The organism is Kosakonia sp. R1.Fl (assembly GCF_023516815.1).
Lineage (GTDB): Bacteria > Pseudomonadota > Gammaproteobacteria > Enterobacterales > Enterobacteriaceae > Kosakonia.
This window is the reverse complement of the sequence record NZ_JAMGSQ010000001.1, coordinates 4,359,095-4,416,038: the sequence shown is the minus strand read 5'-3', so window position 1 is coordinate 4,416,038 and position 56,944 is coordinate 4,359,095. Positions and strand designations below refer to the sequence as shown.

The window sequence follows — 56,944 nt, the reverse complement described above, 5'->3', positions numbered from 1 at the left end:
CGAATGATGAAAATGCGTTGGGTAGGTGCTGCTGTTCTGTTGTCACTTTATACGTCATCAGGCTGGGCCTTTTCTATTGATGATGTCGCAAAACAGGCACAATCACTGGCCGGTAAAGGCTACGAAGCACCCAAGACCAATTTGCCCTCTGTGTTCCGTGAGATGAAATACGCGGACTATCAGCAGATCCAGTTTAACCATGACAAAGCCTACTGGAACGCGATCAACACCCCATTTAAGCTTGAGTTTTATCACCAGGGTATGTACTTCGACACGCCAGTGACCATCAACGAAGTGACTACCACTGCCGTACGTAAAATCAAATACAGCCCGGATTACTTCAATTTCGGCAACGTCCAGCACGATAAAGACACGGTCAAAGACCTCGGTTTCGCCGGTTTCAAAGTTCTGTACCCCATCAATAATAAAGATAAAAACGATGAAATCGTCAGCATGCTGGGCGCAAGCTACTTCCGTGTGATTGGTGCGGGGCAGGTGTATGGCCTTTCCGCTCGCGGTCTCGCCATTGACACCGCACTGCCATCTGGCGAAGAGTTCCCACGTTTTCGTGAGTTCTGGATTGAGCGTCCAAAACCAACTGACAAACGCCTGACCATTTACGCGCTGCTGGATTCACCGCGTGCAACAGGCGCATACCGTTTTGTGATTATTCCAGGCCGCGACACCGTGGTGGATGTGCAGTCCAAAGTTTACCTGCGCGATAAAGTGGGCAAACTCGGTGTTGCGCCGCTGACCAGTATGTTCCTGTTTGGGCCGACGCAACCCTCTCCTGCGACCAACTATCGCCCGGAATTGCATGATTCTAACGGGTTATCGATGCTGGCAGGCAACGGCGAGTGGATTTGGCGTCCGCTGAATAACCCGAAACATCTTGCTGTAAGCAGCTATGCGATGGAAAACCCGCAGGGCTTTGGTCTGCTGCAGCGTGGTCGTCAGTTCTCCCGTTTTGAAGATATCGATGACCGCTACGATCTGCGCCCGAGCGCGTGGGTAACGCCGAAAGGTGAGTGGGGCAAAGGTAAAGTCGAACTGGTTGAAATCCCGACCAATGACGAAACTAACGATAACATCGTCGCTTACTGGACGCCGGATCAACTGCCGGATCCGGGTAAAGAGATGAACTTCAAATACACCATCACCTTTAGCCGTGACGAAGACAAGCTGCATGCGCCAGACAATGCGTGGGTATTGCAGACGCGTCGCTCCACAGGGGATGTGAAACAGTCAAATCTTATCCGTCAACCTGACGGAACTATCGCGTTTGTGGTGGATTTCACCGGCCAGGATATGAAAAAGCTGCCGAAGGATACCCCAGTAACCGCGCAAGCCAGCATTGGCGATAACGGTGAGATTGTGGAAAACACCGTTCGCTATAATCCGGTTACGCAAGGTTGGCGTTTGATGTTGCGCGTGAAAGTCAAAGATCCGAAGAAAACCACGGATATGCGCGCGGCGCTGGTCAACGCCGACCAGAACCTGAGTGAAACCTGGAGCTATCAGCTACCTGCCAATGAATAAGACAACTGAGTATATCGACATGCTGCCGCTTTCCGCATCGGAAAAAGCGGCGCTGCCGACAGAGAGCATTCGCAGCGTGCATGAGGCGCTGGATAAAGAGCATACGAGCTGGACGCGTGAAGATGATACGCCGCTGGGTTCTGTGAAAGCACGTCTGGAACATAGCTGGCCGGATTCGCTCGCTGAAGGGCAATTGATCAAAGATGATGAAGGGCGTGCACAGCTTCAGGCGATGCCGAAAGCCAAACGCTCTTCGATGTTCCCCGATCCGTGGCGCACTAACCCGATTGGCCGTTTTTGGGATCGTCTGCGCGGGCGCGAAGTTGCGCCCCGTTACCTTGCGCGTTTGACCAAAGAGGAACAAGCACACGAGCAGAAATGGCGTACCGTCGGTTCTATCCGCCGCTACATCCTGCTGGTGCTGACGCTGGCGCAAACCGTCGTCGCCACCTGGTATATGAAAACCATTCTGCCTTATCAGGGCTGGGCGCTTATCAACCCAACGGATATGGCGGGCCAGGATCTGTGGGTTTCCTTTATGCAGCTCCTGCCGTATGTGCTGCAAACCGGTATCTTGATCCTGTTCGCGGTGTTGTTCTGCTGGGTTTCCGCCGGGTTCTGGACCGCGTTGATGGGCTTCCTGCAACTGTTGATTGGCCGCGATAAATACAGCATTTCGGCCTCGACGGTGGGCGATGAACCGCTAAACCCGGAACATCGCACGGCGCTGATTATGCCTATCTGTAACGAAGACGTGGATCGCGTGTTCGCGGGCTTGCGCGCAACCTGGGAATCTGTGAAAGCCACTGGCAACGCGGCGCACTTCGACGTCTATATTCTGAGCGACAGCTACAACCCGGACATCTGCGTAGCCGAGCAGAAAGCCTGGATGGAACTGATTGCAGAAGTGCAGGGTGAAGGGCAGATTTTCTATCGTCGCCGCCGTCGTCGCGTAAAACGCAAAAGCGGGAATATCGATGACTTCTGCCGTCGCTGGGGCAGCCAGTACAGCTACATGGTGGTGCTGGATGCAGACTCCGTGATGAGCGGCGAGTGTCTGACCGGGCTGGTACGCCTGATGGAAGCGAACCCGAATGCCGGGATCATCCAGTCGTCTCCGAAAGCGTCCGGGATGGATACGCTCTATGCGCGTTGTCAGCAGTTTGCGACCCGCGTTTACGGGCCGTTGTTCACTGCGGGCTTGCACTTCTGGCAGTTGGGTGAATCCCACTACTGGGGGCATAACGCGATTATCCGCGTGAAACCGTTTATTGAGCACTGCGCGCTGGCGCCGCTGCCGGGTGAAGGTTCGTTTGCCGGTTCGATTCTGTCCCACGACTTTGTCGAAGCCGCGCTGATGCGCCGTGCCGGTTGGGGGGTGTGGATTGCTTACGATCTGCCAGGCTCATATGAAGAGCTGCCGCCGAACCTGCTCGATGAGCTGAAGCGTGACCGCCGCTGGTGTCACGGCAACCTGATGAACTTCCGCCTGTTCCTGGTTAAAGGTATGCACCCGGTTCACCGCGCAGTGTTCCTCACTGGTGTGATGTCCTATCTCTCTGCACCGCTGTGGTTTATGTTCCTTGCGCTTTCCACGGCTTTGCAGGTGGTGCATGCGCTGACGGAACCGCAATACTTCCTGCAGCCGCGCCAGCTGTTCCCGGTGTGGCCGCAGTGGCGTCCGGAGCTGGCTATTGCGCTTTTCGCTTCGACCATGGTCCTGCTGTTCCTGCCGAAGCTGCTGAGTATCATCCTGGTGTGGTGCAAGGGGCCGAAAGAGTACGGTGGTTTCATTCGCGTAACGATTTCCCTGCTGCTGGAAGTGCTGTTCTCGGTGCTGCTTGCGCCGGTGCGTATGCTGTTCCACACCGTGTTTGTGGTCAGCGCGTTCCTTGGCTGGGAAGTGGTATGGAACTCGCCGCAGCGTGACGATGACTCCACGCCGTGGGGTGAAGCCTTTATGCGCCACGGTTCTCAGCTGCTGCTGGGGCTGGTATGGGCAGTAGGGATGGCATGGCTTGATCTCCGCTTCCTGTTCTGGCTGGCACCAATTGTCTTCTCGCTGATCCTGTCGCCGTTCGTGTCGGTTATCTCCAGCCGGTCTACCGTCGGACTGCGTACCAAACGCTGGAAACTGTTCCTCATCCCGGAAGAGTACTCTCCGCCGCAGGTACTGGTGAACACGGATAAATATCTGGAGCTGAACCGCTCGCGCAGCCTGGATGATGGCTTTATGCATGCGGTGTTTAACCCGTCATTCAACGCGCTGGCAACGGCGATGGCAACGGCTCGCCACCGCGCAAGTCACGTGCTGGAAATTGCCCGCGATCGCCATGTTGAGCAGGCGCTGAATGAAACACCAGAGAAGCTGAACCGCGACCGTCGCCTGGTATTGCTGAGCGACCCGGTCACACTAGCGCGTATGCACTATCGCTTGTGGGCGGCGCCGGAGAGATATCTGTCATGGGCGAGCTACTATGAAACGCTGAAGCTTAACCCGCTGGCGTTGAAGGCAAAGTAAGCCGACATTAAGGAAAATACCGGCCAGATGGCCGGTATTTTTTTATCTGTATCAAACAAGAAGAGGTTGCCTGTGAGAGTAATTTTAGTGGTATTCATGGCGTGTCTGCTAAGCGGTTGCGGCAGCATCGTCAGCCGGACAATCCCCGGTCAGGGACACGGTAATCAGTATTACCCTGGCGTCAAGTGGGATGTCCGCGACTCCGCGTGGCGCTACATTACCGTACTTGATTTACCTTTCTCACAGGTGTTTGACACACTTTTGTTACCGCTGGATGCTAATCACGGCCCTTACGAGTAATCAGCGCTCGTCCCACTCGTCAGCGGCTGTCTGTCCTTCTTCGGTGTCAAGAGGCGGTTCCAGCTGGAATTCACCTTCGTCCCATTCGTGCAGCGTATTCTCTTCCTGCCACTCCTGGCTTATCTCGATTTCATCGAAATCGCCGTCAAAGACACTTTGTGCGGCTTCACCGCTGAAAAGAGGCAAGCATTCGCCAGGCTCTTCTTCATCCGCAAAAAACTCAGCGCGCCACGCGATATCGCCATCCTGAAGAACATACTTTTGCACATTGAATTGCTGCACGCTGATTTCTTCTTCATCAAGATCCGGGTTATCGGCAATGAATAATTCCCGCGCGGCATCAATTGCTTCCGACAGTGTTGAGTAATACTCCAGTTCAGTTTCGGCCATATCATCGCTCCTGAGATAACAGTAAAAAAGGTATGCTCAAACCTATAGACGCTGGTTTTGCGAGCGTCAAATTTGTCATAAATAAATCAGCGATTTCATGGCATAACGAGAAAGGTGTCGCTCTGAATAACTGTACGCCTGCAGAATTCGTGACGAATGTTTGTGACTGCGTTTTATGTTTAACGTGTTGCAAGATAAAGATGGTCAGTCATGCCAGTTATTCCGCTTTTCGGCTTTGATTAATTCGGGAAATAAGCACGAAACAGCGTCGCTTTTTATGTGCGAGTCAGCATGGATGTGAGGTAAATATCTATTGTACCGGGGGCGCGATCACGCTTTACGCGACTCCTGGCGTTGAATGCTGCGGGTTGCCTCGGTTCTGGCCCGGCGGGCAGGGCGCTGCAAACTGAACCATGAATAAATGGCATTAAACAGAACAACGCCCGCCGTCACGCAAAATACCGCGCGAAAACCATAGCTGGCTGAGACCGCCGCACCCATCAGCGGGCCGGTAACATTACCAATATCGCGGAATGACTGGTTGTAACTGAATATCCGCCCGGCAATTTGATTAGTGGAGTTGTAGACCAGCAAGGTTTGTACCGCAGGAAGCAGCGCGCCGTCTGCAGCACCGAGCAGGAAGCGCAAAACGCCCAGTTGCCATGGATTTTGCACCAGGGACATTGGCAGCAGTAATAAGACGGAGATTATCAATGCCGCGACCAGAATTTTCTCCGGGCCGATTTTGTCTCCCAATTTGCCCAGACGGGGTGCGCTAAGCAGTGCCGCGACGCCAGGCACGGAGGCAATCATGCCGCTGATAAAAGCAATGTTGCTGACATTACCGGCAAGATCGCGCACATAGAGTGTCAGAATCGGTGCAATAGAGCCCGTCGCTACCTGGATAATCATGGTGGTGATGAACAGGCTCAACACCAGTTTGGGGCTTTTTAGCGAGGCGAAAACCTCTTTGAAGTGCAACATCTCGCGTTTTGCCACCGGGGTGAAATTTTCGCGGATGCAAAGTAGTGTGAGCAGAAAACAGATAAAAAGCACAGAAGCGGTAATAAAAAAGACCATCCGCAAACCCCAGCTATCGGCCAGCAAACCACCAGCCAGCGGGCCAAGCAGCGCGCCGCTGACCCCTCCCGTTGAGAGCGTCCCCAGCGCCCAGCCGCTTTTATTGCGCGGCATTTGCGTGGCGATCAGGGCATTGGCGTTGGGGATAAAACCACCCAGCAAACCGAGCAGTGCCCGCAGCACAAGGAGCTGCCAGACATTTTGTGCGATGCCCATTAACGCCATAACAATCGCCATGCCGAGCGCGGAACGCAGTAGCATGATTTTGCGTCCTTTACGGTCGGCAAGACCACCCCAGAAGGGAGAAGCGATGGCAGAGAACAGGAAGGTGATGCTAAAGACTAAACCGGACCACATATTGAGCGCGCCGGGATCGGTGATGCCAAGCTGCTCGACATAGAGGGGGATAAAGGGCATCACCAGGCTAAACGCCGCGCCAGTGAGAAAACAACCAAACCAGGCAACGGTGAGATTGCGCTTCCAGTTTATTGGGGCATCAGAGTGAGACATAACCGTCCATAACAGCACACATTAAGAATAGTCGATAGTAAGCATGCTAATTATGCGCCTGGGTTATGATTGCCGCAATGCGCTGACGCAGGTTTGTATGACAAAAAAAGAGCCTGCATTTGCAGGCTCTTTATCGATTCAGTAGCGAGAGGGGACGCCTTCCGGGCGCGTTTTGAAGCGGCGATGCAGCCACATATATTGCTCTGGCGCCATCATAATGCAGCGCTCAACCACTTTGTTCATCCATGCGGCGGTGGTTTCTGCGTCATCGAGCGGAGGGGAGCACTCCGGCTCAAGAATAATCAGTTCGTATCCTTTGCCACCCGGTTTACGGCGCGGAACAAAAGGCACAATACAGGCCTGGGACATGCGGGCCAGCATCCAGGTTCCGGACGTGGACGCCGCATCTTTAACGGCAAAGAAAGGGGCGAAAACGCTGGCGCGCGGGCCGTAGTCATGATCGGGCGCGTACCAAACGACATCACCCGCTTTCAGGGCGCGGATCATGCCTTTAAGATCTTTACGGTCGATCATGCTTTTATTAGAACGCATGCGGCCCCAGGTTTGCAGCAGGTCAATAACCGGGTTGTCATTCGGGCGATAGACACCGATACCTGGCTCGTTCAGACCAAACATGCGGGCACCGATCTCCAGCGTCAAAAAATGTACGCCGATCAGTAAGATTCCTCGCCCTTGCGCCTGCACGCTTCTGACATGTTCAAAATCGATAACGTCCATCCAGCGTGACATCCGGCGATCGGACCAGAACCAGGCCATGCCGGTTTCCATCAAACCCATGCCAACCGATTCAAAATTTTTCGCGACCATTTTCTGGCGCTCTGTTTCGCTCATGTGCGGAAAGCAGAGTTCGAGATTGCGCTGCGCAATACGTACACGACGTCTCATCAGGCGCTGCGCCAGGTGGCCAATGCCGCAGCCGAGGCGGTAAATCACGGGATAGGGGAGTTGAACAACTAACCACAGCATGCCGACCCCGAACCAGAGAGCCCAGTAGCGCGGGTGCAGCAGCGATGCCGTAAACTTGGGTAAATGCGTCATGACTGTCCTGTTTGAAGCAACAATTCCCTGTATTCTCGCATTTTTTCGGAATTAACCAAAACCATGGCGCACAGAATGCCTGTTTTGTCAGGAATTGTTGCGTCGTAATCATTAGAATGAGAGAAAATGTAGCGCAAAATGTGTGGATGTAAATTATCAGTATTTGCTTTATGATGCCGCCGTTTTTTCACCCCTAACTTTGCAGGACACGTACACCATGCCAGTGTTACATAACCGCATCTCCAATGATGAACTGAAGGCGCGGATGCTCGCGGAAACGGAACCGCGCGTTACCGTCTCGTTCTATAAGTATTTCTCGATTATTAATCCGCAAGCCACGCGCGACGCGCTCTACCAGGCTTTTAGCCAGTTGAACGTGTTTGGCCGTATTTACCTTGCCCATGAAGGCATCAATGCGCAAATCAGCGTGCCACAAAGTAAATTCGACGCCTTTCGCCAGACGCTTTATGCCTTCGATCCTGCGCTCGACGGCCTGCGTTTAAATATCGCGATTGATGATGACGGTAAATCCTTCTGGGTGCTGCGCATGAAAGTCCGCGACAGGATTGTTGCCGACGGTATCGACGATGAGAGTTTTGACGCCAGCGATGTGGGGGATTATCTGAAAGCGGCGGAAGTGAATGCCATGCTCGACGATCCTGATGCGGTGTTCATTGATATGCGCAATCACTACGAATACGAAGTCGGACATTTCGCTGGTGCGCTGGAGATCCCGGCGGATACGTTCCGCGAGCAGCTACCGAAAGCGGTCGAAATGATGCAGGAACATAAAGATAAGAAAATCGTTATGTACTGCACCGGCGGTATCCGCTGCGAGAAAGCGAGCGCCTGGATGAAGCATAACGGCTTCACTCAAGTGTGGCATATCGAAGGCGGCATTATCGAATATGCGCGCCGCGCGCGCGAACAGGGCTTGCCGGTGCGTTTTATCGGTAAAAACTTTGTGTTTGACGAGCGTATGGGCGAGCGCATTTCCGATGACGTTATTGCCCATTGCCACCAGTGCGGCACACCTTGTGATTCCCATACCAATTGTCGTAATGACGGCTGTCATTTGCTGTTCATTCAGTGTCCGGCATGTGCTGTGAAATTTAACGGTTGCTGCAGTGAGCTGTGTAAAGAAGAGAGCGAACTGCCGGAAGAAGAGCAGCGTAAACGTCGCGCCGGGCGGGAGAATGGCAACAAAATCTTTAACAAATCCCGTGGTCGTCTGAATACCAAACTGGGCATTCCGGATCCGGAATAAAATCTGAGGAGAGGGTTGCCCCTCTCCCGTAATCTTACTTCTGACGCACGCCTTCCACGGAAATAATCAGCTCAACGTCCTGAGACGCCGGACCCAGATCGGTGGTGATGTTAAAATCTTTCAGCTTAATTTTGCCGGAAGCTTCAAAGCCTGCGCGCACGCCGCCCCACGGATCATCGCCCTGACCCATCAGTTTCGCCGCCAGCACTACCGGTTTGGTGACGCCGTTCAGCGTCAGATTACCGGTAATATCCAGCCCGTCACCCGCTTTTTTCACCTCGGTTGAAGTAAAGGTTGCCTGCGGGAATTTGGCGACATTCAGGAACTCAGCGCTGCGCAAGTGTTTATCACGCTCGGCGTGGTTGGTATCGACACTGTTAGTGTTAATGGTGACGTTCACTTTGTCTGAGGCCGGGTTGGCTTCGTCGAAGCTAAACGTCCCGTCGAAATCTTTAAACGTGCCATAGAGCCAGCTATAGCCGAGGTGCTGGATACGAAAATTAACGAAGGCATGCTGACCCTCTTTATCAATTTTGTAATCCGCAGCGATAGCAGAACCCGTAGTGAACAGCAGCGAAGCGAGAGCGAGTCCCGGCAGGATTTTCTTCATATTATGCTCCAGAGTCAGGCGACGATTTTCCCAGCATGCGCTTGAGAGTGACGTCTTTATCGATGAAATGGTGTTTAACCGCGGCAAGGCCATGCAAAACGGACAGCACGACAACTGTCCATGCCAGCCAGAGGTGAATATTTCCGGCAAGGTCGGCTTGTGATCCGGCATCGGCAAGCGTTGCGGGGATCTCGAACAGCCCAAAAACGCTGATGGGTTTACCGTCTGCCGTGGAGATCAGATAGCCGCTGAAAAGAATGCCGAACAACAGCAAATAGAGCGCGATATGGACAAACACAGCGCTGATATGCGTCAGACGTGAATAGCTGGCGAGCGGCTTTGGCGGCGGGGAAAGAAAACGCCACACGACCCGGAACACGAGGCCGAGCATGAGCAAAATGCCGATGCTCTTATGGAGCTCAGGCGCTTTATGATACCAGCCGTCGTAATAGCTCAGCGTCACCATCCACAGACCCAACGCGAACATACCATAAACTACAATGGCCACCAGCCAGTGCAGCACAATGGAAATGGCGCCGTAGCGCTCAGGTGAATTGCGTAATGGCATAATTGTTAATCGCGGTTAATAACTGGTTAAATTAAAATGGCGGGAGAGAAACAATATTGCAACTCAAAATTACGCTATTGAATCGTTATTTTTTCTATATCATCGTTTTTGAATGACTTTGCTGAATAACATTCAGAACATTAGGTTGACTGTGGTGTAAGTCCCCAATTTATTAAGGTTTTGTTGCGGAGAGGATGTTTAAATATTCTGCCCTGAAAATATATTTTTATAAGTATATGTCAATTTTTGTCAGTGTTTATCAAGATGCCCATACGATATAGATAATATCGATCAGTGCGATAAGTAACCACAGCGCAATATAAAGCATCAAATGTTCACGCACGTTATTTATTAAGTAATGAAACAGACGGCGCATATTCTCTCCGTAAAAATGCGATAAGCGACCCCGAACGGGGCCGCTGAAAGGTTACCCGGTAAAACGGGACAGTGAGAAAGGTTGTAAATCAAAATGCGAGCTTTTGCCGTGGGCAAATTCACAGGCAATTTCGCCCAACACTGGCGCAAATTTGAAACCGTGCCCGCTAAGACCAGTGACAATCAGCGTGTCCGGGGATCCCGGCAGCGTATCAATAATAAAGTCTTCATCCGGAGAGTTATCGTAAGTGCAGGATGCACCGTACAAACACCCACCGATGCCGGGGAGGAACTGGCGCAGAAAAGCGAAACATTCAGAACCATCTCCCGGCTCTTCGCCAAACGTCTTACGCTGCTGCGCGTCGCTGATAAGCTGCCCGCCGTTGTGACGGCCAATTTTTAATTCATTGTCTTCCGCCGGGAAGCCGTAATACTGGTCGCCATTGGGCATTTCACCGGTAAACGCCGGGAATTTGTTTTTGGTGCTGTAACGGCCATCGGCCTGGAACCACGCAAAAACTTTGCGGACCGGTTGTATCGGCAACTCAGGCAGCAGTTTTTGCACCCACGTCCCCGCGCTGACAAGAACTTTTTTGCCGTGGAATGTCCCTTCCCGGGTATCGATGCTGATGCCGTCATCATGATGATGCAGCGCAGTGACCGGACAATTGAACAGCTGAGCGCAGCCCGCCTCTTTGGCAAGGCGGATCCAGGTCTTTATCGCCAGCTCGCTACGCAGTACACCGGAGTCGGCTTCAAACAGGCCGATGTAATCGTCGGGTACGCGGATTTCCGGCCAGCGTGCCATCAGTGACGGGGCATCGAGTTTTTCGACGGCCAGCTGCCACTGCGCAGCGCTTTGCGCGACGTTAGCCAAAAAAGCCGAATCAGCCGGGCCGATATTGATAACGCCTGTGCGTTCAAACACCGCTTCGCCGCTTTCCGCAGCCAGTTGCTCCCACAACTGCTGCGCGCGCAATACCAGCGGAACATATTTCTCGCCTTCGCCGTAAGCATGACGAATTAAACGCGTATCACCGTGGTGGCTGCCTTCCTGATGGGGAGGCAGGTGAGCGTCGGTCATCAGCACGTTCAGCCCGCTTAGCGTGGCGTAATAGCCTGCCGCAGCGCCGACAGAGCCGCTGCCAATAATAATGAGATCGTATTTCATGGTGATGTTCTCCAGGCAAATGCGTGTTCAGGAGGGTAATTAACCTGGGAACGTTATACAAGGACAGAAATAAGAAAGGCACCACAAGGGTGCCTGTTGAGTCTATATAGCGCATTATCACTAATGCCTGCGATACTCATCTTCCTGGTAGTCGCCCGATTCAATCTTGGCAATGCCCGCTTCGAGTATCGATATAAACTGGCGGGCAACATCGGTCGTTAACCACAACGTCTGGCCGACTTCGGTCTCTTCCTGAGCGGCTCTGTTTGGGGTCTGGTAGTGCAACCGGAGCATCAGTGCGTCGTAGCTGTCCACGGTGCTGATGTCCCATCCGACCAGTGGATGGGTCTGGATGACTTCATTATTCTTTACCATCATAACCCCCTTTATTGGCGTGTTTAATTCGACAACGACTCTTGAGGTTCAATGCGTGTTTTATTTGAAGCTTTTTCAGTATACCAACAAGTGGGGGAGTAGATCGAATAATTAAACACTCTGCAACATGTTTTTTCGGCCGTTAGATTTTTTTGAATAAGAAAACGGGCTCTTAACCATATATTTTTATTAAAAAAGATCTGCTACAGGATTGCGCTTAAAAAAACAACAAAAAAAGCCGGGGCGACCCGGCAATAAGCACAAACTTAAAGAGAAATTAGTCGGTGATAAACCAGTCGTCGGCGCTTTCCCAGGTTTCCTGCAAAATTTCAGTTATGCGATCTTTATCTTCTTTTGCACCGCCTAAAACCGAAAGATTATTTGCTGCGGCATAGCGAACCGTAATTTTGTTTTCGCGATCGGGGTAACAATTGTTCAGACGACGAGATAACTCGCCCGCCAGTGCATCAACAGCGCCAGGCGGTAAAGGTGTGGTTTTGGCGATAGTCACTTCAATGCGCATAATAGCCCCCCTGTGTAATTTACTGTATGTTTATACAGTTAAGCGAAAAATATTACAACAGGGAGCGATAATTTTTTTATTTAACGCGCCAGCGCACGGTTTCACCGGCGAGGAACGGCACCAGTGAATCTTCCGGCAGCGCAATCGTCTCTGGCACCTGGCTCTCTTCACGCACCAGCTCAACAAACGTTTCGTTCACCGGTAAGCCATAGAAACGTGGCCCGTTGACGGAACAGAACGCTTCAAAGTGCTGGAGGGCGTTCATCTCTTCGAACACGGTTGCATAACTGCCAAGCGCGGTGGGGGCGTTGAAACAACCGGCGCAGCCGCAGCTAGCCTCTTTACGATGACGCGCATGCGGCGCGGAGTCCGTGCCGAGAAACGCGCGCGTAAAGCCGCTGGCAACCAGTTCGCGCAGCGCCTGCTGGTGAATATTACGCTTCAGGATCGGCAGGCAATAAAGATGCGGGCGCACGCCACCGACCAGCATATGGTTACGGTTAAACATCAGGTGCTGAGGGGTAATGGTCGCGGCCAGCAGCTCATTGCCTTCACGCACATAGTCTGCGGCATCTTTGGTCGTAATATGCTCAAACACCACTTTCAGCCCCGGCAGGCGCTGGCGTAACGGTTCCATGACCGTTTCGATAAACCGCGCTTCGCGATCAAAAATATCAATATCCGCGTGCGTCACTTCACCATGCACCAGCAGCGGCATACCCAGTTTCTCCATCCGTTCCAGAACCGGCATAATCGCATCAATGCTGGTAACACCATGGCTGGAGTTGGTCGTGGCATTCGCCGGATAGAGTTTCGCTGCCGTAAATACCTGCTCGTTAAAGCCGCGTTCGACTTCATCGGCGCTCAGGCTGTCGGTCAGATAGCAGGTCATTAATGGCGTAAAATCATGCCCGGCGGGCACAGCGTCAAGAATACGCTGGCGGTATGCGATAGCCGCCTCCACAGTGGTGACAGGAGGAGCAAGGTTCGGCATGACAATGGCGCGGGCGTAAGTTTCGCTGGTCCACGGCACCACGGTTTTTAGCATTTCGCCATCACGTAAATGGACATGCCAGTCGTCAGGACGGCGGATTTTCAAAACCTGAGGTTGGGTCATTGGAGTGCTCCGGCTGGTGAGAAACAGGTGTTTTTGCCGGGCACTAAGAATAAGCGGAAACGTTTTCGTTTGCATCCTTTTCCTGAAAAAAAGGGCGCTCGCGGCGCCCTGTTATTTAGTCGGTGAGGGGGATAATAATTTCGCCCGGTTTCACCTCAATCCCTTTGGCATATTTTTTCGCCAGCGCCTCGCCTTTGCTGTTGTCTTCTTTCAGCACATAAGCCGGGCGTTGGTTAAAGTAATTGCGCAGCGACTGATTAAGATAAGGCATCAACGTTTGTAACACGGTCTGCATTTTTTCCGGTGTCACGGTGGCGTTAACCACTTCCATCTCTTGCAGGTAAATCGCGCCTTTTTCTTTATCAAATACCGGCAACGCTTTGAGTTTCAATTTGATGATGGCTTTCTGGTTGCCAAATAGCGAGGTCATATCCAGATTCGCATCGCCGGTCAGCGTGATTTTATTGGGTTCTTCGCGACCGATTTCACTGGCCAGGTTATTCAGCACAATATGAGCATCCGCAACGCCGGGCACGCCAATGTCTTTGGCGAAGTCGTTACGTTTTTGTAGCGCCTGGTTAATCTCCTGTTCGCTGATAGAATATTGGGTTAGTTGATTGCACCCCACCAGCACGCCGCTCAACAGTAATGCTGCGGCAAAAATAATTCTCTTCATGAATTCCTCAACGTGATCGCCATGCTACGACGCAGGGGCGTAGCATGCGACACACGCTAAATAAAGGCCAGCGGAAAAAGCTGAAAGGCATGACGGAAGCGGGCGCGCTTCCGTCATGGGCGGTTAAATAGCCATCGATGACAGCAAGTTAATTTGTGTCTGTTTCGCCATATTGTCACGGTACGCTGCAACCCGGCTGGGCCAGTTGATACCGCTTACCAGCGTCAGATTACGCAGCAGCGGGAAGAGATGAATATCATCATCGGAGAGTTCTCCGTTCACGGCGTTGGGCTGCACAATCAATTTGTCCAGCACACGTAAATCGTCGCTGATATTTTTCGCTAATCCCGCCGAATGGCTGAGATGTTCGGCGAAATCGCCAATGGCGGCCTCTTTTTTGGCCACAAATCCGGCGCGCGCCTGTGGCGTGGAAAATTCGTCAAACGCCGATTTCGCAAAGCGGGGGATCAATAGCTTATTAACGTAACCATTAACCTTGCGCAGCCACTCTTCGATTTTCGGGTTTTGCTTGCCGGTGAGCAGCGGTTTGCCATCAAGCTTATCGACATAGTGAACAATATCCATGCTTTCCGGCAGATAGCGGCTGTCATCCTTTTGCAGGATCGGCACCATTTTCTGGCCAATCATTTTCGTCGGTGTGGCTTCGTCATCATTGAGCAGGATTTTGAGTTCAACGGGGATGTTCTTGAGGCCGAAAATCATGCGGGCTTTAATGCAGAACGGGCAGTGATCGTAAATGTAGAGTTTCACGTTTCTCCTCCATACTGGCTTATCCATCAACTACCAGTATGGAAGAGGGAAAACCGGCGCGCAAATCAGGCGCCAGGCTCGAGCATGGTCGGGCGAATGCGTTTGTGACTGAATTGCCACAGTAGCGCCATAGAGGTGATCATCCCGATAACGCCCAGCATCATCCACGGCAACTCTGGCTGGTTAAATGCTTTCCCGGCGTCAAACAGCCAGCCGCCGCCGGCATAACCAAGCGCGCCACCGAAGGCGAGCCCAAGACGGCTGAAACCCATATAACTGCCGCGCGCACGGGCATCGGCCAGCTGTGCGCTTAACGTTTCCCGCGCGGGTTCGGCAATAATGGAGCCAATATAGAAGGTACAAATCAGCGTGAAGAGTTGCTGCAACGTGCCGACCATCCCCACCGGCAGCAGGCTGAAAGACATCACCAGCAGACCTGCCATCAGGCGATGCTCAAGGCGAAACCGTTTTTCACTCCAGCGCGCAATGGGGTAGAGCAGCGTCAGCGACAGACAGGCTTCAATGGCGTACATCCACTTCACTGCCGCCGGTGAACCGGCAATGTCGTTCACCATAATCGGCAGCATCAACATGACCTGCACCGCCAGCATGTAATAACCGGTAAGGGTTAGCACGTAAGTGACAAAGCGCTTGTCACGCAGTACGCGCGTCAGACCTTCGCGCACCGGCGCTTTCACCGTCGAGAGTTTCCATGCAGGCAGTAGCCAGGCGTTAAACGCGGCGCATAAGATAAACATCAACGCACCGGCTGCACACACCAGACGAAAGTCATATTGCAGTAGCCAGCTGCCGAGCAGCGCGCCAATAACCGCGCCCGCGCTGTCCTGCATCATTAACAGCGAGAAAAAACGGCTGCGCTGATTAGGACGCACCAGTTTCACCACCAGCGCGGAGCGCGGCGGATCAAACAGCGTGCCGCCCAGCCCGGAAAGAATACAGGAGAGCCACAGCAGCCAGGGTTCATGCGCCACCGCCATCGCGGCAAAACCGCCTGCGCGCATCAGCATGCCGGTGACAATCAGCGGCTTGGCACCGAAACGGTCGGCAATCGCACCGCCGAAAATCCCCAAACCCTGTTGAATAAACTGACGCAAACCGAGGGCAATGCCGACCATTAACGCCGCCCAGCCAAGCTGGTCAACAAAGCGGATAGAAATCAGTGGGAAGACAACGAAAAAGCCGAGAACAACCAGCATATTATCGACAAGCAGGAAATATTTACCCAGGCTCCTTGCCTGCGATATGCGCGCCATTTCCCCTCCGGGAAATAAGAAAGATAAGACCTTCTTATTCTGCGGTTTCGCCGGGCCTTTTCCCATCGTCGTGGTGACAATATTTTTTTATCAACGTCTGCCTTTGATTGAGACTTTTCATCGAAAATGGTGTTTGACGCAGAAAATGCCATGTTGCTGTTTTCCCACAGCCCCGGAGCAACTGTATAGTAAAGGGAAGGGGTTAAAAGAGTCGTAAAACGGAAGGAGTGGTAATGCATGTTTGGCTATCGCAGTAACGTGCCGAAAGTACGCTTAGTAACAGACCGTCTGGTGGTTCGCCTGGTGCATGAGCGCGACGCCTGGCGGCTGGCGGATTATTACGCCGAAAACCGCCAGTTTTTAAAACCCTGGGAACCCGTGCGCGATGAAAGCCATTGTTATCCTTCCGGTTGGCAGGCGCGTCTGAGCATGATCAATGAGTTTCATAAACAGGGTTCCGCGTTCTATTTTGCGTTGCTCGATCCGGAAGAGAAAGAGATAGTCGGCGTGGCGAATTTCTCAAACGTGGTGCGCGGCTCTTTTCATGCCTGTTATCTGGGGTATTCCGTTGGCCAGAAATGGCAGGGGCAGGGGCTGATGTTCGAAGCGCTCACCACCGCCATTCGCTATATGCAACGCACGCAACATATGCATCGCATTATGGCGAACTACATGCCGCACAATAAACGCAGCGGTGATTTACTGGCGAGGCTTGGCTTTGAAAAAGAGGGCTATGCCAAATCGTATCTGTTAATTGACGGGCAATGGCGCGATCACGTGCTTACCGCATTAACCACGCAGGAATGGACCCCCGGTCGCTAAGGAGTTTTGATGAAGTATCAATTAACCGCCGTAGAGGCGAGGGTGATTGGCTGTTTACTGGAAAAACAGGTGACGACGCCGGAGCAATACCCGCTCTCCATTAATGGTGTTGTCACTGCCTGTAATCAAAAAACCAACCGTGAACCGGTGATGAACCTTGCTGAACACGAGGTGCAAACGGTGCTGGATGAACTGGTCAAGCGCCATTATCTGCGCACGGTAAGCGGTTTTGGTAACCGGGTGACAAAATATGAGCAGCGTTTTTGTAATTCTGAATTTGGCGATCTCAAACTGAGTTCTGCCGAGGTGGCGCTCGTCACCACGTTATTACTGCGCGGGCCGCAAACGCCGGGCGAGTTGCGTACTCGCGGCGAACGCATGCATCAGTTCAGCGATATGGCTGAAGTGGAAAATGCGTTAGAACACCTGGCGACGCGCGAAGACGGGCCGTATGTGGCACGTCTGCCGAGAGAGCCAGGCAAACGCGAAAGCCGCTTTATGCATCTTTTCAGCGGCGATGTGCAGACGCTGGTGAATGTTGTTGAAGCCGTCAGTCCGCCGGACGCATCTCTGGCAGCGCGTGTTGATGCGCTGGAAGCAGAAGTGGCTGAACTGAAGCAGCGTCTCGATTCGCTGCTCGCACATCTGGGAGATTAACAGTGACAACGTTACGTATCGGTGTGGTAGGGCTTGGCAGCATAGCGCAAAAGGCCTGGTTGCCGGTGTTAGGCGCAGCAACAGACTGGACGCTGGCGGCGGCCTGGTCGCCAACGCGGGAAAAGGCACTGCGCGTGTGCGAAACCTGGCGCATTCCGTATGCCGACTCTCTGGCTTCCCTGGCGGCACAATGCGACGCGGTTTTTGTCCACACCTCAACGGCTTCCCACTATGCGGTCGTCAGTGAGTTGCTCAATCTCGGTGTCCACGTCTGCGTAGATAAGCCGCTGGCGGAAAACTTACCGGACGCGGAGCGGCTTATTGAGCTGGCCGCACGTAAAAAACTGACGCTGATGGTCGGGTTTAACCGCCGTTTCTCCCCGCTGTACCGCGAGCTAAAACAGCAGATGCCGCAGGCCGCTTCGTTGCGTATGGATAAACACCGTACCGACAGCGTCGGGCCGCATGATTTACGCTTCACCCTGCTGGATGACTACCTGCATGTTGTGGATACCGCGCTGTGGCTGGCGGGCGGTGGCGCGCAATTAAAAAGCGGTACGCTGCTGACCAATGACGACGGCGCTATGATTTATGCCGAGCACCATTTCAGTGTTGAACACCTGCAAATTACCACCAGCATGCATCGCCGGGCGGGCAGCCAGCGGGAATGGGTTCAGGCGGTGACTGACGGCGGCTTATTCGACATAACCGATATGCGCGAGTGGCGCGAAGAGCGCGGGCAGGGCGTTGTCGCCCGTCCGGTGGCGGGCTGGCAGAGTGTGCTGGAGCAGCGCGGTTTCGCCGGATGCGCCCGCCATTTCATTGAATGCGTGCAAAATCAGACCGTTCCGGAAACCGCAGGTGAGCAAGCGATCCTCGCCCAGCGCGTGGTAGACAAGCTCTGGCGCGAGGCGATGAGTGAATAATGCCCGGTAACATCTGGCGATAGTAATTCGCCTTTTTCCCTGTAGACTAAGCGCTTCGCTGTACATCAACGCCTGCATTGCAGGCGTTGTGTCTTATGGAAACCAGAATGAACCTATTAAAATCGCTGGCGGCTGTCAGCTCCATGACGATGTTTTCCCGCGTGCTGGGTTTTGCGCGTGACGCCATTGTGGCAAGGGTGTTTGGTGCGGGAATGGCGACCGACGCCTTTTTCGTGGCGTTCAAACTGCCGAATTTATTGCGCCGCATTTTTGCAGAAGGGGCGTTTTCTCAGGCCTTTGTGCCGATCCTCGCCGAGTACAAAAGCAAACAGGGTGAAGATGCGACGCGGGTGTTTGTCTCCTATGTCTGCGGGTTGCTGACGCTGGCGCTGGCCATCGTCACCGTGGCCGGGATGCTGGCGGCGCCGTGGGTGATCCTCGTCACCGCACCGGGTTTTGCCGATACGGCGGATAAATTCAACTTAACCTCGCAACTGCTGCGCATTACCTTCCCTTATATTTTGCTGATCTCGCTGGCGTCGCTGGCCGGGGCGATCCTCAATACCTGGAATCGCTTTTCGGTGCCGGCGTTTGCGCCGACATTCTTAAACATCAGCATGATTGGCTTTGCGCTATTTGCTGCTCCCTTTTTTCATCCGCCGGTACTGGCGCTGGCCTGGGCCGTTACAGTCGGCGGTGTGCTGCAACTGGTGTATCAGCTGCCGCACCTGAAGAAAATCGGCATGCTGGTGCTGCCGCGCATCAGCTTCCGCGATGCCGGGGCGATGCGGGTGATCAAACAGATGGGGCCGGCCATTCTTGGGGTTTCGGTCAGCCAGATCTCGCTTATCATCAACACCATTTTCGCCTCGTTTCTGGTTTCCGGTTCCGTGTCGTGGATGTATTACGCTGACCGCCTGATGGAGTTTCCCTCCGGCGTGCTTGGCGTGGCGCTTGGCACTATCCTGTTACCGTCGTTGTCGAAAAGTTTCGCCAGCGGTAACCACGACGAATATTGCCGCCTGATGGATTGGGGGTTGCGGCTCTGCTTTCTGCTGGCGTTGCCCAGCGCCGTAGCGCTCGGCATCCTGGCGAAACCGTTGACCGTTTCGCTGTTCCAGTACGGTAAATTCACCGCGTTTGATGCATCAATGACCCAGCGCGCGCTCATCGCCTACTCGGTGGGGCTGATGGGGCTTATCGTAGTGAAAGTGCTGGCACCAGGCTTCTACTCGCGACAGAACATCAAAACGCCGGTGAAGATTGCCATTGTCACGCTGGTGATGACGCAATTGATGAACCTTGCGTTTATCGGGCCGCTGAAACACGCCGGGTTATCGCTGTCGATTGGTCTGGCGGCCTGTCTGAATGCCGGGCTGCTCTACTGGCAGCTGCGTAAGCAGCAGATCTTTACGCCGCAGCCGGACTGGGCAAGTTTCCTGCTGCGTCTGGTGGTTGCGGTGCTGGTGATGGCAGCGGCATTAGTGGGCATGCTGTATGTCATGCCGGAGTGGTCAACTGGCACTATGCCTTATCGCCTGCTGCGGTTGATGGCTGTCGTGCTGGTCGGTGTGATGGCCTATTTCGCCACGCTTGCGCTGCTGGGCTTTAAAGTGAAAGAGTTTGCGCGTCGGACTACGGCGTAAGTTTGTTCAGCGAAGTAGAAGCGAGAAAAGAGAAAAGCAAATTGCCAGGGAATTATCCCTGGCAAATGAAGACGGGTCTTATTAAATCGAGATTTTCTTTCCGCCACGGCTGGCGGAAGCGGTATAACCATTCGCGCCGTACAGGCTCGGTTCCTGATGCGGTTTTAGCAGTTCCAGCGCTTGCTGGTTACGCGCAATTTGTCCTTCCAGCAGCCATCCGTTGTGCTGGTTAAGGTCGCGCAAATGCTGCGTTTTCTGCGTAATAGTTTGCCAGCGATCGGCGATATCGTCGTTCGCGCTATGTTGCGCCTTTTGTGTCGAACGACGCTGTTGCTCCAGGTAATCCAGTGTCGCGAGCAATGAGCTTTTTTCTTCCGTGATACGCTGCAGTGCGCTGCTTTGAATGTTACCTACGGAAAGCTGTTTTTGCTCAGCATCCATCACGTCTTTAAGAGCGCTCAGGATAACTGTCATTTGATCAAGAATGTCTGACAGTCGATTCATACTGTTATTTACTCTGCAAGTAACTCTTCGCTTCATCAATCAGGGCATCAGCGATTTTGCCGGTGTCCATCTTCAGTTCACCATTACGGATCGCGGTTTTCAGCTGTTCCACGCGTTCCATATTGATGTCATTCGCGCCAGCCTGCATCAGCTTGGTCTGCGCGCCGCTGAGGGTCACGCTGGTGCTGTTTGCCGTAGCCGCTTTTTCCAGACGCGTTTTCTGCGTTTGGGTCTCGTTAGTTTCGCGCTGTTGAACGGAACTAACCGGTTTTAAAGACGATGTGCGATCAATGCTCATAGTGTTGTCCTCATCGAGGTATCCCGGCGTTTCGGGCCTGATATCTTTAGTCGTTGCTTAATTATCGGCAGGCGACATGAATTCTTTAAAAAGATTATAGGTTAATCAGAATATTCCCATCAGCGTTCACTGTACCGCTGACAATCTGCCCTGAAGCCATGCGCACACGGGCGTTTTGCGCCACCGCCGCATTGTTCAGTGCCTGACCTTCGCCGTTCACACTAAAGCCATCGCCCGACGCCACGACCTGTACACGCTGACCCGCTTTAACCCGCCACGCCTGGCGCAACATTGACAGTTGAATCGCCTGGCCTGGAGTAAGATCGCGCAAACTGACCGCATCCTGCGCCTGGGTAATATCCAGCATCGTTCTCGGCGGCAACTGATCGAGGCGGCCGCGTTTTAGCGTCACGCTGCCGGGCTGCAACAGGCTGCCACGAGCAACGGACTGCGCTGCCACCACATAGTTACCGGTCGCCTGAACTTCCACCTGCAAATAGCGCTTAACACCTGCGCAATTCGCCAGCACGTTCAGGTTCCCCCACAGTTTAGCGTTCCCGAGCACGCTCAGCGCTGGCTGCTCGCAACTGGGCAACAGATTTTGCGGGGTGCGTATATTTACCACTACCTCGTCGCTAAAGCCAGCAAGACGTTGAGCAAAAAATGACGTCAGCTGTGATTGCAAGTCAGCGGCCTGAGCAAAGGCGCTTAATAACAGTAAGGTCGCGGCTAAACCGCCTTTCAACGTGTTCATCGCAGACTCCTGCCTGTTGAGTGGTTGAGGGGATTTTAACCGCATGGTCAACCTATCAACGCAATAAATAGCGACGCATTTTGCCCTTATTCCAGCGATAAGTTTGTCAGCGGAGATTTAAGCTGTTGGCTAAATAATTGTCATCAGTGGGGGAGCCATGCTCGATAAACTTGATGCCGCACTTCGTTTCCAGCAAGAAGCGCTGAACCTGAGCGCCCAGCGTCAGGAAATTCTGGCGGCAAACATCGCCAACGCCGATACCCCGGGGTTTCAGGCGCGCGATATTGATTTCGCCAGCGAATTGAAAAAAGTCATGGAGCGTGGGCGTGCTGAAGGCAGCGGCGTTGCGTTGACCATGACCTCTTCGCGCCATATCCCGGCACAGGCGATGAGCGGACCGTCTACCGATTTGCTGTACCGCATTCCGGATCAGCCCTCGCTGGATGGCAACACCGTGGATATGGATCGTGAACGTACGCAGTTTGCTGACAACAGCGTTAAATACCAGACCGGCCTGACCGTGCTGGGTGGGCAGATCAAAAGCATGATGAGTGTTCTGCAACAGGGGAACTAATTAAATGGCATTACTGAATATCTTTGATGTCGCAGGCTCCGCGCTGACCGCGCAGTCCAAACGTTTGAACGTGGCCGCCAGTAACATGGCGAACGCCGACAGCGTGACCGGACCTGATGGTCAGCCGTATCGCGCCAAGCAGGTTGTATTCCAGGTGGATGCTGCGCCCGGGCAAGCGACCGGCGGTGTAAAAGTTGCTGATGTGATTGAAAGCCAGGCGCCGGACAAACTGGTTTACGAACCAGGTAACCCGCTGGCTGATGCGAATGGCTACGTCAAAATGCCCAATGTTGATGTGGTCGGCGAAATGGTGAACACCATGTCTGCGTCCCGCAGCTACCAGGCGAACGTTGAAGTGCTTAATACCGTTAAGAGCATGATGCTCAAAACCCTCACGCTCGGACAGTAAAGGAGACGCGCATGTCTATCGCCGTAAGAGTGGATGACCCGACAAATAGCGGTGTCTCCTCGACCAGTAACAACACCAGCACAACCGGAACAAACAGTGCATCCGACCTGCAAGGCAGCTTTTTAACGCTGCTGGTCGCGCAACTGAAAAACCAGGACCCGACTAACCCGCTGCAGAACAACGAACTGACCACTCAGCTGGCGCAAATCAGCACCGTGAGCGGGATTGAAAAACTGAACACCACCCTCGGTTCGATTTCCGGACAGATCGACAACAGCCAGTCGCTGCAGGCGACAAACCTGATTGGCCACGGCGTGATGATCCCGGGACAGACCGTTCTGGTGGGCAAAGAAACCTCAACGCCGTTTGGCGTGGAACTGACGCAAGCCGCCGATAAAGTGACCGCTACCGTGACCAGCAAAGACGGTACCGTGGTGCGCACTATCGATATTGGCTCGCTGACTGCCGGTGTCCACACCTTCAGTTGGGACGGCAAGATGACGGATGGAACAGCGGCACCTGATGGCTCTTATAAAGTCTCTATCGCCGCCAGCTCTGGCGCAACACAGCTGGTTGCCCAGCCGCTGCAGTTTGCACTGGTGCAAGGTGTTACCCGCGGCAGCAACGGTAGCACACTGGATTTAGGTACTTACGGTACCACCACACTCGACGAAGTACGGCAGATTATCTAAGCCAAAACACTTATCAGGAGTAAGTCATGGCCTTTTCACAAGCGGTCAGCGGCCTAGATGCTGCGGCCACCAACCTCGATGTCATTGGTAACAACATTGCCAACTCCGCCACCTATGGCTTTAAATCCGGCTCTGCGTCCTTCGCCGATATGTTTGCCGGTTCTAAAGTGGGTCTGGGCGTAAAAGTTGCCGGTATCACTCAGGACTTTACCGACGGTACAACGACCAACACCGGTCGTGGTCTGGATGTTGCGATTAGCCAGAACGGTTTCTTCCGCATGGTAGATACCAACGGTTCTGTTTATTACAGCCGTAACGGCCAGTTCAAGCTGGACGAGAACCGCAACCTGGTCAACATGCAGGGTATGCAGCTGACCGGTTACCCGGTTGCGGGTACACCGCCGGTTGTGCAGACCGGTGCTAACCCGACGACGATTAACATCCCAACGACCGTGATGTCGGCGCGTGCCACCACCACGGCGACGATGCCGATGAACCTGAACTCGACGGCGACCATTCCGACGACGACACCGTTCGATCCGACGAACTCGGATACCTACAACAAAAAAACCACGGTAACGTCTTACGACAGCCTGGGTAACGAACATGCGGTTGACTGCTATTTCGTTAAAACTGCGGATAACACCTGGGATGTCTACACCAAAGACTCCAGCATTTCCGGCTCTTCTTACGAAAAAGCCGCGCAGATGTCGTTCAACTCGAACGGTACGCTCACTTCCGTGACTAACTACACCGAAGTGCTGCCGGCCACTACGCCGCGTACCTGGAACCTGAACGCCGCGCCGAACGCGCAGCCGCAGATCAACATCGCGCTGGCCAGCCTCAATGGTTCTGCTGCCAGCACTTATTCGCTGAGCTTCCTGAACTCCATGCAGCAGAACACCGGCAGCAGCGGCGCAGTCTCTGTTGATCAGGATGGTTACCCGCCAGGATCGCTGGTGAGCTACGCCATCAACGATGACGGCACCGTGGTGGGCAGCTACTCCAACGAGAAAACTCAGGTACTGGGTCAGATCGTGCTGGCGAACTTTGCTAACAATGAAGGCCTGAAATCCGAAGGGGATAACGTCTGGTCTGCGACCACCTCTTCCGGCGTTGCTATCGTGGGTACAGCGGGTTCCGGCAACTTCGGTAAGCTGACCAACGGCGCACTGGAAGCATCAAACGTGAATCTGAGTAAAGAACTGGTGAACATGATTGTCGCGCAGCGTAACTATCAGTCGAACGCGCAGACCATCAAAACCCAGGATCAGATCCTTAACACGCTGGTTAACCTGCGTTAATCGTCTGACGGGATGGCTTAATGGATCACGCAATATACACCGCGATGGGCGCAGCCAGCCAGACGCTGAATCAGCAGGCTGTCACCGCCAGCAACCTCGCGAATGCGTCCACGCCAGGCTTTCGTGCGCAGCTCAATGCGCTGCGCGCGGTACCGGTAGAAGGGCTTTCACTGCCTACCCGTACGCTGGTAGTGGCTTCTACGCCTGGCGCCGATATGACGCCAGGGCAACTTGACTACACCTCGCGTCCGCTGGACGTGGCGTTGCAGCAGGACGGTTGGCTGGCTGTTCAAACGGCGGATGGCTCAGAAGGATATACCCGTAACGGTAATATCCAGGTGAGTTCAACCGGCCAGTTGACCATTCAGGGGCATCCGGTGATTGGCGACGGCGGCCCGATTTCGGTACCGGAAGGTTCGCAAATTAGTATCGCGGCTGACGGTACGATTTCATCGCTGAACCCTGGCGATCCGGCGAATACTATCGCGCCGGTCGGCAAGCTGAAGCTGGTGAAAGCGAATGCGCAGGAAGTGGTGCGCGGTGATGACGGGCTGTTCCGTCTGAGCCAGACCGCACAAGCGACCCGTGGTACGACATTGCAGGACGACCCGTCTATTCGCGTGATGTCAGGTGTGCTGGAGGGCAGTAACGTCAAGCCGGTTGCCGCGATGACCGACATGATCGCCAGCGCCCGTCGTTTCGAGATGCAGATGAAAATTATCAGCAGCGTCGACGATAACGCCCAGCGCGCCAACCAATTGCTGTCAATGGGCTAATTAAACAGGACTACTTATGATCAGTTCATTATGGATCGCAAAAACCGGCCTCGACGCCCAACAAACCAATATGGATGTCATCGCCAACAACCTGGCGAACGTCAGTACCAATGGTTTTAAGCGCCAGCGCGCGGTATTTGAAGATCTGCTGTACCAGACGATTCGTCAGCCTGGCGCACAGTCTTCAGCACAAACAACGCTGCCTTCGGGTTTGCAGATCGGTACCGGTGTTCGTCCGGTAGCTACCGAGCGTCTGCACAGCCAGGGCAACCTGTCTCAGACCAACAACAGTAAAGATGTGGCGATCAAGGGGCAGGGCTTCTTTGAAGTGTTGCTGCCGGACGGTACCTCGGCGTATACCCGCGATGGTTCCTTCCAGGTCGACCAGAACGGTCAACTGGTAACGGCGGGTGGTTTCCAGGTGCAGCCTGCGATCACCATTCCGGCGAACACCCTGAGCATCACCATTGGCCGCGACGGCGTGGTCAGCGTGACGCAGCAGGGTAACGCCGCGCCGGTTCAGGTTGGCCAGTTAAACCTGACCACCTTTATGAACGACACCGGTCTGGAAAGTCTTGGTGAAAACCTGTACGCAGAAACGCAGTCGTCTGGCGCGCCGAACTCCACGACGCCGGGGCTGAACGGTGCGGGGATGCTGTATCAGGGGTATGTGGAAACCTCGAACGTAAACGTGGCGGAAGAGCTGGTGAATATGATCCAGGTTCAGCGCGCTTACGAAATAAACAGTAAGGCAGTATCGACCACCGATCAGATGCTGCAAAAACTGACGCAACTCTAAGGCGTTATCCGGTGCGGTAACTGCCGCACCGGAACCCTGATTTCGAAGATGAATGCAATGCAAAAATACGCCGTGCGCAGCTATCCGATTATGGCTTTAGTGGCATTAACCCTGACGGGATGTGCCTGGGTTCCATCAACGCCGTTGGTTCAGGGGGCGACCACCGCTCAACCAGTACCGGGACCGGTGCCGATGGTAAATGGATCGATTTATCAGACTGCGCAGCCGATAAACTACGGCTATCAGCCACTGTTTGAAGACCGCCGTCCGCGTAACGTGGGCGATACATTGACGATCGTACTGCAAGAGAACGTCAGTGCCAGTAAGAGCTCGTCGGCAAATGCCAGCCGTGATAGCAAGGCCAGTTTCGGCATGGACACCACGCCGCGCTACCTGGAAGGGCTGTTTGGTAATGCCCGTGCCGATCTCTCTGCTTCCGGTGGAAATACCTTTAACGGCAAAGGTGGCGCCAATGCCAGCAATACCTTTAGCGGCACGCTGACCGTGACGGTCGATCAGGTGCTGATCAATGGCAATTTACATGTGGTGGGTGAAAAACAGATAGCCATCAACCAGGGCACTGAATTCATCCGCTTCTCGGGTGTCGTGAACCCACGCACCATCAGCGGCAGCAACACGGTTCCTTCCACACAGGTGGCGGACGCGCGCATCGAGTATGTCGGCAACGGCTACATCAACGAAGCGCAGAACATGGGCTGGCTGCAACGTTTCTTCCTCAACTTATCGCCGATGTAACCGGGGTGAATTATGTTTAAGTATTTGACTGGTATCGTGTTAGCGCTGGTGGCGACCTTCGCCCAGGCTGACCGTATCCGGGATCTCACCAGTGTACAGGGCGTACGTGAAAACTCCTTAATTGGTTATGGCCTGGTCGTGGGGCTCGATGGTACAGGTGACCAGACGACCCAGACGCCATTTACCACCCAAACCTTAAACAACATGTTGTCGCAGATGGGGATCACGGTTCCTGCTGGCACCAACATGCAGCTGAAAAACGTGGCGGCGGTGATGGTCACCGCGCAGTTCCCGGCGTTTGCACGCCAGGGGCAGACCATCGATGTGGTGGTCTCCTCAATGGGTAACGCAAAAAGCCTGCGCGGCGGTACGCTGCTGATGACGCCGCTGAAGGGCGTTGACAGCCAGGTTTATGCGCTGGCACAGGGTAACATTCTGGTCGGCGGTGCAGGTGCTTCCGCAGGCGGCAGCAGTGTGCAGGTTAACCAGCTTAACGGTGGGCGTATCACTAACGGTGCGGTCATCGAGCGTGAATTGCCGACCCAGTTTGGCGCAGGCAACACCATTAACCTGCAACTGAACCAGGAAGATTTCAGCATGGCGCAGCAGATTGCCGACACCATCAACCGTAACCGTGGTTACGGCAGCGCCACCGCGCTGGATGCGCGTACCGTGCAGATCCGCGTTTCTAACGGCGGCAGCTCGCAAGTCCGTTTGCTGGCCGATATCCAGAATATGGAAGTCGGCGTTACGCAGCAGGATGCGAAAGTCATTATCAACTCGCGTACCGGCTCGGTGGTGATGAACCGCGAAGTGGCGCTGGATAACTGTGCTGTCGCACAGGGTAACCTTTCAGTGACGGTGAATCAGCAGGCCAACGTGAGCCAGCCGAATACGCCATTCGGCGGCGGTCAGACGGTGGTGACACCGCAAACACAAATTGATTTGCGCCAGAGCGGCGGTTCGCTGCAAAGCGTCCGTTCCAGCGCCAACCTGAACAGCGTGGTCCGTGCGCTTAACGCGCTCGGTGCTTCCCCGATGGAGCTGATGTCCATCCTTCAGGCGATGCAAAGCGCAGGCTGCCTGCGTGCGAAACTGGAGATCATCTAATGTTGACTGACAGCCGGTTGTTGACAAGCGCGGCATGGGACGCGCAATCACTGAATGAACTGAAGGCGCAAACACGGCAGGATCCTGGCGCGAACCTGCGCCCGGTGGCCCGCCAGATGGAAGGGATGTTCGTGCAGATGATGCTGAAAAGCATGCGCGAAGCATTACCGAAAGACGGTATTTTCAGCAGTGATTCAACGCGGCTGTACACCAGCATGTATGACCAGCAAATTGCACAACAGATGACCGCGGGCAAAGGCCTTGGTCTGGCCGATATGATGGTTAAGCAGATGGCGGGCGATCAGGCACCTGTTGAGCCTGCCGATCAGATGCAGCAGGTGCCGATGAAGTTCCCGCTGGAAACTGTGACGTCCTATCAAAACCAGGCGCTGACACAACTGGTGCGCAAAGCGATGCCAAAAGTGCCGGAAGATGGCGACGAGCCGTTAACCGGTGACAGCAAAGACTTCCTTGCCCAGCTTTCACTGCCGGCGCGTCTTGCCAGTGAGCAGAGCGGCGTTCCGCACCATCTGATCCTCGCGCAGGCCGCGCTGGAATCCGGCTGGGGCCAGCGCCAGATCACGCGTGAAAACGGTGAGCCGAGCTTTAACATTTTTGGTGTTAAAGCCACGCCTGGCTGGAAAGGGCCGACCACGGAAATCACGACGACCGAATATGAAAACGGCGAAGCGGTGAAGGTGAAAGCCAAATTCCGTGTTTACAGCTCGTACCTTGAAGCGCTCTCCGATTATGTGGGCATGCTGACGCGTAATAAACGTTACTCGGCGGTGACCACTGCTGCGACGGCAGAGCAGGGCGCGCAGGCGTTGCAGAACGCCGGTTATGCGACCGATCCTAACTACGCCCGTAAGCTGACCAGCATGATCCAACAGCTTAAATCGATGGGTGAAAAGGTCAGTAAAGCCTACAGCACGGATATCCAAAATCTGTTCTGAAATATCTCAAGTTTTGCCCTGGGTTGCCGATAATCGTCAACAGGACTCATGTCTGAAAGTGTATAAGGAACCTCCATGTCCAGTTTGATTAACAGCGCCATGAGTGGGCTCAACGCAGCCCAGGCCGCGCTTAATACCGCAAGTAATAACATTGCCAGTTATAACGTAGCGGGTTATACCCGTCAGACGACGGTGCTCACCTCGGGCAACAGTACCCTGACCGGTGGCGGCTGGGTGGGTAACGGTGTACTCGTTACCGGTGTTCAGCGTGAGTATGACGCCTTTATTACTAATCAGCTGCGTGCAGCGGAAAACCAGAACAGCGGTTTGACCACGCGTTACCAGCAGATGTCAAAAATTGACGATGTACTGTCGGATACTACTAACTCGCTGTCGACCAGCCTGCAGAGCTTCTTTTCCAGCCTGCAAACACTGGTAAGTAACGCTTCTGACCCGTCATCCCGTCAGGCAATGCTGGGTAAAGCGGACGGTCTGGTTAACCAGTTCAAAGTGGCCGACCAGTACCTGCGCGACCAGGATAAACAGGTAAACCTGTCTATCTCTTCAAGCGTTGATCAGATCAACAACTACTCCACGCAGATTGCCAAACTTAACGATCAAATTTCGCGTCTGACCGCGGTAGGTGGTGGGGCTTCCCCGAACGACCTGCTCGATCAGCGCGACCAGCTGGTTAGCGAACTGAACAAAATTGTCGGTGTTGAAGTCAGCGTCCAGGATGGCAACACCTACAACATCAGCATGGGTGATGGCTACTCTCTGGTGCAGGGCAGCGATGCGCGCCAGTTGGCGGCCGTCCAGTCCAGCGCCGATCCGGCACGTACGGCCGTGGCGTATGTTGACAAAACCGCAGGCAATATTGAGATCCCGGAAAAACTGATCACCACCGGTTCGCTGGGCGGTTTGCTGTCGTTCCGTTCGCAGGATCTTGACCAGGCGCGTAATACGCTTGGACAACTGGCGCTGTCGTTTGCTGATGCGTTCAACAAACAACATGAACAGGGTTTCGATGCGGATGGTACTCAGGGTGGCCAGTTCTTTACCATTGGCGCGCCATCAACCACCAGTAATTCCAAAAACACCGGTGATGCAGTACTGACCGCAGCGGTCAGCGACAGCTCGGCGGTGCAGGCGACGGATTATAAAGTGGCCTACGATGGGACAAACTGGAAAGTCACCCGACTGTCCAACAATACCACGACCACCGTGACGCCAGATCCCTCCGATGGCACGCTGAATTTCGACGGTCTGAAAGTTAGCATCAACGCCACCACTGGCCCGAAAGCCAACGACAGCTTTACCGTTCGTCCGGTGAGCAATGCGATTGTGAATATGAGCGTGGCGATTACCGATGAGTCGAAAATCGCCATGGCTTCCGTCGCCGGTTCAGGTGCGAGCGATAACCGCAACGGCCAGGCGATGCTGAATCTGCAAAGCGCGAAAGTCGTCGGCGGCAACAAAACGTTTAACGATGCGTATGCCACGCTGGTCAGCGATGTGGGTAACAAAACCTCGACGCTGAAAACCAGCTCCACCACGCAGACGAACGTGGTGACGCAGTTGACCAAGCAGCAGCAGTCGATCTCCGGGGTTAACCTTGATGAAGAGTACGGTAACCTGCAGCGTTATCAACAATATTACCTGGCGAACGCTCAGGTTTTACAAACTGCAAGCACGCTGTTTGATGCGCTGCTCGGCATTCGCTAAGTAAGGGGTGAAAAATGCGTATCAGTACTCAAATGATGTACGAACAAAGCATGCGCGGCGTGACCAACTCGCAGAGCGCGTGGTTGGGTTACGGCGAGCAAATGGCGACCGGGCAGAAAGTTAACCGCCCGTCGGACGATCCGATTGCCGCTTCGCAGGCCGTGGTGATTTCGCAGGCACAGGCGCAAAACACCCAGTACGAGACGGCGCGTACTTTTGCCAAGCAGAAAGTGTCGCTGGAAGAGAGCGTATTGCAGCAGGTGACGACCGCGATCACTGGCGCACAAGGCACCATTGTTAAAGCGGGCAACGGTTCGCTGAGTGATGATGACCGCGCTTCTCTGGCAACCGAGTTGCAGGGCTACCGCGATCAGCTGCTGAACCTGGCGAACAGTACCGATGGTAACGGTCGCTATATCTTTGGCGGCTATAAAACGGAAAGCGCGCCGTATGATGCCACGGGCACATATAGCGGTGGTAACCAGGCGATTTCCCAGCAGGTTGACGCCTCGCGTACCATGGTTATTGCACATACGGGCACTGAAGTTTTCAACCATATCAGCAGCAACGCTACGCCAGAACCGGTTGATCCGGCTACCGGCCTGCCGGGCACATCGGAAACCGATCTGTTCAAAATGCTCGATACGGCGATTACCGCACTGAAAACCCCGGTAGCAGGCGATGAAACCGCCAAGGCGGCGGCACAGGCGGTGGTGGATAAAACCAGCCGTGGTCTGGGGAACTCCCTGAACAACGTGTCGACTGTCCGTGCTGAACTGGGTACGCAGTTGAACGAACTGGACACTCTTGACGCGCTGGGCGATGACCGTACTGTCGCGCTGAAACAGCAGAAGAGTGATTTGATTGACGTGGACTGGAACTCGGTGATTTCGTCTTACACCATGCAACAAGCCGCGCTGCAAGCGTCCTACAAAGCGTTCACCGATATGCAGGGTCTGTCGCTGTTCCAGATGAATAAGTAATGTTTTCATTTTGAGCATGTCTTGAAACTGGGCATGTTCGGTATGCCCGCTCCATCACCCCGGAGCGGGCTTTTTTTTATCCTACGCTTTCTGCGCCGCTTGCTGGAGTTGACGGGCGTCGAACAGACGGATCAGCAGAGCAACCAGACCGGAAACCGTTGCCAGCACCACCACACCCTGCCAGGACGCGACGGAGTACAGTTTGCTGCCCAGCGCAGAGCCCAGCGCCATACCTATGAACACCCCGGTAAACAACAGCGCATTCAGACGACCACGCGCTTGCGGTTCAAGACCGTACACCAGGTTCTGGTGAGCAACCAGACTGGATTGCAGACCCAGGTCGAAGCCCACAGCAGAGAGCGCAATCAGTGCCAGTTGACCATGCGGCGGCAGTACCGGCAGCAGAAACATCAGGGCGAAGGAAATTGTCACCAGACCCGCGCCTAATTGTGTGACTTTTTCCGCGCCGACTTTATCCGCCAGACCACCCGCCAGCGGTGCCGCTAATGCACCCGCCGCACCGGCGATGCCGAACGTACCCGCTACTGCGCTGCCTAATTGATATTTTTCCAGCAGCATTAGCGCAAGGGTTGACCAGAAAGCGCTAAAAGCGATGGATAAAAAACCCTGGGCGAAAGCGGCGCGGCGCAGTGCCGGATAGCGTTGCCACAGGTGCGCCATTGATTTCATCAGCGCCGGGTAGCTCAGGGTGGAGTGGGTTGCGAAACGCGGCAGCACCGACCACATCAGCACGCCAATCAACGCAATGCTGACTGCGGCAAGCTGATACATGATACGCCAGCCGAATGCCGCGCCGACAAAGCCGCTGACGGTACGGGAAAGCAGGATCCCGAGCAGTAAACCGGTCATTACCGTGCCGACCATTTTCCCCTGTTTGCCTTCCGGCGCGAGAATTGCTGCCGCCGGGACAATATCCTGCGCCATTGTTGCGGCCATGCCCAGTAACAGGCTGACGACCAGTAATGAAGGCAGATGGCTGGTCAGGCTACAGGCCAGTAACAGCAGCGCCAGTGCAGCACTTTTAACCAGGATCAGACGGCGGCGGTCGTGGCGGTCGCCCAGCGGCAGCAGGAACAAAATACCCAGCGCATAACCGGCCTGTGTGAGTGTCGGCACCAGCCCCATACCGTTGACGGTTAAGTGCAGGTCGCTGCCCATTAATGGCAGCAGCGGTTGTGAATAATAGATAGCCGCGACGCTGAATCCGGCGCCGAGCGCGAGGGCAAAAATGACCCAGCCAACAACATCGGACGAAAGAGAATGACGGTTCATAGCAGGTTCCCCAGGAACGTTAGGTGTAAATAACGAAGTGAGGCCATTTTTACGCAGCAGCGCATGGCGCGGTAGCCAGCGGAGTGGTAAAACGGTTATACGTGAAACGTATAGGTAAAATAATAATGAAACGGCAAGAGCGTATAGATAGGGTGGATTTGATGCGGACGTATATCCGTATCGTGGAGGCCGGGTCGCTGTCGGCGGCGGCGCGCCAGCTGGAGACGACGCAGGCGACGGTCAGCCGCCGGTTGCAGTCGCTGGAGTCGCTGCTTGGCGTCAAGCTGCTCTTGCGCACCACTCATGCGATGAAGCTGACGGATGATGGTGAACGCTGCTATCAGCATGCAAAGCGCGTTGCGGATGCCTGGGTGGCGCTGGAAGATGAACTGAGCCAGTCTGACGACGAGCCGGTAGGTATTTTGCGCGTACGTGCCCCGCATGCCTTTGGTCAGGAGCAACTGCTCGGTCCGCTGACTCAGTTTCTTGAACGTCACCAGCAACTCTCTGTTGAATGGATGCTCAATGACAAGAATGTCGATTTTCTCAGTGCCAATATTGATTGCGCCATTCGCGTTGGCGCAGAAGTGGATCCGGCAACGGTATCGGTACTGCTGGCAGAAGTACCCCGATCTATCGTGGCGTCACCCGCGTTGCTGGCGCGTTTTCCCGCTGTCGACACACCGCAGCAGCTCTCCGCGCTGCCGTGGATTGCGCTCAGCACGTTCTACCAGCATGAAATTCATCTTAGTCATCTGCAAAGTGGCGATACGGAGCAGGTGGCGATTGCACCCCGGCTTTATACCGACAGCCTGTATGCGGCCCGCAATACCGCCATTGGCGGGCTTGGCGTGACGCTGATTTCCAGTTGGGCGGTGGAAGAGGAGTTGCGCAGTGGCAAGCTGGTAGAGCTGTTGCCGCAGTGGCAGGCCGCGCCGCTGCCGGTTCATCTGGTTTATCCGTGGGCGCGCTATTATCCCGCGCGGTTGCGGAAATTTTTACAACTGATGCGTGAAGTGATGCCGGGGCTTGGCGGTATGCGTCATCCGGTGCGACAGGCATAAAAAAAGCCGACCCGGGGGTCGGCTTTTCACTGCCAGGGAATTACTCAGCAGCTGGCGGTTTCGTCGCCGGAGCGGTCGCCGCGTGTGTGGCGCTGTGACCACCCGCAGAACCTTTACCTTCGAAGACGAAGTTCGGGCGTACCCAGTCACTGTGACGCGGCGCTTCCGGCACATAGGCAGGCGCTGGCGCTTTGGTCATTGGCGCGGTAGCCACTTTTTTAGCTGCGGGAGCAACCTGCGCTACCACCGGCGCTTTCACCGGCTCGGCAGCAACTGGCGCAGCCGCTTCTTCGGACGCGTCCTGTACAGCTTCAGGGGCTGGCGTTTCTGCTACCGGTGCGACTTCCTGCTGCGCGGGTTCGGCTTCTTCTGCCACTTCCTGCGCAACTGGACGATCTTCCTCAGCAATCAGCTGCGGTTGTTCATCCACCGGCGTGTCGATCACTTCCGGGTGGGTGGTTTCAACGGCAACCGTCTGCGGCTCTTCAACAGCGGCTTGCGGTTCAACGACTACCGGCTCGGCATTTTCAACCGTCGCCTGCGGCTCAACAACTTCCGCTTGCGGATGCGCAACCAGTTGCGCTTCAGCCATAGCCGGAGCGATATCCTGCTCTGGGGCGGCGTTGTTTTCAACGGCCAGTTCCTGAGTCTGCTGCTCTTCCTGCGCGCGCGGTACCGGATAACGGATCCACACTTTACCGGACGCCATTTCCGGTGAGGCACAGGCTACGGTCAACGGCATTGGAGATTGCAGCGGGTAACGTTCATCACGGTAGCGACGGCGACGCTGACCACTCACACGCAGGTGGCGCGGGGAACGGCGTGAACGGCGCGGCATCGCGTTTTCGCGTGCTTCAGCGTTTTCATCCTGTTCCTGTACCGGCGCGGTTTCAACCACCGCTGGCAGGTCGACTTTCGCCAGCTGCGTGTTTTGCGCTGCGGTGTCCTGGACAGTGGTTTCTTCAACGCGGTTTTCTACGTTGTTGTCACCGCCAATACGGACTTTCTGGCTGAGTTGACGCTGTTTACGACGCGGCATGACCTGTACGCGCTCTTCCTGTTCAGTTTCCTGAGCAGGTTGCTCATCGCGGTTCAGCTCTTTGACATCCTGCTGCGCCTGGCGTTTATCATCGTTACGGCGACGGTTGCGCTCACGGCGAGGTTGCTGCTGCTCGTCACGAGATTTTGCTTTTTCTGTTTCATCAACAGCGACTGGCTGGCGAGATTCACGGGCTTCGGCGTTTTGCTGTGATTTCTCACGGCGGTTACGGCGATTATCTTCGCGACCTTCGCGGTTATCACGGTTTTCGCGCGCTTCGTTGCCTTCGCTGCGATTGTCACGGCGATCATTACGATCGCGACGGTTGCCCTGGCGTGATTTACGGCGATCCTGCTGACGCTCTTGCTTCTCGTCTTTCTTCTCTTCTTTCACTTCAACCGGTGCTGGCGCGGCTTCGCCTGCGAACAAGCCTTTCAGTGCAGAGACGAAACGACCCAGCAAGCCTGGGGCAGCAACTGGTTTTGCGGCAGGTTGCGCCTGGCTTGCTGCTGCGGCTGGCGCTTGTGGTGCTGGCGGAACGTCCGGCATAACGAAGGTAGCCAACGCAGGCTGTTCAGGTAACTTACGTTCGGCGTGCTCTTCTTCAGACGGCAGGGCCATCTCTTCTTCATGCAGTTTCGGCAGCAGATAGCTCAGCGTTGGCGTCTCTTCGCCTTTACGCACACGCAGCACGGAGTAGTGCGGCGTTTCCATCTGGTCGTTTGGCACGATCACGCAGCGGACGCCGCCCTGGCGGGCTTCGATAGCGCTTACCGCGGCGCGCTTTTCGTTTAACAGGTATGACGCGACCGGAACCGGTACAATCGCATGCACTTCCTGGGTGTTTTCTTTCAGCGCTTCTTCTTCAATCAGACGGAGAATCGACAGCGACAGGGATTCGTTATCACGAATGGTGCCGGTGCCGCTACAACGCGGGCAGACATGATGGCTGGACTCGCCCAGCGACGGGCTCAGACGCTGGCGGGACATCTCCAGCAGACCGAAGCGGGAAATATGGCTAATCTGAATACGCGCACGATCCTGACGCACCGCTTCACGCAGACGGTTTTCCACCGCGCGCTGGTGGCGCACCGGCGTCATATCAATAAAGTCGATAACGATCAGGCCACCCAGGTCACGCAGACGCAACTGGCGAGCGATCTCATCTGCCGCTTCCAGGTTCGTGTTAAAGGCAGTCTCTTCAATATCGCCACCGCGCGTTGCGCGAGCGGAGTTGATATCGATGGCGGTCAGCGCTTCGGTGGAGTCAATAACGATAGAACCACCGGACGGCAGACGGACTTCACGCTGGAAAGCGGATTCAATCTGCGACTCAATCTGGTAATGGCTGAACAGCGGGATTTCCCCGGTGTACAGTTTAATTTTGCTGCTGAAATCCGGACGACCCAGCGCAGCGATATGCTGGCGAGCCAGCTCAAGCACTTTCGGGTTATCGATAAGAATTTCGCCGATATCCTGGCGCAGATAGTCACGGAAGGCGCGCACAATTACATTGCTTTCCTGATGGATCAGGAACGGAGCAGGGCGGCTTTCAGCGGCTTTCTGGATAGCTTCCCAGTGTTTCAGACGGAAGCTCAAATCCCACTGCAGCGCTTCGGCGGATTTGCCCACGCCTGCGGTGCGTACGATAAGACCCATACCATCCGGTAATTCCAGGCTGGAGAGTGCTTCTTTCAGCTCGGTGCGATCGTCGCCTTCAATACGGCGAGAAATGCCGCCCGCACGCGGGTTGTTTGGCATCAGCACCAGGTAGCTGCCCGCCAGGCTGATAAAAGTGGTGAGTGCTGCGCCTTTGTTGCCGCGCTCTTCTTTATCAATCTGAACGATAACTTCCTGGCCTTCACGCAGTACGTCTTTGATGTTCGGACGTCCATGAGCGTTGTAATTAGCTGGGAAGTATTCGCGGGCGATCTCTTTGAGGGGGAGGAAACCGTGACGCTCGGCACCGTAATCAACGAATGCGGCTTCAAGGCTGGGTTCAATGCGGGTGATTTTACCTTTGTAGATGTTCGCTTTTTTCTGCTCGTGTCCCGGGCTTTCGATATCCAGGTCGTACAGGCGTTGTCCATCAACAAGTGCGACACGCAACTCTTCTTGCTGAGTTGCGTTGATTAACATTCTTTTCATCGTAACTTACTCATTATTCTTACATTGACGACTAAGCTGCGGGCAAGATAACGCCTTTCCGGGGGAGAACCGATGGCCTCGAGACTATTTGCGTCGCCAACCTCACGGTTGTCGCTCGCTAAAGAGGCGCAGTGTGTCGGTTGCCTGTGTTTCCTGTGGAAAACACAGCGCAATTATCAGGGGAACAGCCTGGGAAAAACTCTCCAGAGAAGATTCCATCTACCGGTAAGGACTGCAACCCGCAGCCCGCTAACTGCCTGAAAGTTCAATACGTCTTACGCCATTGCTGCGTGTATGATCGGACAGGCAAAACTGGTCATTCCGCTCATTTACTTGTTTTAACAAGATTCAACACGGAAAACCGCAACATTATTCCTTGCGAACCCTGTTATAGCAAGCTGACTTTTACCATTTATCACCCGGTTACTCACAGTTTTTTCACCTTTGCCCGGAGATTGGTTTAATAACCGCCGAATCAACTGTGTAAAACAAAGTTACCGAGTCAATTGTAAATATAAGCATAGAAAAATGAGTGGCGCTATTCAGCGTGGCTATTTAGAATCGCCTCCCATGAAAACTGAGACACCATCCGTAAAATTTGTTGCTATTACCGCCGATGAAGCGGGGCAACGTATCGATAATTTTTTGCGTACCCAGCTCAAAGGGGTACCTAAAAGCATGATTTACCGCATCCTGCGAAAGGGCGAAGTGCGGGTGAATAAAAAACGCGTAAAACCGGAATATAAACTGGAAGCGGGGGATGAAATCCGCATTCCGCCGGTACGCGTGGCAGAAAAAGAAGAAGAGGCGGTTTCTCCGCATTTGCAAAAAGTTGCCCAGCTAAGCGACGTGATTCTCTATGAAGATGATCATATCCTGGTGCTGAATAAGCCGTCGGGCACGGCGGTTCATGGCGGTAGCGGGCTGAGCTTTGGCGTGATTGAAGGTTTGCGCGCATTGCGCCCGGAAGCCCGTTTCCTTGAGCTGGTTCACCGTTTAGATCGTGACACCTCCGGCGTTTTGCTGGTGGCAAAAAAACGTTCCGCGCTGCGTTCGCTGCATGAGCAGTTGCGCGGTAAAGATATGCAAAAGGATTATCTGGCGCTGGTTCGCGGCCAGTGGCAGTCACATGTCAAAGTGGTACAGGCACCCTTGCTAAAAAATATTCTGCAGAGCGGCGAGCGGATAGTGCGGGTGAACAGCGAAGGCAAACCTTCAGAAACGCGTTTTAAAGTTGAAGAGCGCTATGAATTCGCGACCCTGGTGCGTTGTAGCCCGGTGACCGGACGTACGCATCAGATTCGCGTACATACTCAGCATGCCGGCCACCCGATTGCTTTTGACGATCGCTATGGCGATCGCGAGTTTGATAAGCAACTGGCTCCAACCGGGCTGTCACGACTGTTCCTGCACGCTGCGGCACTCAAGTTCACGCATCCCCATACGGGCGAAACATTGCGTATAGAAGCGCCACTTGATGATGCACTCAAACATTGTCTGCAAGTGTTACGCAACGCTAAGTAATCTCTTCCCCCTCGCCTCTGCGAGGGGAAAAACGGGGTTGGCTTACGGCTTCAGCCATCTGTCGAGCCACGGAAACACTTCATTTTGCTGCTCCTGATAAAAGACGTGTCCCAGCTCAGGCCAGCTTTTCGTCACCAGTTTGTCGTCTGCCTGCTGCGAAGACCAAACCCGATGTACTTTGTCGAAAGCGTCTTTTACCGCCTCTGCCGGGAAGAGTTTGTCTTTGCCGCCGCTGAATATCAGCATCGGCTTCGGCGCGGCGATACTGGCGATATCCGGAATATCCATGCGGGCGGGCATCCCCGGATGCAACATATAGAACGCGGATTGACCGCGGAGCACGTTATTGCCGGGTTGCATCAAACCGTTATAGGTTCCAAACCACGAAATAACCGCTGTAGCCGCGACTTTTTCGCTCAACGCCGCCAGTTGCCAGGCGCGAAAACCCCCCATTGAGAACCCCAGCACGCCAATGCGTTTACTGTCCACTCCGGCGTGCGCGGCGATAAAATCGACCGTGCGCATATCTTCATAGGCTACTTCGCCTGCCAGCGAGCGTCCCAGATTGAAGTAGTTGCTGGCCAGTGCTTGTTGCTGCTCATAAACCATCGGACCACGATCGCCCCATCCGGGGCTGTCGATCGCGATAACCGCATAACCCCGGCTCGCCAGTTCATCGCCAATGAATTTTCCGCTGAAGAATTTGTCAGCCCACGCTTGCGCACTGGCGAGTTGTTCCGCGTTACCCCACGGGCGGATCAGCTTCTCTTTGCCGATATCAAATTTCGAACCATGATCGTGCAACAGAACGATAGCAGGATGCGGGCCGGGTGTTTTCGGCATCATTAACAGGGCGGAAATGCGGTTATCATCCGTAATGTTCAGCGATAATTTTTCAGCGGTGTAGTTACCGCGATCTTCTTTGGCTATCGAGTGAGGGGAAAAGGGTTTAGTGGCATCCGGGGTGAGCAGGGCACTGCGAAATAACTGGCGGCTATGCGATTGCCACTGGTGGAAATCTTTAAAATTGCCTGATAACCACGAATCGGGATAACGCATCTGCGCTTTCAGCGTTTGCCAGCTTGCCGGAAGATTGCCTTCAACGACGCCCTCTGTTTGCCACTTATCTTGCGCATACACATTGCCGGACGTCAGCAGTGCAAACATTAGTGGCAACGTACGTAAAATCTTCATCACCTCTCCTTGAATTAAAACGGCGTTTTAATATTGGTGATGAATGTAACGTCTGACTAAAAAAGAAACTGTGATCACGAAAGCATTAGCTTAACAACGGGTTACAATGTTCACGCCGCAGCATCTGGCACAGCGCGATCAGCGGCAGACCTACCAATGTATTTGGGTCGCGTCCTTCAAGACGTTCAAACAGCGCAATACCCAGCCCTTCGCTTTTGAAACTACCGGCACAGTTCAACGGGCGCTCTTTGCGGACATAGTCGTCAATTTCCTGTTCACTTAAGCGGCGAAAATGGACGTCGAAAGGCTCACATTCCGTTTGCAAATGACCGGTTGCGGAATTAAACAGCGCCAGGCCAGTATAAAACGTCACAATATTGCCGCTGGCTTTCATCAATTGCTGGCGGGCATTCTCTTCTGTGTGCGGTTTGCCGGTAATTTCACCGTCAAGCACGCACATCTGATCGGAACCAATAATCAAATGTTGAGGGTATTTTTGCGCCAGTGATTGCGCCTTTTCCTGCGCCAGTCTGAGCACTAAATGGCGAGGCGCTTCGCCTGCATGCGGTGTTTCGTCTGTCTGCGGCGCGGTGCATTCGAACGGTAAACCGAGTTTTTCGAGCAGGGCGCGGCGGTAGGGAGAAGTGGAAGCGAGAATAATTTGCGACATATTTTTTTCACCAAATATGGCTTAACAATGACAGGCATTTTAAACTGTAGGCCGCAATGTGTGCGAATTATTGGCAAAAGGCAACCGCAGGCTGCCTTTTTCTTTGACTCTATGACGTTACAAAGTTAATATGCGCGCCCTATGCAAAAGGTAAAATTACCCCTGACTCTTGATCCGGTTCGCACGGCTCAAAAACGCCTTGATTACGAGGGTATCTATACTCCCGACCAGGCGGAGCGCGTCGCTGAATCTGTAGTCAGCGTAGACAGTGATGTGGAATGCTCCATGTCGTTCGTTATCGACAACCAGCGCCTTGCCGTTTTAACCGGCGATGCAAAGGTAACGGTATCGCTCGAATGCCAGCGTTGCGGGAAACCGTTCACTCATCAGGTTTACACCACGTATTGTTTTAGTCCTGTGCGTTCAGACGAACAGGCTGAAGCACTGCCGGAAGCGTATGAGCCGATTGAGGTTAACGAATTCGGTGAAATCGATCTGCTGGCGCTGGTCGAGGATGAAATCATTCTCTCCCTGCCGGTAGTTCCGGTGCATGATTCTGAACACTGTGAAGTGTCCGAGGCGGACATGGTCTTTGGGGAACTGCCTGATGAAGCGCAGAAACCAAATCCATTTGCCGTATTAGCCAGCTTAAAGCGTAAGTAATTAAGGAGTAAGGTCCATGGCCGTACAACAGAATAAACCAACCCGTTCCAAACGTGGTATGCGTCGTTCCCATGACGCGCTGACCGCAGTCACCAGCCTGTCTGTAGACAAAACTTCTGGTGAAACCCACCTGCGTCACCACATTACCGCCGACGGTTTCTACCGCGGTCGCAAGGTTATCACTAAGTAATCACGCGCAAGCGTGATGAAGCTTAGTGAGGATTTCCCCGCGTAAGCGGGGATAGACCGAACCAGGCTGCGACGATACCTTGACACGTCTAACCCTGGCGTTAGATGTCATGGGGGGAGATTTTGGCCCATCCGTGACAGTGCCTGCAGCTTTGCAGGCACTGAACTCTAATTCTCAACTCAACCTTCTTTTAGTCGGCGATCCCGACGCTATCACGCCATTACTTGCCAAAGCTGATTTCGAGCAACGCTCGCGCTTGCTTATTGTTCCTGCCCAGTCAGTTATTGCCAGTGATGCGCGCGCAGCGCAGGCTATTCGTAGCAGCCGTGGTACTTCTATGCGCATGGCGCTGGAGTTGGTCAAAGAAGGTCGCTCCCAGGCCTGCGTGAGTGCGGGAAACACCGGTGCACTGATGGGCCTGGCGAAAATGCTGCTCAAACCGCTTGACGGAATTGAGCGTCCGGCGCTGGTGACCGTGTTGCCTCATCAACAGAAAGGCAAGACCGTTGTGCTGGATCTGGGCGCAAACGTCGATTGTGACAGCACGATGCTGGCGCAATTTGCCGTGATGGGCGCGGTGATGGCCGAAGAGATCCTCGGTATTGCCAACCCAAGAGTGGCGCTACTGAATATTGGTGAAGAAGAGACCAAAGGGCACGATAGCATTCGTGATGCTGCGGCATTATTACGCTCCATGTCCTCAATGAACTACATTGGTTATCTTGAAGCGAACGAATTATTGACCGGCAAAACGGATGTGCTGGTGTGTGACGGTTTTACCGGAAACGTCACATTAAAAACAATGGAAGGTGTTGTCAGAATGTTTCTTTCACTGCTGAAATCGCAAGGTGAAGGAAAAAAAAGGTCGTGGTGGCTGATTTTATTAAAGCGTTGGTTACAAAAAAGCCTGACAAGGCGATTCAGTCACCTCAACCCCGACCAGTATAATGGCGCCTGTCTGTTAGGATTGCGCGGCACTGTGATTAAGAGTCATGGTGCGGCGAATCAGCGCGCATTTTGCGTAGCAATTGAGCAGGCAGTGCAGGCGGTGCAGCGGCAGGTTCCACAACGGATCGCCGCTCGCCTGGAATCTGTGTATGCACACTCGTCTTCGTCTGCAACGGATGGCGAAAACCAGAGCGTGTGTATATTACCCAAGAGTGACTGAGCGTACATGTATACGAAGATTATTGGTACCGGCAGTTATCTGCCTGAGCAGGTTCGGACAAACGCCGATTTAGAAAAAATGGTGGAAACCTCTGACGAGTGGATTGTCAGCCGTACAGGGATCCGTGAGCGCCGCATCGCCGCCGCAAACGAAACGGTTTCGACCATGGGCTATGAAGCCGCTAAGCGTGCGCTTGAGATGGCGGGCATCGATAACGATCAGATTGGCTTGATCATTGTTGCTACCACTTCTGCAACGCATGCCTTCCCTAGCGCCGCTTGCCAAATCCAGAACATGCTGGAAATCAAAGGTTGCCCGGCGTTTGACGTTGCTGCTGCCTGTGCGGGCTTCACCTATGCGCTGAGCATCGCCGATCAGTATGTCAAATCTGGTGCGGTGAAACATGCGTTGGTCATTGGTTCTGATGCGCTCGCGCGGACATTAGATCCAGATGACCGCGGTACGATTATTCTGTTTGGTGATGGCGCAGGCGCTGTTGTGCTGGGCACTTCCGAAGAGCCAGGCATCATCTCCACACATATGCACGCAGACGGGAGCTACGGCGAGCTGCTGACGCTGCCTAATCTTGATCGTGTACACCCGGAAAACCCGACCTATCTGACGATGGCGGGTAACGAAGTATTCAAAGTTGCGGTGACAGAGCTGGCGCGTATTGTTGATGAAACATTATCAGCCAATAATCTTGAGCGCAGCGAGCTGGACTGGCTGGTGCCGCATCAGGCTAACTTGCGTATCATCAGCGCGACAGCGAAAAAGCTCGGCATGTCGATGGATAGCGTTGTTGTTACGCTGGATCGCCATGGCAACACTTCCGCAGCTTCCGTTCCCAGCGCGCTTGATGAAGCGGTACGCGACGGACGCATTAAGCCTGGGCAACTTGTCCTGCTGGAAGCGTTTGGTGGCGGGTTCACCTGGGGCTCGGCGCTGGTTCGTTTCTGAGTATAAGGATAAAAAAATGACGCAATTTGCTTTTGTGTTCCCGGGACAAGGCTCCCAAACCGTCGGTATGTTAGCTGATATGGCTGCGGCTTATCCGGTGATTGAAGAGACATTCGCAGAGGCATCAGCTGTTTTGGGTTATGATCTCTGGTCTCTGGTGCAACAAGGCCCGGCGGAAGAACTGAACAAAACCTGGCAGACACAACCGGCGCTACTGGCCGCTTCTGTCGCGCTTTGGCGCGTATGGCAGCAGCAGGGTGGTAAAACGCCTGCGCTGATGGCGGGGCATAGCCTGGGCGAATACTCCGCATTAGTGTGTGCGGGGGTTATCGCCTTTGCTGATGCGGTTCGTTTGGTTGAACTGCGTGGAAAATTCATGCAGGAAGCCGTGCCGGCGGGTACTGGCGCGATGTCTGCCATTATCGGCCTGGATGATGCTTCTATTGCCAAAGCATGTGAAGAATCTGCACAAGGGCAAGTTGTCTCTCCGGTGAACTATAATTCGCCAGGCCAGGTGGTTATTGCTGGTCATAAAGAAGCTGTTGAGCGCGCAGGTGCTGCTTGCAAAGCCGCAGGTGCCAAACGTGCACTGCCGCTGCCGGTGAGCGTACCGTCGCACTGCGCGCTGATGAAGCCTGCCGCAGAAAAACTGGCCGCTGAATTAAATAACATCACTTTTAACGCGCCGCAGATCCCGGTTGTAAATAACGTGGATGTGCAGTGCGAAACGACGCCAGAAGCGATTCGCGATGCGCTGGTGCGTCAGTTGTACAGCCCCGTGCAATGGACGAAGAGCGTTGAATTTATGGCGTCACAGGGCATTGAGCATCTGTATGAAGTTGGCCCGGGTAAAGTCCTCACCGGACTGGCTAAACGTATTGTTGACACCCTGACTGCATCTGCGCTCAACGAGCCGGTTGCCGTGTCAGAGGCACTTGCGCAATAAAAGAGGAAGACCATGAGTTTTGAAGGAAAAATCGCACTGGTAACCGGTGCAAGCCGCGGTATTGGTCGCGCTATTGCTGAAACCCTCGTTGCCCGTGGCGCGAAGGTAATCGGTACGGCGACCAGTGAGAGCGGCGCGCAGGCGATCAGCGACTATTTAGGTGCGAACGGCAAAGGTCTGCTGCTGAATGTGACCGATGCTGCATCCATCGAATCTGTTCTGGAAAACATTCGCGCAGAATTTGGCGAGGTTGATATTCTGGTAAATAATGCCGGGATCACCCGTGACAACCTGCTGATGCGCATGAAAGAGGATGAGTGGAACGATATTCTCGACACCAATCTTTCATCTGTTTTCCGTCTGTCAAAAGCGGTAATGCGCGCTATGATGAAAAAGCGTCATGGGCGTATTATCACTATCGGTTCTGTGGTTGGTACCATGGGAAATGCTGGTCAGGCCAACTACGCTGCGGCGAAAGCGGGTCTTATCGGTTTCAGTAAATCGCTGGCACGTGAAGTTGCGTCCCGCGGTATTACTGTAAACGTTGTTGCTCCGGGTTTTATTGAAACGGACATGACGCGTGCGCTGTCTGATGATCAGCGTGCGGGTATTCTGGCGCAGGTTCCTGCGGGTCGCCTTGGCGGCGCTCAGGAAATCGCCAGTGCGGTTGCATTTTTAGCCTCTGACGAGGCGGGTTACATCACTGGTGAAACCCTGCACGTCAATGGCGGAATGTATATGGTTTAACCACGATGAAAATTATTTGCGTTATTAGGGCGAAAGGCCTCAAAATAGCGTAAAATCGTGGTAAGAACTGCCGGGATTTAGTTGCAAATTTTTCAACATTTTATACACTACGAAAACCATCGCGAAAGCGAGTTTTGATAGGAAATTTAAGAGTATGAGCACTATCGAAGAACGCGTTAAGAAAATTATCGGCGAACAGCTGGGCGTTAAGCAGGAAGAAGTTACCAACAATGCTTCCTTCGTTGAAGACCTGGGCGCTGATTCTCTTGACACCGTTGAGCTGGTAATGGCTCTGGAAGAAGAGTTTGATACTGAGATTCCGGACGAAGAAGCTGAGAAGATCACCACCGTTCAGGCTGCCATTGATTACATCAACGGTCACCAGGCGTAAGTGAACATCTCCAGGCGGTCACTCGACCGCCTGAGTTTTATCTGTAGTTATCCCACGAATCTCTTTTTTTATCCCTCCCTGGAGGACAAACGTGTCTAAGCGTCGTGTAGTTGTGACCGGACTTGGCATGTTGTCTCCTGTCGGCAATACCGTAGAGTCTACCTGGAAAGCTCTCCTTGCCGGTCAGAGTGGCATCAGCCTGATCGACCATTTCGATACTAGCGCCTATGCAACCAAATTTGCTGGCTTAGTAAAGGATTTTAACTGTGAAGACATCATCTCGCGCAAAGAACAGCGCAAGATGGATGACTTCATTCAATATGGAATTGTGGCTGGCGTTCAGGCCATGCAGGATTCCGGCCTTGAAGTCACAGAAGAGAACGCATCCCGTATTGGCGCAGCGATTGGTTCTGGTATCGGCGGTCTCGGCCTGATCGAAGAAAACCATAGCTCCCTCGTCAAGGGTGGGCCGCGTAAAATCAGCCCGTTCTTTGTACCTTCAACGATTGTCAACATGGTGGCAGGTCATCTGACTATCATGTTCGGTCTGCAAGGCCCGAGTATTTCCATCGCGACAGCGTGTACCTCAGGTGTGCATAACATCGGTCATGCGGCACGTATCATTGCCTACGGCGATGCTGATGCCATGCTGGCAGGCGGTGCGGAAAAAGCGAGTACGCCGTTAGGCGTTGGTGGCTTTGGCGCAGCGCGCGCGCTGTCTACCCGCAACGATAACCCGCAGGCGGCAAGCCGTCCGTGGGACAAAGAACGTGACGGCTTTGTTCTCGGCGATGGCGCTGGCATCATCATGCTGGAAGAGTATGAGCATGCGAAAAAACGCGGCGCGAAAATTTATGCTGAAATCGTCGGCTTTGGTATGAGCAGCGATGCGTACCATATGACCTCTCCGCCGGAAAACGGTGCGGGTGCCGCGAAGGCGATGGTTAATGCACTGCGTGATGCCGGCATCACCCCGGGCCAGATTGGCTATGTTAATGCGCACGGTACGTCTACGCCAGCGGGTGACATGGCAGAGGCGCAGGCCGTGAAATCGGTATTTGGCGATGCGGCTCGCACAGTAATGGTTAGCTCGACCAAATCGATGACCGGCCATCTGTTGGGTGCGGCAGGCGCAGTAGAATCTATCTACTCGATCCTCGCCCTGCGCGATCAGGCTGTTCCGCCGACCATCAACCTGGATAACCCGGATGAAGGTTGCGATCTGGATTTTGTGCCACATGTTGCACGCCAGGTGAGCGGTATGGAGTACACCCTGTGTAACTCCTTCGGTTTCGGTGGCACCAACGGCTCATTGATCTTCAAGAAAGTTTGATCATTTAGCTGTGTAATGAAGGCCCGCTTGTCGGGCCTTTTCTATTCGGGTTTATCCCCTTGTCCTGCGCTTTTCATCCTGCCAAACTGTCCGGTCAGACGCATAAGGAGCCCTCTATGTCCTTGATTAATGGTAAAGAGCAGCAATGGCTTGCCGCGAATGATCGGGCGACGCAATTTGGCGATGGCTGTTTTACCACCGCGCGTGTCCTTGATGGGCAAATCCAGTTTCCCGACGCGCATCTCCAGCGCCTGCGTCTTGCCTGTAAACGGCTGCGGATCCCTTATCTCGACTGGGACATACTGGCGCAGGAAATGGCACACCTCGCGAAAGAGAAAGAAGAGGGGGTGGTGAAAGTTATTCTCAGCCGTGGCACTGGCGGACGAGGCTATAGCGCAGCGGGTTGTGATACGCCGACGCGGATAGTGTCGCTATCAGCAAGCCCTGCCCATTACTCTCGGTGGCGGCAGGAAGGGGTAACCCTGGCGTTGAGTGATATTCGCCTCGGGCGTAACCCGATGCTTGCCGGGATCAAACACCTTAACCGCCTGGAGCAGGTATTGATTCGCACCGGGCTTGAGCAGACCTCTGCTGATGAAGCGCTGGTACTGGATAGCGAAGGCTGGCTGGTTGAATGTTGTGCCGCCAATATCTTCTGGCGGCAGGGTTCGAAGGTCTTCACGCCGCGCGTTGATCAGGCCGGTGTTGATGGCATCATGCGTCAATATTGTTTGCGCCAGCTGAAAACTTCCGCTTTTGAGGTTGTCGAAGTCAATGCGCGGCATGATGTGCTGATGCTGGCCGACGAAGTCATTATTTGTAACGCGTTGATGCCAGTTGTCCCGGTTCGCCAGTGGGCGGAACAGCACTGGTCAGCGCGGGATTTGTACCACTTTTTAGCCCCCTTGTGTGAGCGCATAAATCCGTCATGAAGAAAATGTTACGCGTAGTTCTCCTCCTGTTGGCTTTGCTGGTTATCGCGGCGGGAGCCGGCGTCTGGAAGGTTCGCCAGTTAGCGGACAGCCAGATCCTGATTAAAGATGAAACCATTTTCACGCTGCCCGCCGGAACCGGCCGTGTGGCGTTGGGTGAATTGCTGTATCGCGAAAAGGTTATTAATCGCCCGCGTGTGTTTCAGTGGCTGCTGCGACTGGAACCGGATCTTTCCCATTTCAAAGCCGGCACCTACCGTTTTACACCGAAGATGACCGTGCGCGAGATGTTGCAGTTACTGGAGAGCGGTAAAGAAGCACAGTTTCCGCTGCGACTGGTCGAAGGCATGCGCCTGAGTGATTACCTCAAGCAACTGCGCGACGCACCGTATATTAAGCACACACTGAAAGATGATGATTACGCCACGGTGGCTGAGGCGCTGAAACTGGAACACCCGCAATGGGTTGAAGGCTGGTTTTGGCCCGATACCTGGATGTACACCGCTAATACGACCGACATTGCGTTGCTCAAGCGTGCGCATCAGAAAATGTCGCGTGCGGTGGAGCAAGCCTGGGAAGGGCGTATGGAGGGGCTACCGTATAAAGATCAGAACCAACTGGTAACCATGGCGTCGATTGTCGAAAAAGAGACGGCTGTTGCCAGCGAGCGCGATCAGGTGGCCTCCGTCTTTATTAACCGCCTGCGCATCGGGATGCGGCTGCAGACCGATCCGACGGTTATCTACGGGATGGGCGCGCGTTATAATGGTAAGCTGTCGCGCACCGATCTGGAAACGCCGACCGACTATAACACCTATGTAATTAGCGGTTTGCCGCCGGGCCCTATTGCTACACCCGGTGAGGCCTCGCTGAAAGCGGCGGCGCATCCGGCTAAGACGCCGTATCTCTATTTTGTCGCGGATGGTAAAGGCGGACATACATTTAATACCAATCTCGCCAGCCATAACCGGGCAGTGCAGGACTACCTGAAAGTACTTAAGGAAAAAAATGGGCAGTAAATACATCGTTATCGAAGGGCTTGAAGGCGCAGGGAAAACCACGGCGCGCGATGTCATCGTTGAGACGCTGAAAGAGCTTGGCGTCGGTGAAATGGTGTTTACGCGGGAACCGGGCGGTACGCTGCTGGCAGAAAAATTGCGTAGCCTGGTGCTGGATATTCGTTCCGTTGGTGATGAAGTCATTACCGATAAAGCCGAAGTTCTGATGTTTTACGCAGCCCGGGTTCAACTGGTCGAAACCGTCATTAAACCCGCACTGGCGCGTGGTTGCTGGGTGATCGGCGATCGCCATGACCTCTCAACGCAGGCGTACCAGGGCGGCGGACGAGGCATTGATCAGACCATGCTGGCCACGCTGCGCGATGTCGTACTGGGCGATTTTCGCCCGGACTTGACGCTCTATCTGGATGTTACGCCGGAAGTTGGCCTGAAACGTGCGCGTGCGCGTGGCGAGCTGGATCGTATTGAGCAAGAGTCGCTGGATTTCTTTAATCGTACCCGCGCGCGCTACCTTGAACTGGCTGCGCAAGATGAGCGTATTCGCACCGTTGATGCGACTCAACCGCTGGATAACGTGATTGCCGACATCCGCCAGACGGTAACAGCCTGGGTGCAGGAGCAGGGCGCATGAAATGGTATCCGTGGCTGCGTCCCGATTTTGAGCAACTGGTTGCCAGTTATCAGAGCGGTCGTGGGCACCACGCGTTGCTGATCCACGCCCTGCCGGGGATGGGCGAAGATGCGTTGATTTACGCCATCAGTCGTTTCCTGTTATGCCAGACACCTGTAGGCCATAAAAGCTGCGGCCACTGCCGCGGCTGTCAGCTTATGCAGGCTGGAACGCATCCTGATTACTATGCACTGGCACCGGAAAAAGGAAAATCCGCGCTGGGCATTGATGCGGTGCGTGAAGTGAGTGAAAAGCTTTACGAACATGCGCGGCTGGGCGGCGCGAAAGTGGTGTGGATCCAGGATGCCGCGTTATTGACCGACGCGGCCGCCAACGCGTTGCTGAAGACGCTGGAAGAGCCGCCCGCGCGCACCTGGTTCTTCCTCGGCTGTCGGGAGCCGGCAAGATTATTAGCGACTTTGCGCAGTCGCTGCCGCTTGCACCACCTTGCGCCTCCCGCAGAAAACTATGCCTGCAGCTGGCTTGCACGGGAAGTTACCGCCTCGCAAGAGACAATTCTGACCGCATTACGTTTGTGCGCCGGTTCGCCTGGTGCGGCAGAAGCGCTGCTTCAGGACGATGTTTGGGCGCAACGGCAGACGCTTTGCCAGGCGACAGAGGCAGCGCTGAATAATGGTGACTGGCTGGCGATGCTCCCAACGCTGAACCACGATAAAGTGGCTGAGCGTTTACAGTGGCTCTCTGCGTTGCTGCTTGATGCATTAAAAATGCAGCAAGGCGCGACGTTGCTTAGCAATGTCGATGCCTTAGCGCTGGTAGAGAAGCTGGCGCGCCAGGTGCAAGCGCCAACGCTGCACGCGCTACTGCATGCTATTTTTACCTGTCGTGAACAGTTGCTTAGTGTGGTTGGGGTTAACCGCGAGTTGCTGTTGACCGATCTATTGTTAACGCTGGAACGTTATCAGCAAACAGGTGTAACGCTTCCTGTCTCCCATCTGTAAGAGAAGATTATGTTTTTAGTTGATTCGCACTGCCACCTCGATGGCCTGGATTATCACTCTTTGCACAAAGACGTTGATGACGTACTGGCAAAAGCCGCCGCGCGCGATGTGAAGTTTTGTCTGGCGGTTGCCACCACGTTACCGGGCTACCGCGCAATGCGTGAGCTGGTGGGTGAGCGCCCGAATGTGGTCTTTTCCTGCGGTGTGCACCCGCTGAATCAGGACGAAGAGTACGATGTCGACACGCTGCGCCAACTGGCGGCGGAAGAGGGCGTCGTGGCGATGGGAGAAACCGGACTGGACTATTTTTATACGCCGGAAACGAAGCCGCGCCAGCAGGAATCCTTCCGTAACCATATCCGCATTGGCCGTGAACTGAACAAGCCGGTGATCGTCCATACGCGCGATGCGCGAGAAGATACGCTTGCGATTTTGCAGGAAGAGCGCGTGACGGATTGCGGTGGTGTGTTGCACTGCTTTACTGAAGATCGTGAAACGGCAGGTAAGCTGCTGGATATGGGCTTTTACATCTCGTTTTCGGGTATCGTCACCTTCCGCAACGCGGAGCAGTTGCGTGATGCGGCACGTTACATTCCACTCGATCGCTTACTGGTCGAAACCGATTCGCCTTATCTCGCCCCGGTGCCGCATCGCGGTAAAGAGAATCAGCCAGCGATGACGCGCGATGTGGCGGAATATATGGCGGTGCTGAAAGGCGTTTCTGTCGAAGAACTTGCTCAACAAACGACACAGAACTTTGCCCGTTTGTTCCATGTTGACCCATCCCGCCTGCAATCTGCCTGATCTGTCAGCTTATTTTAGTACTCGTAATTAATAAACGATCGGAGTAAAGTTCACCGCCATAAAAAAGGCGGTGGCGGTCGTTTTTCATACGGAAGCCGACACCTTTTGTAAATCAGTGTGAGTTTCGTAACTGGCGCTAGCTGAAACGTGATAGCCGTCAAACAAACTTTTACTGATTTATTTTACTCTGTGTAATAAATAAAGGGCGCTTAGATGCCCTTCCCACGGCGCGGTTCTCCCCCCTCGCCAATGCGTGAAAGCGTAGAAAAAAGCACTAATACTCAGGAGCACTCTCAATTATGTTTAAGAATGCATTTGCTAACCTGCAGAAGGTCGGTAAATCGCTGATGCTGCCAGTATCCGTACTGCCTATCGCAGGTATCCTGCTGGGCGTCGGTTCTGCAAACTTCAGCTGGCTGCCAGAAGTGGTTTCCCACGTTATGGCCGAAGCGGGCGGTTCCGTTTTTGCTAACATGCCGTTGATCTTCGCTATCGGTGTTGCGCTTGGCTTCACCAATAACGACGGCGTTTCGGCGCTGGCCTCCGTTGTTGCCTACGGCATCATGGTGAAAACCATGGCAGTGGTTGCGCCGCTGGTTCTGCATTTACCTGCTGAAGAAATTGCCGCAAAACACCTGGCTGATACCGGTGTGCTTGGCGGTATTATCTCCGGTGCGATTGCCGCGTATATGTTTAACCGCTTCTATCGCATCAAGCTGCCTGAGTATCTGGGCTTCTTCGCTGGTAAACGTTTCGTGCCGATCATCTCCGGTCTGGCAGCGATTTTCACCGGCGTGATCCTCTCCTTCATTTGGCCGCCGATCGGTACTGCGATTCAGACCTTCTCCCAGTGGGCCGCTTACCAGAACCCGGTTGTGGCGTTCGGTATCTACGGTTTCATTGAACGTTGCCTGGTGCCGTTTGGTCTGCACCATATCTGGAACGTACCTTTCCAGATGCAGATTGGCGAGTTCACCAACGCAGCAGGTCAGGTGTTCCACGGCGATATCCCGCGTTATATGGCGGGTGACCCGACTGCGGGCAAACTGTCTGGCGGCTTCCTGTTCAAAATGTACGGTCTGCCGGCTGCTGCTATCGCTATCTGGCACTCCGCAAAACCGGAAAACCGCGCGAAAGTGGGCGGTATCATGATCTCCGCAGCGCTGACCTCGTTCCTGACCGGTATCACCGAGCCGATCGAGTTCTCCTTCATGTTCGTTGCGCCGATCCTGTACGTTATCCACGCGATTCTGGCTGGTCTGGCATTCCCGATCTGTATCCTGCTGGGTATGCGTGACGGTACGTCGTTCTCTCACGGTCTGATTGACTTCATCGTGCTGAGCGGCAACAGCAGCAAACTGTGGCTGTTCCCGGTTATCGGTGCGTGCTACGCGGTGGTTTACTACACCATCTTCCGCGTGCTGATCAAAGCGCTGGATCTGAAAACCCCGGGTCGTGAAGACACCACTGAAGAGAGCAAAGCTGGTGTTACCAGCGAAATGGCTCCGGCTCTGGTTACGGCGTTCGGCGGTAAAGAGAACATCACCAACCTGGATGCGTGCATCACGCGTCTGCGTGTCAGCGTGGCTGACGTAGCGAAAGTGGATCAGGCTGGCCTGAAGAAACTGGGTGCTGCGGGTGTGGTTGTTGCTGGTTCCGGTGTGCAGGCAATTTTCGGTACTAAATCCGATAACCTGAAAACCGAAATGGATGAGTACATCCGTAACAACTAAGCCATAGTCTGGGGAGACTGAGGGAGCCTGATGGCTCCCTTTTTTATTGCCCACTGAAAACCACGTTCATGGATGTTGTCAGTAGCAGTTTTTGGTTGCGGATTTACATTTCACGGAGCAGACAGCGATTTCCTTTTAGACCGTCGGTATGCCTTTTCTGGCGCAATCAATGTGTTTTTTGTAACGGCGAATTTTCACTGTTCTGAAAAAGCAGTGGAGAAAATCAGTCGCCGCCAACAGACCGTGTGCGGTCAACCGCCTCCGCGCCCACACACTCGCTGCGATTGCCACCGAATGTGGCTCACAAATGCGTCCACAAACTCACGTCAGGTTTAGCGCTCAACGTACGGAGGTAAAAGATCTGCCATAAACGGCCCGTTGATGCTGGCTGGGGGGAAGCAGGGCAGTTATTGGTGATGGCGGTTTTCGCGGGGACCACGCAGTTTTTGGAAAACATAATCTGTAGAGCATAAAAAAGCCCGCGTGTCGTACAGCGGGCTTAGCGAGTGCACAGCTGTGATTATCAGAAGCTGTAACTGGCGCTTACGGAGAAGTTACGCGGCGCACCGTACACACCATAAGTGCCCAGATAATCGTAATACTCTTTATCGAACACATTGTTCAGATTGGCTTGAACCGCAAAGTTTTTGGTTGCCTGGTAGCGGGTGAAGAGAGCCACCACCGTATAACCGCTCTGGGTGATGCGCATATCGCCGCTCGGGCCTTTGATATCCTGCCAGGTTTTATTCTGCCAGCGCGCGCCGCCGCCAACGGAAAGCTCTGGCAGCATCGGCAACTGGTAACGCGTGAATAATTTCATGGTAGTGCGCGCCTGTTCCGGGTTAACGGCTACACCGTCACCATCTTCAGCCATAAAACGGCTGGCACCAAAGGTGAGCTGTAAGTTGTCGGTGAGAGCACCATTGAGCTCAAATTCGACGCCTTTGCTTACCGTGCCGTTGACGGATCTATACGCTGTCTGGCCGCCGGAGTTCGGAATGTACTCGCCTGTCGATACGGCAACGTGATCCTGCTCGGTACGGAATACTGCCAGGGTCGCCGTCAAACGTGTGTTATACCAGTCACCCTTGATCCCGGCTTCATAGCTTTTACCGGTTGTAGGTTCCAGGAACTCGCTGTTGATATCGCGCTGGCTGGACGGTTCGAAAATAGAGGTGTAGCTACCGTAAACAGACCAGGTGTCATCAATGTCATAAATCAGACCAGCGTAGGGCGTAACGTCATCGGACTTGCTGTTACGGATCTCATCCGGCTTACGTTCCAGATTATATTTTGCGCTCCATTCGGTATAACGCGCGCCGAGGATCAAGTGCAGCGGATCGGCCAAAGAGATACGCGTTGCCGCATACAGTGATTTCTGGCGGATCACATCGCGCTGGTAGAGCGCCCACTCAGACCAGCTCGGGTCGGCCAGCGTGTTACCGTTATATTTATGAATGTTGCCGACATCCATCAGGCCGGAATTGTCATTAACCGGGTATGAGTTGTCATAATTGTTGCGCTGGCGGCTGTAGCTACCGCCGAACATTACTTCGTGCTGGCGACCAAACAAATCGTACCCACCGCGCACAAATGCATCAATGGAGTCCTGTTTGCGCTCGCCACGGTTCCAGCCGCCCCATGCGCCTTGCCACTGCGAGGCATCATACAGACCAGTGGTTTTATCCGGGTAACCGTCGATATACATCAACTTGCTGTCGAAGTTGGTTTCCGCATGCATGGCGTTAATTTTAGCCTCCCAGCCGTTATCAAAACGCTGAGTCAGGTTGGCGAAAATTTTTGAAGAGTCGACGTTAGAGTAAGCCCAGTCAGCAGCGGTATTGAAACCGCGGCGGAAATGCGTGCGGCTGCCATCACTGTACAGCGACGGGAAACCGCCCCACGTTGGGCTGTCTTCTTCACTTTCCTGATAGTCATAGCCGAGAGAAAGGGTAGTGGAATCAGTGATATCTGCATCTACTACACCGGTGATGAATTTTTTGCGGTAGTGGTTACGTTCAACCCAGGAATCTTTATCCTGATAACCGGTGATAACCCGGCCGCGCACATTGCCCGATTCGGTCAGCGGTGCTTGCAGATCCAGCACATAACGCTGGTCGTCCCAACTGCCGTAAGTCGCAGTGGCGGTTCCTTTGAATTCTTTGCTGTCGGCATGTTTACGCACCATGTTGACATAAGCAGAGGGATTACCTGTTCCACTCATCAGACCGGCCGCGCCGCGCACCACTTCAATCTTGTCATAAATTGCCGTGTCGCCTGCGGTATCACCAAAATTCCAGCGGTTATCAAGAAATGTCGGCATATCTTCATAAGCAAAGTTACTGACGAAAAAGCCCCGAGCGAAAAAGTTCGTACGGTGGCTGTCAATGCGCGATGCGCTGACGCCAATCGTATTATCCAGCACTTGTTCGATCGTATTTAGCTGCTGATCCTGCATACGCTGCTGGCTGACTACACTCACAGATTGTGGAATATCTCGCGGGACCAGTAACAGCTTGGTGCCAGTGGTGGTGGTTTTTACGCTGTAGTCTTGCGCCTGGCTGTCAGAGGTGCTTAATGCTGCGCCATCAACCACAACCGTATCTTCAGATGCTGCAGCGGTATCTGCCGCAAACGCAGCAGAGGGGACTAAAGCCATTGCAATGCAGGCGGCAAGCAGAGACGGTGTAGCGGCTAACGAACGCGCTTCGTTCCTGGCGTGATGAGTGAAAGACATGAATAAACCCTTAATGGTGCGTTAGAGGGAAAGCCTTGCCGCGATACGTTGTCGCGTCAGGCGGGTTTTGTAATTCGTCTGGTAATAATTGCGCATGAAAATGCAAATGCGAAATATACGCATTCACTTCATGAATGTAAACAGATGTAATATTCACTTCTGAAATGCAATTTCATCGCAGTGCGGTTTAAACACGGGCGATTTGCACGTCAACAAATCCGGAAAGGTGAAAGAAAAACAGCGTTTTGGTTGAAACAACAAGAGAATCTCGATCATACTCTAGGGCACGTAATTGACGACGGCTGCGGGCTGGCTCCGCGTACATAAAAGGAAAACGTCATGGCCGAAGAAACCATTTTCAGTAAAATCATCCGCCGCGAAATTCCCTCGGATATTGTTTACCAGGATGAACTGGTTACCGCTTTTCGCGATATCTCTCCGCAAGCTCCAACCCATGTCCTGATTGTGCCAAACATCCTGATCCCAACCGTGAATGACGTGACCGAAGCGCACGAGCAGGCGCTGGGGCGCATGGTGACGGTTGCGGCGAAAATCGCCCGCGATGAGGGGGTTGCTGAAGACGGTTACCGTTTGATCATGAACTGTAATCGTCATGGCGGCCAGGAGGTTTACCATATTCATATGCACCTGCTCGGCGGGCGCGCATTAGGGCCGATGCTGGCTCATAAAGGTCTTTAATATGACGAACGGGCGTGTCGCGTTATGGCTGGCAGCGCTGGTGCTGGTGGGGTGCAGTTCACGTCCAACGATCCCGGTCGCCGACGACCAGACGTTAGTGATGGAATCGAGCATTCTGGCCTCAGGGATTATTGCGCAGCCGCCGACGTTAAGTACGCAGGAACTCCAGCCTTCCGCGTCTTCACGGTTGTTTAATGAACGACAGCAGCCCGTTATCGTGCATTATCGTTTTTTCTGGTAT

Annotated in this window: 58 protein-coding genes (1 of these 58 only partly in view); 37 read left to right on the top strand and 21 right to left on the bottom strand. The window is 54.1% G+C overall.

Features of this window, described 5'->3' with window-relative positions; translation table 11 throughout:
- Positions 1-3: 3 nt before the first annotated feature.
- The 3 genes from mdoG (at position 4) to M8Q36_RS20845 (ending at position 4,360) form a co-directional block, all read left to right on the top strand.
- Positions 4-1,539, top strand: coding sequence for a glucans biosynthesis protein MdoG (gene mdoG / locus M8Q36_RS20855; protein ID WP_020457411.1), 1,536 nt, complete (start codon positions 4-6; stop codon positions 1,537-1,539).
- Positions 1,532-4,060 carry a glucans biosynthesis glucosyltransferase MdoH gene (mdoH, locus tag M8Q36_RS20850; RefSeq protein WP_249882214.1) on the top strand — a complete coding sequence of 843 codons (2,529 nt, stop codon included), beginning with the start codon at positions 1,532-1,534 and terminating at the stop codon, positions 4,058-4,060. Before mdoG ends, mdoH begins: the two co-directional genes overlap by 8 nt.
- Before the next feature lie 72 nt (positions 4,061-4,132).
- A complete protein-coding gene (locus tag M8Q36_RS20845; protein WP_249882213.1) occupies positions 4,133-4,360 on the top strand; it encodes a YceK/YidQ family lipoprotein in 228 nt (75 codons plus the stop codon).
- Here the strand turns inward: M8Q36_RS20845 and M8Q36_RS20840 are convergent, their stop codons facing one another.
- From M8Q36_RS20840 to M8Q36_RS20830, 3 genes are all read right to left on the bottom strand, one after another.
- Complete coding sequence (locus tag M8Q36_RS20840) at positions 4,361-4,750, bottom strand: MysB family protein (RefSeq protein WP_020457413.1); 390 nt, start codon at positions 4,748-4,750, stop codon at positions 4,361-4,363.
- Positions 4,751-5,080: 330 nt separating this feature from the next.
- Positions 5,081-6,340, bottom strand: a complete 1,260-nt coding sequence (mdtG, locus tag M8Q36_RS20835) for a multidrug efflux MFS transporter MdtG (RefSeq protein ID WP_249882212.1) — start codon at positions 6,338-6,340, stop codon at positions 5,081-5,083.
- Between the two features lie 138 nt (positions 6,341-6,478).
- A complete protein-coding gene (locus tag M8Q36_RS20830; protein WP_249882211.1) occupies positions 6,479-7,399 on the bottom strand; it encodes a Kdo(2)-lipid IV(A) acyltransferase in 921 nt (306 codons plus the stop codon).
- A gap of 217 nt (positions 7,400-7,616) precedes the next feature.
- Between M8Q36_RS20830 and trhO the strand changes: the two genes are divergently transcribed.
- Positions 7,617-8,666, top strand: coding sequence for an oxygen-dependent tRNA uridine(34) hydroxylase TrhO (gene trhO, locus M8Q36_RS20825; RefSeq protein ID WP_249882210.1), 1,050 nt, complete (start codon positions 7,617-7,619; stop codon positions 8,664-8,666).
- A gap of 34 nt (positions 8,667-8,700) precedes the next feature.
- Here trhO and M8Q36_RS20820 read toward each other — a convergent pair whose 3' ends face one another.
- From M8Q36_RS20820 to mdtH, 10 genes are all read right to left on the bottom strand, one after another.
- Positions 8,701-9,276: a YceI family protein gene (locus M8Q36_RS20820; protein WP_020457417.1), complete on the bottom strand. Its 576-nt coding sequence runs from the start codon at positions 9,274-9,276 to the stop codon at positions 8,701-8,703.
- A gap of 1 nt (position 9,277) precedes the next feature.
- Positions 9,278-9,844: a cytochrome b gene (locus M8Q36_RS20815; RefSeq protein WP_249882209.1), complete on the bottom strand. Its 567-nt coding sequence runs from the start codon at positions 9,842-9,844 to the stop codon at positions 9,278-9,280.
- Positions 9,845-10,103: 259 nt separating this feature from the next.
- A complete protein-coding gene (locus tag M8Q36_RS20810) occupies positions 10,104-10,220 on the bottom strand; it encodes a YceO family protein (protein ID WP_020457419.1) in 117 nt (38 codons plus the stop codon).
- Between the two features lie 51 nt (positions 10,221-10,271).
- Positions 10,272-11,390 carry an N-methyl-L-tryptophan oxidase gene (gene solA, locus M8Q36_RS20805; RefSeq protein ID WP_249882208.1) on the bottom strand — a complete coding sequence of 373 codons (1,119 nt, stop codon included), beginning with the start codon at positions 11,388-11,390 and terminating at the stop codon, positions 10,272-10,274.
- A 120-nt stretch (positions 11,391-11,510) separates the two neighbouring features.
- A complete protein-coding gene (gene bssS, locus M8Q36_RS20800) occupies positions 11,511-11,765 on the bottom strand; it encodes a biofilm formation regulator BssS (protein ID WP_017456389.1) in 255 nt (84 codons plus the stop codon).
- Between the two features lie 277 nt (positions 11,766-12,042).
- Positions 12,043-12,288, bottom strand: a complete 246-nt coding sequence (gene dinI, locus M8Q36_RS20795; RefSeq protein WP_017456390.1) for a DNA damage-inducible protein I — start codon at positions 12,286-12,288, stop codon at positions 12,043-12,045.
- Positions 12,289-12,364: 76 nt separating this feature from the next.
- Positions 12,365-13,405 (bottom strand): dihydroorotase, encoded by a 1,041-nt coding sequence (pyrC, locus tag M8Q36_RS20790; protein ID WP_249882207.1) that lies wholly within the window; start codon positions 13,403-13,405, stop codon positions 12,365-12,367.
- Between the two features lie 115 nt (positions 13,406-13,520).
- Entirely contained in the window at positions 13,521-14,081 is a 561-nt protein-coding gene (locus M8Q36_RS20785; protein WP_020457422.1) for a lipoprotein, read from the bottom strand.
- 123 nt (positions 14,082-14,204) lie between these two features.
- Positions 14,205-14,852 (bottom strand): glutaredoxin 2, encoded by a 648-nt coding sequence (gene grxB / locus M8Q36_RS20780; protein WP_249882206.1) that lies wholly within the window; start codon positions 14,850-14,852, stop codon positions 14,205-14,207.
- Between the two features lie 65 nt (positions 14,853-14,917).
- A complete protein-coding gene (gene mdtH, locus M8Q36_RS20775; RefSeq protein WP_017456394.1) occupies positions 14,918-16,126 on the bottom strand; it encodes a multidrug efflux MFS transporter MdtH in 1,209 nt (402 codons plus the stop codon).
- Positions 16,127-16,363: 237 nt separating this feature from the next.
- Here mdtH and rimJ point away from each other — a divergent pair, with 237 nt between their 5' ends.
- The 4 genes from rimJ to murJ all read left to right on the top strand — a co-directional run bounded on the left by rimJ (position 16,364) and on the right by murJ (position 20,177).
- Positions 16,364-16,948, top strand: a complete 585-nt coding sequence (gene rimJ, locus M8Q36_RS20770) for a ribosomal protein S5-alanine N-acetyltransferase (protein ID WP_017456395.1) — start codon at positions 16,364-16,366, stop codon at positions 16,946-16,948.
- A gap of 9 nt (positions 16,949-16,957) precedes the next feature.
- On the top strand, positions 16,958-17,605 hold the full coding sequence (locus M8Q36_RS20765) for a YceH family protein (RefSeq protein WP_249882205.1): 648 nt from the start codon (positions 16,958-16,960) through the stop codon (positions 17,603-17,605).
- A gap of 2 nt (positions 17,606-17,607) precedes the next feature.
- Positions 17,608-18,531 carry a Gfo/Idh/MocA family protein gene (locus M8Q36_RS20760; protein ID WP_249882204.1) on the top strand — a complete coding sequence of 308 codons (924 nt, stop codon included), beginning with the start codon at positions 17,608-17,610 and terminating at the stop codon, positions 18,529-18,531.
- Positions 18,532-18,638: 107 nt separating this feature from the next.
- Complete coding sequence (gene murJ, locus M8Q36_RS20755; protein WP_249882203.1) at positions 18,639-20,177, top strand: murein biosynthesis integral membrane protein MurJ; 1,539 nt, start codon at positions 18,639-18,641, stop codon at positions 20,175-20,177.
- A gap of 81 nt (positions 20,178-20,258) precedes the next feature.
- Here murJ and flgN read toward each other — a convergent pair whose 3' ends face one another.
- The 3 genes from flgN to flgA form a co-directional block, all read right to left on the bottom strand.
- Entirely contained in the window at positions 20,259-20,681 is a 423-nt protein-coding gene (flgN, locus tag M8Q36_RS20750) for a flagella biosynthesis chaperone FlgN (protein ID WP_017456399.1), read from the bottom strand.
- A gap of 4 nt (positions 20,682-20,685) precedes the next feature.
- Complete coding sequence (gene flgM, locus M8Q36_RS20745) at positions 20,686-20,979, bottom strand: flagellar biosynthesis anti-sigma factor FlgM (RefSeq protein ID WP_017456400.1); 294 nt, start codon at positions 20,977-20,979, stop codon at positions 20,686-20,688.
- A 94-nt stretch (positions 20,980-21,073) separates the two neighbouring features.
- Positions 21,074-21,733 (bottom strand): flagellar basal body P-ring formation chaperone FlgA, encoded by a 660-nt coding sequence (flgA, locus tag M8Q36_RS20740; RefSeq protein ID WP_200552845.1) that lies wholly within the window; start codon positions 21,731-21,733, stop codon positions 21,074-21,076.
- 157 nt (positions 21,734-21,890) lie between these two features.
- On the opposite strand from flgA, the gene flgB reads away from it, so the two are divergent.
- The 11 genes from flgB (at position 21,891) to flgL (ending at position 31,817) form a co-directional block, all read left to right on the top strand.
- Entirely contained in the window at positions 21,891-22,307 is a 417-nt protein-coding gene (gene flgB / locus M8Q36_RS20735) for a flagellar basal body rod protein FlgB (RefSeq protein ID WP_017456402.1), read from the top strand.
- Between the two features lie 4 nt (positions 22,308-22,311).
- A complete protein-coding gene (gene flgC, locus M8Q36_RS20730; protein WP_020457431.1) occupies positions 22,312-22,716 on the top strand; it encodes a flagellar basal body rod protein FlgC in 405 nt (134 codons plus the stop codon).
- 11 nt (positions 22,717-22,727) lie between these two features.
- On the top strand, positions 22,728-23,408 hold the full coding sequence (gene flgD / locus M8Q36_RS20725) for a flagellar hook assembly protein FlgD (RefSeq protein WP_200552846.1): 681 nt from the start codon (positions 22,728-22,730) through the stop codon (positions 23,406-23,408).
- Positions 23,409-23,434: 26 nt separating this feature from the next.
- A complete protein-coding gene (gene flgE, locus M8Q36_RS20720) occupies positions 23,435-24,712 on the top strand; it encodes a flagellar hook protein FlgE (protein WP_249882202.1) in 1,278 nt (425 codons plus the stop codon).
- A gap of 20 nt (positions 24,713-24,732) precedes the next feature.
- A complete protein-coding gene (locus tag M8Q36_RS20715) occupies positions 24,733-25,488 on the top strand; it encodes a flagellar basal body rod protein FlgF (protein ID WP_249882201.1) in 756 nt (251 codons plus the stop codon).
- A gap of 16 nt (positions 25,489-25,504) precedes the next feature.
- Positions 25,505-26,287, top strand: coding sequence for a flagellar basal-body rod protein FlgG (gene flgG, locus M8Q36_RS20710; protein WP_020457434.1), 783 nt, complete (start codon positions 25,505-25,507; stop codon positions 26,285-26,287).
- Between the two features lie 57 nt (positions 26,288-26,344).
- Positions 26,345-27,043 (top strand): flagellar basal body L-ring protein FlgH, encoded by a 699-nt coding sequence (gene flgH, locus M8Q36_RS20705; protein WP_020457435.1) that lies wholly within the window; start codon positions 26,345-26,347, stop codon positions 27,041-27,043.
- A 12-nt stretch (positions 27,044-27,055) separates the two neighbouring features.
- Positions 27,056-28,153 carry a flagellar basal body P-ring protein FlgI gene (locus M8Q36_RS20700; protein WP_249882200.1) on the top strand — a complete coding sequence of 366 codons (1,098 nt, stop codon included), beginning with the start codon at positions 27,056-27,058 and terminating at the stop codon, positions 28,151-28,153.
- Complete coding sequence (gene flgJ, locus M8Q36_RS20695; RefSeq protein ID WP_200552849.1) at positions 28,153-29,109, top strand: flagellar assembly peptidoglycan hydrolase FlgJ; 957 nt, start codon at positions 28,153-28,155, stop codon at positions 29,107-29,109. Before M8Q36_RS20700 ends, flgJ begins: the two co-directional genes overlap by 1 nt.
- Positions 29,110-29,184: 75 nt before the next feature.
- Entirely contained in the window at positions 29,185-30,834 is a 1,650-nt protein-coding gene (flgK, locus tag M8Q36_RS20690) for a flagellar hook-associated protein FlgK (protein WP_249882199.1), read from the top strand.
- A 14-nt stretch (positions 30,835-30,848) separates the two neighbouring features.
- Positions 30,849-31,817 carry a flagellar hook-associated protein FlgL gene (flgL, locus tag M8Q36_RS20685; RefSeq protein WP_131411755.1) on the top strand — a complete coding sequence of 323 codons (969 nt, stop codon included), beginning with the start codon at positions 30,849-30,851 and terminating at the stop codon, positions 31,815-31,817.
- Positions 31,818-31,898: 81 nt separating this feature from the next.
- Here flgL and M8Q36_RS20680 read toward each other — a convergent pair whose 3' ends face one another.
- Positions 31,899-33,110 (bottom strand): MFS transporter, encoded by a 1,212-nt coding sequence (locus M8Q36_RS20680; protein ID WP_249882198.1) that lies wholly within the window; start codon positions 33,108-33,110, stop codon positions 31,899-31,901.
- A gap of 161 nt (positions 33,111-33,271) precedes the next feature.
- Between M8Q36_RS20680 and M8Q36_RS20675 the strand changes: the two genes are divergently transcribed.
- Positions 33,272-34,174: a LysR family transcriptional regulator gene (locus M8Q36_RS20675; protein WP_502825483.1), complete on the top strand. Its 903-nt coding sequence runs from the start codon at positions 33,272-33,274 to the stop codon at positions 34,172-34,174.
- Between the two features lie 40 nt (positions 34,175-34,214).
- Here the strand turns inward: M8Q36_RS20675 and rne are convergent, their stop codons facing one another.
- Entirely contained in the window at positions 34,215-37,361 is a 3,147-nt protein-coding gene (gene rne / locus M8Q36_RS20670; protein WP_249882196.1) for a ribonuclease E, read from the bottom strand.
- Between the two features lie 570 nt (positions 37,362-37,931).
- Between rne and rluC the strand changes: the two genes are divergently transcribed.
- Entirely contained in the window at positions 37,932-38,885 is a 954-nt protein-coding gene (rluC, locus tag M8Q36_RS20665; RefSeq protein WP_249882195.1) for a 23S rRNA pseudouridine(955/2504/2580) synthase RluC, read from the top strand.
- A gap of 42 nt (positions 38,886-38,927) precedes the next feature.
- On the opposite strand, the gene M8Q36_RS20660 is transcribed toward rluC, so the two are convergent.
- Together M8Q36_RS20660 and M8Q36_RS20655 are read right to left on the bottom strand one after the other, a co-directional pair.
- The gene (locus tag M8Q36_RS20660) at positions 38,928-40,079 is read right to left on the bottom strand and encodes a dienelactone hydrolase family protein (protein ID WP_249882194.1); all 1,152 of its coding nucleotides are present in this window, start codon (positions 40,077-40,079) and stop codon (positions 38,928-38,930) included.
- Positions 40,080-40,164: 85 nt separating this feature from the next.
- Positions 40,165-40,749, bottom strand: a complete 585-nt coding sequence (locus tag M8Q36_RS20655; protein WP_249882193.1) for a Maf family protein — start codon at positions 40,747-40,749, stop codon at positions 40,165-40,167.
- A 141-nt stretch (positions 40,750-40,890) separates the two neighbouring features.
- On the opposite strand from M8Q36_RS20655, the gene yceD reads away from it, so the two are divergent.
- The 14 genes from yceD (at position 40,891) to ptsG (ending at position 53,267) form a co-directional block, all read left to right on the top strand.
- Complete coding sequence (yceD, locus tag M8Q36_RS20650) at positions 40,891-41,412, top strand: 23S rRNA accumulation protein YceD (protein WP_065368743.1); 522 nt, start codon at positions 40,891-40,893, stop codon at positions 41,410-41,412.
- Positions 41,413-41,428: 16 nt separating this feature from the next.
- Positions 41,429-41,602 carry a 50S ribosomal protein L32 gene (gene rpmF, locus M8Q36_RS20645; RefSeq protein ID WP_007374494.1) on the top strand — a complete coding sequence of 58 codons (174 nt, stop codon included), beginning with the start codon at positions 41,429-41,431 and terminating at the stop codon, positions 41,600-41,602.
- Positions 41,603-41,681: 79 nt separating this feature from the next.
- Positions 41,682-42,770: a phosphate acyltransferase PlsX gene (gene plsX / locus M8Q36_RS20640; protein ID WP_249882192.1), complete on the top strand. Its 1,089-nt coding sequence runs from the start codon at positions 41,682-41,684 to the stop codon at positions 42,768-42,770.
- Between the two features lie 6 nt (positions 42,771-42,776).
- The gene (locus M8Q36_RS20635; protein ID WP_249882191.1) at positions 42,777-43,730 is read left to right on the top strand and encodes a beta-ketoacyl-ACP synthase III; all 954 of its coding nucleotides are present in this window, start codon (positions 42,777-42,779) and stop codon (positions 43,728-43,730) included.
- A gap of 16 nt (positions 43,731-43,746) precedes the next feature.
- A complete protein-coding gene (fabD, locus tag M8Q36_RS20630) occupies positions 43,747-44,676 on the top strand; it encodes an ACP S-malonyltransferase (RefSeq protein ID WP_175272474.1) in 930 nt (309 codons plus the stop codon).
- A 12-nt stretch (positions 44,677-44,688) separates the two neighbouring features.
- A complete protein-coding gene (gene fabG, locus M8Q36_RS20625) occupies positions 44,689-45,423 on the top strand; it encodes a 3-oxoacyl-ACP reductase FabG (protein WP_017456423.1) in 735 nt (244 codons plus the stop codon).
- A gap of 154 nt (positions 45,424-45,577) precedes the next feature.
- The gene (acpP, locus tag M8Q36_RS20620) at positions 45,578-45,814 is read left to right on the top strand and encodes an acyl carrier protein (RefSeq protein WP_000103754.1); all 237 of its coding nucleotides are present in this window, start codon (positions 45,578-45,580) and stop codon (positions 45,812-45,814) included.
- Between the two features lie 91 nt (positions 45,815-45,905).
- Entirely contained in the window at positions 45,906-47,147 is a 1,242-nt protein-coding gene (gene fabF / locus M8Q36_RS20615; RefSeq protein ID WP_044489622.1) for a beta-ketoacyl-ACP synthase II, read from the top strand.
- Between the two features lie 116 nt (positions 47,148-47,263).
- Complete coding sequence (pabC, locus tag M8Q36_RS20610) at positions 47,264-48,079, top strand: aminodeoxychorismate lyase (RefSeq protein ID WP_249882190.1); 816 nt, start codon at positions 47,264-47,266, stop codon at positions 48,077-48,079.
- Entirely contained in the window at positions 48,076-49,098 is a 1,023-nt protein-coding gene (yceG, locus tag M8Q36_RS20605) for a cell division protein YceG (RefSeq protein WP_249882189.1), read from the top strand. Before pabC ends, yceG begins: the two co-directional genes overlap by 4 nt.
- Positions 49,088-49,729, top strand: a complete 642-nt coding sequence (gene tmk / locus M8Q36_RS20600) for a dTMP kinase (protein WP_249882188.1) — start codon at positions 49,088-49,090, stop codon at positions 49,727-49,729. Before yceG ends, tmk begins: the two co-directional genes overlap by 11 nt.
- Complete coding sequence (gene holB, locus M8Q36_RS20595) at positions 49,726-50,730, top strand: DNA polymerase III subunit delta' (protein ID WP_249882187.1); 1,005 nt, start codon at positions 49,726-49,728, stop codon at positions 50,728-50,730. The genes tmk and holB overlap by 4 nt, the downstream gene beginning before the upstream one ends.
- Before the next feature lie 9 nt (positions 50,731-50,739).
- On the top strand, positions 50,740-51,534 hold the full coding sequence (locus M8Q36_RS20590; protein WP_020457457.1) for a metal-dependent hydrolase: 795 nt from the start codon (positions 50,740-50,742) through the stop codon (positions 51,532-51,534).
- 299 nt (positions 51,535-51,833) lie between these two features.
- On the top strand, positions 51,834-53,267 hold the full coding sequence (gene ptsG / locus M8Q36_RS20585) for a PTS glucose transporter subunit IIBC (protein WP_017456430.1): 1,434 nt from the start codon (positions 51,834-51,836) through the stop codon (positions 53,265-53,267).
- Positions 53,268-53,790: 523 nt separating this feature from the next.
- Here the strand turns inward: ptsG and fhuE are convergent.
- On the bottom strand, positions 53,791-56,004 hold the full coding sequence (gene fhuE, locus M8Q36_RS20580; RefSeq protein WP_249882186.1) for a ferric-rhodotorulic acid/ferric-coprogen receptor FhuE: 2,214 nt from the start codon (positions 56,002-56,004) through the stop codon (positions 53,791-53,793).
- 339 nt (positions 56,005-56,343) lie between these two features.
- Between fhuE and hinT the strand changes: the two genes are divergently transcribed.
- Positions 56,344-56,703: a purine nucleoside phosphoramidase gene (gene hinT / locus M8Q36_RS20575; RefSeq protein ID WP_249882185.1), complete on the top strand. Its 360-nt coding sequence runs from the start codon at positions 56,344-56,346 to the stop codon at positions 56,701-56,703.
- A gap of 1 nt (position 56,704) precedes the next feature.
- On the top strand, positions 56,705-56,944 hold the 5' portion of the coding sequence (locus tag M8Q36_RS20570) for a YcfL family putative periplasmic lipoprotein (protein WP_249882184.1). The gene runs 135 nt beyond the window's last position; only the first 240 of its 375 coding nucleotides appear in the window; its start codon is at positions 56,705-56,707; its stop codon lies beyond the right edge, outside the window.

Excerpts from the sequence above, each read along its gene's own strand:
- M8Q36_RS20675 (WP_502825483.1), top strand. The coding sequence starts at position 33,272 with ATGCGGACGTATATCCGTATCGTGGAGGCCGGGTCGCTGTCGGCGGCG.
- fabD (WP_175272474.1), top strand. The coding sequence starts at position 43,747 with ATGACGCAATTTGCTTTTGTGTTCCCGGGACAAGGCTCCCAAACCGTC.
- bssS (WP_017456389.1), bottom strand. The coding sequence starts at position 11,765 with ATGGTAAAGAATAATGAAGTCATCCAGACCCATCCACTGGTCGGATGG.
- fhuE (WP_249882186.1), bottom strand. The coding sequence starts at position 56,004 with ATGTCTTTCACTCATCACGCCAGGAACGAAGCGCGTTCGTTAGCCGCT.
- M8Q36_RS20810 (WP_020457419.1), bottom strand. The coding sequence starts at position 10,220 with ATGCGCCGTCTGTTTCATTACTTAATAAATAACGTGCGTGAACATTTG.
- flgL (WP_131411755.1), top strand. The coding sequence starts at position 30,849 with ATGCGTATCAGTACTCAAATGATGTACGAACAAAGCATGCGCGGCGTG.
- pabC (WP_249882190.1), top strand. The coding sequence starts at position 47,264 with ATGTCCTTGATTAATGGTAAAGAGCAGCAATGGCTTGCCGCGAATGAT.
- flgN (WP_017456399.1), bottom strand. The coding sequence starts at position 20,681 with ATGAATCGACTGTCAGACATTCTTGATCAAATGACAGTTATCCTGAGC.
- M8Q36_RS20765 (WP_249882205.1), top strand. The coding sequence starts at position 16,958 with ATGAAGTATCAATTAACCGCCGTAGAGGCGAGGGTGATTGGCTGTTTA.
- dinI (WP_017456390.1), bottom strand. The coding sequence starts at position 12,288 with ATGCGCATTGAAGTGACTATCGCCAAAACCACACCTTTACCGCCTGGC.
- M8Q36_RS20815 (WP_249882209.1), bottom strand. The coding sequence starts at position 9,844 with ATGCCATTACGCAATTCACCTGAGCGCTACGGCGCCATTTCCATTGTG.
- rpmF (WP_007374494.1), top strand. The coding sequence starts at position 41,429 with ATGGCCGTACAACAGAATAAACCAACCCGTTCCAAACGTGGTATGCGT.
- M8Q36_RS20820 (WP_020457417.1), bottom strand. The coding sequence starts at position 9,276 with ATGAAGAAAATCCTGCCGGGACTCGCTCTCGCTTCGCTGCTGTTCACT.
- flgA (WP_200552845.1), bottom strand. The coding sequence starts at position 21,733 with ATGAACACGTTGAAAGGCGGTTTAGCCGCGACCTTACTGTTATTAAGC.
- solA (WP_249882208.1), bottom strand. The coding sequence starts at position 11,390 with ATGAAATACGATCTCATTATTATTGGCAGCGGCTCTGTCGGCGCTGCG.
- M8Q36_RS20785 (WP_020457422.1), bottom strand. The coding sequence starts at position 14,081 with ATGAAGAGAATTATTTTTGCCGCAGCATTACTGTTGAGCGGCGTGCTG.
- hinT (WP_249882185.1), top strand. The coding sequence starts at position 56,344 with ATGGCCGAAGAAACCATTTTCAGTAAAATCATCCGCCGCGAAATTCCC.
- mdtH (WP_017456394.1), bottom strand. The coding sequence starts at position 16,126 with ATGGCGCGCATATCGCAGGCAAGGAGCCTGGGTAAATATTTCCTGCTT.
- yceG (WP_249882189.1), top strand. The coding sequence starts at position 48,076 with ATGAAGAAAATGTTACGCGTAGTTCTCCTCCTGTTGGCTTTGCTGGTT.
- pyrC (WP_249882207.1), bottom strand. The coding sequence starts at position 13,405 with ATGACCCAACCTCAGGTTTTGAAAATCCGCCGTCCTGACGACTGGCAT.
- flgG (WP_020457434.1), top strand. The coding sequence starts at position 25,505 with ATGATCAGTTCATTATGGATCGCAAAAACCGGCCTCGACGCCCAACAA.
- ptsG (WP_017456430.1), top strand. The coding sequence starts at position 51,834 with ATGTTTAAGAATGCATTTGCTAACCTGCAGAAGGTCGGTAAATCGCTG.
- trhO (WP_249882210.1), top strand. The coding sequence starts at position 7,617 with ATGCCAGTGTTACATAACCGCATCTCCAATGATGAACTGAAGGCGCGG.
- flgD (WP_200552846.1), top strand. The coding sequence starts at position 22,728 with ATGTCTATCGCCGTAAGAGTGGATGACCCGACAAATAGCGGTGTCTCC.
- acpP (WP_000103754.1), top strand. The coding sequence starts at position 45,578 with ATGAGCACTATCGAAGAACGCGTTAAGAAAATTATCGGCGAACAGCTG.
- M8Q36_RS20590 (WP_020457457.1), top strand. The coding sequence starts at position 50,740 with ATGTTTTTAGTTGATTCGCACTGCCACCTCGATGGCCTGGATTATCAC.
- flgE (WP_249882202.1), top strand. The coding sequence starts at position 23,435 with ATGGCCTTTTCACAAGCGGTCAGCGGCCTAGATGCTGCGGCCACCAAC.
- mdoG (WP_020457411.1), top strand. The coding sequence starts at position 4 with ATGATGAAAATGCGTTGGGTAGGTGCTGCTGTTCTGTTGTCACTTTAT.
- yceD (WP_065368743.1), top strand. The coding sequence starts at position 40,891 with ATGCAAAAGGTAAAATTACCCCTGACTCTTGATCCGGTTCGCACGGCT.
- holB (WP_249882187.1), top strand. The coding sequence starts at position 49,726 with ATGAAATGGTATCCGTGGCTGCGTCCCGATTTTGAGCAACTGGTTGCC.
- flgJ (WP_200552849.1), top strand. The coding sequence starts at position 28,153 with ATGTTGACTGACAGCCGGTTGTTGACAAGCGCGGCATGGGACGCGCAA.
- M8Q36_RS20715 (WP_249882201.1), top strand. The coding sequence starts at position 24,733 with ATGGATCACGCAATATACACCGCGATGGGCGCAGCCAGCCAGACGCTG.
- flgM (WP_017456400.1), bottom strand. The coding sequence starts at position 20,979 with ATGAGCATTGATCGCACATCGTCTTTAAAACCGGTTAGTTCCGTTCAA.
- M8Q36_RS20660 (WP_249882194.1), bottom strand. The coding sequence starts at position 40,079 with ATGAAGATTTTACGTACGTTGCCACTAATGTTTGCACTGCTGACGTCC.
- M8Q36_RS20635 (WP_249882191.1), top strand. The coding sequence starts at position 42,777 with ATGTATACGAAGATTATTGGTACCGGCAGTTATCTGCCTGAGCAGGTT.
- flgC (WP_020457431.1), top strand. The coding sequence starts at position 22,312 with ATGGCATTACTGAATATCTTTGATGTCGCAGGCTCCGCGCTGACCGCG.
- tmk (WP_249882188.1), top strand. The coding sequence starts at position 49,088 with ATGGGCAGTAAATACATCGTTATCGAAGGGCTTGAAGGCGCAGGGAAA.
- rluC (WP_249882195.1), top strand. The coding sequence starts at position 37,932 with ATGAAAACTGAGACACCATCCGTAAAATTTGTTGCTATTACCGCCGAT.
- M8Q36_RS20840 (WP_020457413.1), bottom strand. The coding sequence starts at position 4,750 with ATGGCCGAAACTGAACTGGAGTATTACTCAACACTGTCGGAAGCAATT.
- flgK (WP_249882199.1), top strand. The coding sequence starts at position 29,185 with ATGTCCAGTTTGATTAACAGCGCCATGAGTGGGCTCAACGCAGCCCAG.
- M8Q36_RS20830 (WP_249882211.1), bottom strand. The coding sequence starts at position 7,399 with ATGACGCATTTACCCAAGTTTACGGCATCGCTGCTGCACCCGCGCTAC.
- flgB (WP_017456402.1), top strand. The coding sequence starts at position 21,891 with ATGCTCGATAAACTTGATGCCGCACTTCGTTTCCAGCAAGAAGCGCTG.
- rne (WP_249882196.1), bottom strand. The coding sequence starts at position 37,361 with ATGAAAAGAATGTTAATCAACGCAACTCAGCAAGAAGAGTTGCGTGTC.
- flgH (WP_020457435.1), top strand. The coding sequence starts at position 26,345 with ATGCAAAAATACGCCGTGCGCAGCTATCCGATTATGGCTTTAGTGGCA.
- M8Q36_RS20655 (WP_249882193.1), bottom strand. The coding sequence starts at position 40,749 with ATGTCGCAAATTATTCTCGCTTCCACTTCTCCCTACCGCCGCGCCCTG.
- M8Q36_RS20700 (WP_249882200.1), top strand. The coding sequence starts at position 27,056 with ATGTTTAAGTATTTGACTGGTATCGTGTTAGCGCTGGTGGCGACCTTC.
- mdoH (WP_249882214.1), top strand. The coding sequence starts at position 1,532 with ATGAATAAGACAACTGAGTATATCGACATGCTGCCGCTTTCCGCATCG.
- rimJ (WP_017456395.1), top strand. The coding sequence starts at position 16,364 with ATGTTTGGCTATCGCAGTAACGTGCCGAAAGTACGCTTAGTAACAGAC.
- murJ (WP_249882203.1), top strand. The coding sequence starts at position 18,639 with ATGAACCTATTAAAATCGCTGGCGGCTGTCAGCTCCATGACGATGTTT.
- M8Q36_RS20680 (WP_249882198.1), bottom strand. The coding sequence starts at position 33,110 with ATGAACCGTCATTCTCTTTCGTCCGATGTTGTTGGCTGGGTCATTTTT.
- fabG (WP_017456423.1), top strand. The coding sequence starts at position 44,689 with ATGAGTTTTGAAGGAAAAATCGCACTGGTAACCGGTGCAAGCCGCGGT.
- mdtG (WP_249882212.1), bottom strand. The coding sequence starts at position 6,340 with ATGTCTCACTCTGATGCCCCAATAAACTGGAAGCGCAATCTCACCGTT.